This is a genomic window from Pseudomonas sp. TH10 (assembly GCF_016651255.1).
Taxonomy (GTDB): Bacteria; Pseudomonadota; Gammaproteobacteria; order Pseudomonadales; family Pseudomonadaceae; genus Aquipseudomonas.
The window spans coordinates 1-57,671 of record NZ_JAEKEG010000050.1; the positions used below are offsets into that span (position 1 = coordinate 1).

43 protein-coding genes, 3 tRNA genes and 2 pseudogenes are annotated in these 57,671 nt (G+C 59.6%); 29 read left to right on the forward strand and 19 right to left on the reverse strand.

What is annotated here, in order from left to right:
- The 14 genes and pseudogenes from glmM to JFT80_RS07790 all read left to right on the forward strand — a co-directional run.
- A pseudogene (glmM, locus tag JFT80_RS07725) lies at positions 1 to 817 on the forward strand (phosphoglucosamine mutase); the annotation flags it as partial.
- Between the two features lie 66 nt (positions 818 to 883).
- Positions 884 to 1,639 carry a triose-phosphate isomerase gene (gene tpiA, locus JFT80_RS07730; RefSeq protein WP_201147472.1) on the forward strand — a complete coding sequence of 252 codons (756 nt, stop codon included), beginning with the start codon at positions 884 to 886 and terminating at the stop codon, positions 1,637 to 1,639.
- A 4-nt stretch (positions 1,640 to 1,643) separates the two neighbouring features.
- The gene (gene secG / locus JFT80_RS07735; RefSeq protein WP_090175639.1) at positions 1,644 to 2,030 is read left to right on the forward strand and encodes a preprotein translocase subunit SecG; all 387 of its coding nucleotides are present in this window, start codon (positions 1,644 to 1,646) and stop codon (positions 2,028 to 2,030) included.
- A 22-nt stretch (positions 2,031 to 2,052) separates the two neighbouring features.
- A tRNA-Leu gene (locus JFT80_RS07740) sits at positions 2,053 to 2,138 on the forward strand.
- A gap of 97 nt (positions 2,139 to 2,235) precedes the next feature.
- Positions 2,236 to 2,312: transfer RNA gene (locus JFT80_RS07745), tRNA-Met, on the forward strand.
- A gap of 139 nt (positions 2,313 to 2,451) precedes the next feature.
- Positions 2,452 to 2,910, forward strand: a complete 459-nt coding sequence (gene rimP / locus JFT80_RS07750; protein WP_201147473.1) for a ribosome maturation factor RimP — start codon at positions 2,452 to 2,454, stop codon at positions 2,908 to 2,910.
- 47 nt (positions 2,911 to 2,957) lie between these two features.
- Positions 2,958 to 4,439 (forward strand): transcription termination factor NusA, encoded by a 1,482-nt coding sequence (nusA, locus tag JFT80_RS07755; RefSeq protein WP_077571038.1) that lies wholly within the window; start codon positions 2,958 to 2,960, stop codon positions 4,437 to 4,439.
- 27 nt (positions 4,440 to 4,466) lie between these two features.
- Positions 4,467 to 6,998 (forward strand): translation initiation factor IF-2, encoded by a 2,532-nt coding sequence (gene infB / locus JFT80_RS07760; protein WP_201147474.1) that lies wholly within the window; start codon positions 4,467 to 4,469, stop codon positions 6,996 to 6,998.
- 160 nt (positions 6,999 to 7,158) lie between these two features.
- Positions 7,159 to 7,557, forward strand: a complete 399-nt coding sequence (gene rbfA / locus JFT80_RS07765) for a 30S ribosome-binding factor RbfA (protein ID WP_201147475.1) — start codon at positions 7,159 to 7,161, stop codon at positions 7,555 to 7,557.
- Positions 7,558 to 7,561: 4 nt separating this feature from the next.
- Positions 7,562 to 8,479: a tRNA pseudouridine(55) synthase TruB gene (gene truB / locus JFT80_RS07770; protein ID WP_201147476.1), complete on the forward strand. Its 918-nt coding sequence runs from the start codon at positions 7,562 to 7,564 to the stop codon at positions 8,477 to 8,479.
- 117 nt (positions 8,480 to 8,596) lie between these two features.
- Positions 8,597 to 8,866 carry a 30S ribosomal protein S15 gene (gene rpsO / locus JFT80_RS07775; RefSeq protein ID WP_003177875.1) on the forward strand — a complete coding sequence of 90 codons (270 nt, stop codon included), beginning with the start codon at positions 8,597 to 8,599 and terminating at the stop codon, positions 8,864 to 8,866.
- Between the two features lie 193 nt (positions 8,867 to 9,059).
- On the forward strand, positions 9,060 to 11,165 hold the full coding sequence (gene pnp, locus JFT80_RS07780) for a polyribonucleotide nucleotidyltransferase (protein ID WP_053117036.1): 2,106 nt from the start codon (positions 9,060 to 9,062) through the stop codon (positions 11,163 to 11,165).
- A 214-nt stretch (positions 11,166 to 11,379) separates the two neighbouring features.
- Positions 11,380 to 11,455, forward strand: a tRNA-Thr gene (locus JFT80_RS07785).
- Between the two features lie 135 nt (positions 11,456 to 11,590).
- Positions 11,591 to 11,890 (forward strand): DUF6388 family protein, encoded by a 300-nt coding sequence (locus JFT80_RS07790; protein WP_201147477.1) that lies wholly within the window; start codon positions 11,591 to 11,593, stop codon positions 11,888 to 11,890.
- A gap of 54 nt (positions 11,891 to 11,944) precedes the next feature.
- Here JFT80_RS07790 and nadC read toward each other — a convergent pair whose 3' ends face one another.
- Positions 11,945 to 12,793, reverse strand: coding sequence for a carboxylating nicotinate-nucleotide diphosphorylase (gene nadC / locus JFT80_RS07795; protein ID WP_201147478.1), 849 nt, complete (start codon positions 12,791 to 12,793; stop codon positions 11,945 to 11,947).
- Positions 12,794 to 12,988: 195 nt separating this feature from the next.
- Here nadC and ampD point away from each other — a divergent pair, with 195 nt between their 5' ends.
- The 3 genes from ampD to JFT80_RS07810 all read left to right on the forward strand — a co-directional run bounded on the left by ampD (position 12,989) and on the right by JFT80_RS07810 (position 16,581).
- Positions 12,989 to 13,549, forward strand: coding sequence for a 1,6-anhydro-N-acetylmuramyl-L-alanine amidase AmpD (ampD, locus tag JFT80_RS07800; protein ID WP_045060034.1), 561 nt, complete (start codon positions 12,989 to 12,991; stop codon positions 13,547 to 13,549).
- A complete protein-coding gene (gene ampE / locus JFT80_RS07805) occupies positions 13,546 to 14,382 on the forward strand; it encodes a regulatory signaling modulator protein AmpE (protein ID WP_122837472.1) in 837 nt (278 codons plus the stop codon). The genes ampD and ampE overlap by 4 nt, the downstream gene beginning before the upstream one ends.
- Positions 14,383 to 14,550: 168 nt before the next feature.
- A complete protein-coding gene (locus JFT80_RS07810) occupies positions 14,551 to 16,581 on the forward strand; it encodes a methyl-accepting chemotaxis protein (RefSeq protein ID WP_201147479.1) in 2,031 nt (676 codons plus the stop codon).
- Between the two features lie 165 nt (positions 16,582 to 16,746).
- Here JFT80_RS07810 and JFT80_RS07815 read toward each other — a convergent pair whose 3' ends face one another.
- Positions 16,747 to 17,547 carry a TatD family hydrolase gene (locus JFT80_RS07815; RefSeq protein WP_201147480.1) on the reverse strand — a complete coding sequence of 267 codons (801 nt, stop codon included), beginning with the start codon at positions 17,545 to 17,547 and terminating at the stop codon, positions 16,747 to 16,749.
- Between the two features lie 3 nt (positions 17,548 to 17,550).
- Positions 17,551 to 18,546, reverse strand: a complete 996-nt coding sequence (cra, locus tag JFT80_RS07820; RefSeq protein WP_201147481.1) for a catabolite repressor/activator — start codon at positions 18,544 to 18,546, stop codon at positions 17,551 to 17,553.
- Positions 18,547 to 18,852: 306 nt separating this feature from the next.
- Here cra and ptsP point away from each other — a divergent pair, with 306 nt between their 5' ends.
- From ptsP to JFT80_RS07835, 3 genes and pseudogenes are all read left to right on the forward strand, one after another.
- Entirely contained in the window at positions 18,853 to 21,714 is a 2,862-nt protein-coding gene (gene ptsP / locus JFT80_RS07825) for a phosphoenolpyruvate--protein phosphotransferase (protein ID WP_201147482.1), read from the forward strand.
- Complete coding sequence (pfkB, locus tag JFT80_RS07830) at positions 21,714 to 22,655, forward strand: 1-phosphofructokinase (RefSeq protein WP_201147483.1); 942 nt, start codon at positions 21,714 to 21,716, stop codon at positions 22,653 to 22,655. The genes ptsP and pfkB overlap by 1 nt, the downstream gene beginning before the upstream one ends.
- An 11-nt stretch (positions 22,656 to 22,666) precedes the next feature.
- Positions 22,667 to 24,405, forward strand: a pseudogene (locus JFT80_RS07835) (PTS fructose-like transporter subunit IIB).
- 154 nt (positions 24,406 to 24,559) lie between these two features.
- On the opposite strand, the gene JFT80_RS07840 reads toward JFT80_RS07835, so the two are convergent.
- Together JFT80_RS07840 and JFT80_RS07845 are read right to left on the reverse strand one after the other, a co-directional pair.
- Positions 24,560 to 27,088, reverse strand: coding sequence for a sulfite reductase flavoprotein subunit alpha (locus JFT80_RS07840; protein ID WP_201147513.1), 2,529 nt, complete (start codon positions 27,086 to 27,088; stop codon positions 24,560 to 24,562).
- 255 nt (positions 27,089 to 27,343) lie between these two features.
- Positions 27,344 to 29,659 (reverse strand): TonB-dependent siderophore receptor, encoded by a 2,316-nt coding sequence (locus tag JFT80_RS07845; protein WP_201147484.1) that lies wholly within the window; start codon positions 29,657 to 29,659, stop codon positions 27,344 to 27,346.
- A gap of 207 nt (positions 29,660 to 29,866) precedes the next feature.
- Here JFT80_RS07845 and JFT80_RS07850 point away from each other — a divergent pair, with 207 nt between their 5' ends.
- Both JFT80_RS07850 and JFT80_RS07855 read left to right on the forward strand, forming a co-directional pair.
- Entirely contained in the window at positions 29,867 to 30,547 is a 681-nt protein-coding gene (locus JFT80_RS07850; RefSeq protein ID WP_201147485.1) for a Fe2+-dependent dioxygenase, read from the forward strand.
- 57 nt (positions 30,548 to 30,604) lie between these two features.
- On the forward strand, positions 30,605 to 31,312 hold the full coding sequence (locus tag JFT80_RS07855; RefSeq protein WP_201147514.1) for a tetratricopeptide repeat protein: 708 nt from the start codon (positions 30,605 to 30,607) through the stop codon (positions 31,310 to 31,312).
- Positions 31,313 to 31,506: 194 nt separating this feature from the next.
- Here the strand turns inward: JFT80_RS07855 and JFT80_RS07860 are convergent, their stop codons facing one another.
- The 5 genes from JFT80_RS07860 to JFT80_RS07880 form a co-directional block, all read right to left on the reverse strand.
- Positions 31,507 to 32,670 (reverse strand): type III PLP-dependent enzyme, encoded by a 1,164-nt coding sequence (locus JFT80_RS07860; RefSeq protein WP_201147486.1) that lies wholly within the window; start codon positions 32,668 to 32,670, stop codon positions 31,507 to 31,509.
- 447 nt (positions 32,671 to 33,117) lie between these two features.
- A complete protein-coding gene (locus JFT80_RS07865; protein WP_201147487.1) occupies positions 33,118 to 34,275 on the reverse strand; it encodes a betaine/proline/choline family ABC transporter ATP-binding protein in 1,158 nt (385 codons plus the stop codon).
- Entirely contained in the window at positions 34,272 to 34,925 is a 654-nt protein-coding gene (locus JFT80_RS07870; protein ID WP_201147488.1) for an ABC transporter permease, read from the reverse strand. Before JFT80_RS07870 ends, JFT80_RS07865 begins: the two co-directional genes overlap by 4 nt.
- A gap of 13 nt (positions 34,926 to 34,938) precedes the next feature.
- On the reverse strand, positions 34,939 to 35,844 hold the full coding sequence (locus JFT80_RS07875) for a glycine betaine ABC transporter substrate-binding protein (protein WP_201147489.1): 906 nt from the start codon (positions 35,842 to 35,844) through the stop codon (positions 34,939 to 34,941).
- A gap of 21 nt (positions 35,845 to 35,865) precedes the next feature.
- Positions 35,866 to 36,555, reverse strand: a complete 690-nt coding sequence (locus JFT80_RS07880) for an ABC transporter permease (protein WP_201147515.1) — start codon at positions 36,553 to 36,555, stop codon at positions 35,866 to 35,868.
- A 466-nt stretch (positions 36,556 to 37,021) separates the two neighbouring features.
- Here JFT80_RS07880 and JFT80_RS07885 point away from each other — a divergent pair, with 466 nt between their 5' ends.
- A complete protein-coding gene (locus tag JFT80_RS07885) occupies positions 37,022 to 38,605 on the forward strand; it encodes a peptide chain release factor 3 (RefSeq protein WP_201147490.1) in 1,584 nt (527 codons plus the stop codon).
- Between the two features lie 303 nt (positions 38,606 to 38,908).
- On the forward strand, positions 38,909 to 39,166 hold the full coding sequence (locus JFT80_RS07890; protein ID WP_122837485.1) for a hypothetical protein: 258 nt from the start codon (positions 38,909 to 38,911) through the stop codon (positions 39,164 to 39,166).
- 194 nt (positions 39,167 to 39,360) lie between these two features.
- On the opposite strand, the gene JFT80_RS07895 is transcribed toward JFT80_RS07890, so the two are convergent.
- The 9 genes from JFT80_RS07895 to JFT80_RS07935 form a co-directional block, all read right to left on the reverse strand.
- Positions 39,361 to 40,341 (reverse strand): peptide ABC transporter ATP-binding protein, encoded by a 981-nt coding sequence (locus tag JFT80_RS07895; protein ID WP_201147491.1) that lies wholly within the window; start codon positions 40,339 to 40,341, stop codon positions 39,361 to 39,363.
- Complete coding sequence (locus tag JFT80_RS07900; RefSeq protein ID WP_201147492.1) at positions 40,341 to 41,309, reverse strand: ABC transporter ATP-binding protein; 969 nt, start codon at positions 41,307 to 41,309, stop codon at positions 40,341 to 40,343. Before JFT80_RS07900 ends, JFT80_RS07895 begins: the two co-directional genes overlap by 1 nt.
- A 10-nt stretch (positions 41,310 to 41,319) precedes the next feature.
- Complete coding sequence (locus JFT80_RS07905) at positions 41,320 to 42,246, reverse strand: ABC transporter permease subunit (protein ID WP_201147493.1); 927 nt, start codon at positions 42,244 to 42,246, stop codon at positions 41,320 to 41,322.
- Between the two features lie 10 nt (positions 42,247 to 42,256).
- Complete coding sequence (locus JFT80_RS07910; protein WP_008085273.1) at positions 42,257 to 43,267, reverse strand: ABC transporter permease subunit; 1,011 nt, start codon at positions 43,265 to 43,267, stop codon at positions 42,257 to 42,259.
- Between the two features lie 73 nt (positions 43,268 to 43,340).
- Entirely contained in the window at positions 43,341 to 44,936 is a 1,596-nt protein-coding gene (locus JFT80_RS07915; protein ID WP_201147494.1) for an ABC transporter substrate-binding protein, read from the reverse strand.
- Between the two features lie 78 nt (positions 44,937 to 45,014).
- Positions 45,015 to 46,448 carry an OprD family porin gene (locus JFT80_RS07920; protein WP_201147495.1) on the reverse strand — a complete coding sequence of 478 codons (1,434 nt, stop codon included), beginning with the start codon at positions 46,446 to 46,448 and terminating at the stop codon, positions 45,015 to 45,017.
- Between the two features lie 175 nt (positions 46,449 to 46,623).
- On the reverse strand, positions 46,624 to 48,222 hold the full coding sequence (locus JFT80_RS07925; protein ID WP_201147496.1) for an ABC transporter substrate-binding protein: 1,599 nt from the start codon (positions 48,220 to 48,222) through the stop codon (positions 46,624 to 46,626).
- A 302-nt stretch (positions 48,223 to 48,524) separates the two neighbouring features.
- Positions 48,525 to 50,150, reverse strand: coding sequence for an ABC transporter substrate-binding protein (locus JFT80_RS07930; protein ID WP_201147497.1), 1,626 nt, complete (start codon positions 50,148 to 50,150; stop codon positions 48,525 to 48,527).
- A 463-nt stretch (positions 50,151 to 50,613) separates the two neighbouring features.
- Positions 50,614 to 51,330: an SIMPL domain-containing protein gene (locus JFT80_RS07935; protein ID WP_201147498.1), complete on the reverse strand. Its 717-nt coding sequence runs from the start codon at positions 51,328 to 51,330 to the stop codon at positions 50,614 to 50,616.
- A 310-nt stretch (positions 51,331 to 51,640) separates the two neighbouring features.
- Between JFT80_RS07935 and JFT80_RS07940 the strand changes: the two genes are divergently transcribed.
- From JFT80_RS07940 to kdgD, 5 genes are all read left to right on the forward strand, one after another.
- The gene (locus JFT80_RS07940) at positions 51,641 to 52,903 is read left to right on the forward strand and encodes an ATP-binding protein (protein WP_201147499.1); all 1,263 of its coding nucleotides are present in this window, start codon (positions 51,641 to 51,643) and stop codon (positions 52,901 to 52,903) included.
- Positions 52,896 to 53,456 carry a response regulator transcription factor gene (locus JFT80_RS07945; RefSeq protein ID WP_007942792.1) on the forward strand — a complete coding sequence of 187 codons (561 nt, stop codon included), beginning with the start codon at positions 52,896 to 52,898 and terminating at the stop codon, positions 53,454 to 53,456. Before JFT80_RS07940 ends, JFT80_RS07945 begins: the two co-directional genes overlap by 8 nt.
- Positions 53,457 to 53,552: 96 nt before the next feature.
- On the forward strand, positions 53,553 to 55,280 hold the full coding sequence (locus JFT80_RS07950; protein WP_201147500.1) for an ABC transporter ATP-binding protein/permease: 1,728 nt from the start codon (positions 53,553 to 53,555) through the stop codon (positions 55,278 to 55,280).
- A 170-nt stretch (positions 55,281 to 55,450) separates the two neighbouring features.
- Positions 55,451 to 56,200 (forward strand): FadR/GntR family transcriptional regulator, encoded by a 750-nt coding sequence (locus JFT80_RS07955; RefSeq protein WP_201147501.1) that lies wholly within the window; start codon positions 55,451 to 55,453, stop codon positions 56,198 to 56,200.
- Between the two features lie 522 nt (positions 56,201 to 56,722).
- A complete protein-coding gene (gene kdgD, locus JFT80_RS07960) occupies positions 56,723 to 57,634 on the forward strand; it encodes a 5-dehydro-4-deoxyglucarate dehydratase (RefSeq protein ID WP_201147502.1) in 912 nt (303 codons plus the stop codon).
- The last annotated feature ends 37 nt before the right edge of the window (positions 57,635 to 57,671 follow it).

Consider the following 57,671-nt stretch of genomic DNA (forward strand, 5'->3'; position numbering starts at 1 on the left):
GAAGATCGTGCTCGACTGCGCCCACGGTGCGACCTACAAGGTGGCCCCGAGCGTATTCCGTGAGCTGGGGGCTGAAGTCGTAGTGCTTTCCGCCCAGCCCAACGGCCTGAACATCAATGACAATTGCGGTTCGACCCACATGGGCCAGTTGCAGGCTGCCGTACTGGCCGAGCATGCAGACCTGGGTATCGCCTTTGATGGCGATGGCGATCGGGTATTGATGGTCGATCACACCGGGGCCATCGTTGATGGCGACGAGTTGCTGTACATCATTGCCCGCGACCTGCATGAGCGCGACAAGCTGCAGGGCGGCGTGGTCGGTACCCTGATGAGCAACCTGGGCCTGGAGCTGGCACTGGCTGAGCTGTCGATTCCTTTTGTTCGCGCCAATGTCGGTGACCGGTATGTGATTGCTGACCTGCTCGAGCGCAACTGGCTGGTGGGTGGCGAAAACTCCGGGCATATCGTGTGCTTCAGCCACACCACTACGGGCGATGCGATCATTGCGGCGCTGCAAGTGCTGATGGCGCTCAAAACTCGCGCCGAAGGCCTCGCCCAGGCACGCCAGGCGCTGCGCAAGTGCCCTCAGGTGCTGATCAATGTGCGTTTTGGCGGCGGCGCCAACCCGCTTGAACATCCGGCAGTCAAGGAGGCCAGCCAGCGCGTTACTGACGCCATGGCGGGTCGTGGACGCGTGCTGTTGCGCAAGTCCGGTACCGAGCCGCTGGTGCGTGTCATGGTCGAAGGCGAGGACGAAACACAGGTTCGCGGCTACGCCGAAGAGCTGGCAAAGCTGGTTACTGAAGTTTCTGCCTGAATTCGGCTTGCAAGCCATGATTGTGTTGGGTAACATCTGCGCCCACTTTGACCGACGAGGTACAGCATGCGTCGCCCTATGGTAGCTGGTAACTGGAAGATGCACGGTACCCGCGCCAGCGTCGCTGAGCTGATCAACGGCCTTCGTCATCTGGCCTTGCCAAGCGGTGTTGATGTCGCGGTATTCCCGCCTTGCTTGCATATCAATCAAGTGATTGATGGTTTGAAAGGTAAATCGATTTCGGTCGGTGCGCAGAATTCTGCGGTGGAATCCATGCAAGGTGCATTGACCGGTGAAATTGCACCGAGTCAGTTGGTGGATGCAGGTTGTTCCCTGGTGCTTGTCGGGCACTCCGAACGCCGTCAGATTATGGGCGAGCGAGACGGAATGCTGAATCGCAAGTTCGCAGCGGCACAGGCATGTGGCTTGATTCCGGTGTTGTGTGTAGGGGAAACCCTGGAACAGCGCGAAGCCGGGAAAACTCTTGAGGTTGTCGGGCGTCAGCTGGGCAGCATCATCGAGGAGCTGGGTGTAGGTGCTTTTGCCAATGCAGTCATTGCTTACGAGCCTGTCTGGGCCATTGGTACCGGACTGACTGCAACGCCGCAACAGGCTCAGGATGTGCATAAAGCCATTCGCGAGCAGTTGACGGCAGAGAATTCTGAAGTCGCACGAGGTGTGCGGCTTCTATACGGCGGCAGCGTGAAGGCGGCCAATGCGGTCGAACTGTTCGGCATGCCGGATATCGATGGGGGGCTCATTGGTGGAGCTTCCCTGAATGCAGATGAGTTCGGTGCGATCTGTCGCGCCGCGGGAAACTGAAAAAATGCTGGAAACAGTCGTAGTCGTTTTTCATCTGCTGGGTGCATTGGGCGTAGTTGCTCTGGTTTTGCTGCAGCAGGGTAAGGGTGCGGACGCTGGCGCGTCTTTCGGAGCAGGTGCTTCAAATACTGTGTTCGGAAGCCAAGGTTCCTCTACCTTTCTTAGTAAGTTTACTGCTATACTTGCCGCCGGTTTCTTCATAACCAGCTTAGGGTTAGGTTACTTTGCTAAAGAGAAGGCTCATCAGCTGACTCAAGTAGGTTTGCCAAACCCAGCAGTGTTGGAAGTACCTAAGCAACAACAACCGGCTTCTGATGATGTCCCGGTGCTTCAAGAGCAAAAGTCGGCTACTCCAGCGACTGACGTACCTCCAGCTCAAGAGCAGAAGTAAGAAGAGTTTCAAATGTAGTTTTGCCGAGGTGGTGGAATTGGTAGACACGCAACCTTGAGGTGGTTGTGCCCATAGGGTGTAGGGGTTCGAGTCCCCTTCTCGGTACCAATTAGTCAGGAGAGCCCGCTGTTGCGGGCTTTCTTGCAGGTGGAAGGTTACATTGACCCTATAAGGGATCGGTCGTATACTTCCGCCCCAGCTTTGTCGCGGGGTGGAGCAGTCTGGTAGCTCGTCGGGCTCATAACCCGAAGGTCGTCGGTTCAAATCCGGCCCCCGCAACCAGTTTAAGGAGCCCCTTTTAAGGGGCTTTTTGTTAGCTGGACACTTTCAACGCCGCTGTTCGACGGCGTTTCAAGGATGGGCGTTATGCCCATTTTTTTATTTTGCATAGCATGCACATATCATGCACTAGGGGGTTCAGGTGTCGAGCAAGCTAGAAGAGTTGCAGGCCTTGCTGGCCCCGGTGGTCGTGGCCCTAGGCTATGAATGCTGGGGTATCGAGTTTTCGGCTCAAGGTCGTCACTCGATGTTGCGCGTTTATATCGATAAAGAGGGTGGCGTGCTGGTGGACGATTGCGCCATTGTCAGCCGTCAGATCAGCGGTGTACTGGATGTTGAAGATCCAATCACTGTTGAGTACACCCTCGAAGTTTCCTCGCCTGGCATGGAGCGCCCACTGTTCACTCTTGAGCAGTTCGCCCAATTTGTCGGTGAACAAGTGAAGATCAAGCTGCGCTCGCCTTTTGAAGGTCGGCGCAATTTTCAGGGCCTTCTGCGCGGTGTAGAAGAGCAGGATGTCGTGGTGCAGGTAGATGACCATGAGTTCCTGTTGCCGATCGATATGGTCGACAAGGCCAACATTATTCCCAGTTTTGACTGAGACGCGGATCCCGCGGATCCAATGGCTTGCGAAAGGCGAGGCGTACGATGAGCAAAGAAGTACTGCTGGTTGTTGAGTCGGTATCCAATGAAAAGGGCGTACCGGCAAGCGTAATTTTTGAAGCGCTGGAGCTGGCTTTGGCCACTGCTACCAAAAAGCGTTTTGAAGACGAAGTTGACCTGCGTGTGGAAATTAACCGCCACACCGGGGCATACGAAACTTTCCGTCGCTGGACGGTCGTCGAAGAGAATGATCTCGACGATCCGGCCATTGAAACCTGGCCGAGCAAGGTTGCTGAAACGCATCCTGGCGCCAAGGTCGGCGACGTCGTCGAAGAAAAAATCGAATCCATCGAGTTCGGCCGCATTGCTGCACAGACTGCCAAGCAAGTCATCGTGCAGAAAGTGCGTGAAGCCGAGCGTGCTCAAGTGGTCGATGCTTATCGCGAGCGCCTGGGAGAAATCATCTCCGGCACCGTGAAAAAAGTCACCCGCGACAACGTGATCGTCGACCTGGGCAACAACGCAGAAGCGTTGCTGGCTCGTGAAGACATCATCTCCCGCGAAACTTTCCGGGTTGGCGTGCGTTTGCGTGCGCTGCTCAAGGAAATCCGCACCGAGAACCGCGGCCCGCAGCTGATCCTGTCGCGTACCGCGCCGGAAATGCTGATCGAGCTGTTCCGCATCGAAGTGCCGGAAATTGCCGAAGGCCTGATCGAAGTAATGGCTGCGTCCCGCGATCCGGGTTCGCGCGCCAAGATCGCCGTCCGCTCCAAGGACAAACGCATCGACCCGCAGGGCGCTTGCATTGGTATGCGCGGTTCGCGCGTCCAGGCAGTGTCGGGCGAGTTGGGCGGTGAGCGTGTTGACATCGTTCTGTGGGACGACAACCCGGCTCAGTTCGTGATCAACGCCATGTCCCCGGCTGAGGTTGCGGCAATTATCGTTGACGAAGATGCCCACGCAATGGACATCGCCGTTGGCGCAGACAATCTGGCTCAGGCCATCGGTCGCGGTGGTCAGAACGTACGTTTGGCTAGCCAGTTGACTGGCTGGACCCTGAACGTGATGACCGAATCGGACATCCAGGCTAAGCAGCAAGCAGAAACCGGCGACATCCTGCGCAACTTCATCGACGAGCTGGAAGTCGACGAAGACCTGGCACAGGTGCTGGTAGATGAAGGCTTCACCAGCCTGGAAGAGATTGCCTACGTACCGTTGGAAGAAATGCTCAACATCGACGGCTTTGACGAAGATACCGTCAACGAGCTTCGCGCTCGTGCCAAGGATCGTTTGTTGACCAAAGCCATCGCTACTGAGGAAAAGCTGGCAGACGCCCATCCGGCCGAAGACCTGCTCTCGCTTGAGGGTATGGACAAGGATTTGGCGATGGAACTGGCGGTGCGCGGCGTAATTACCCGCGAAGACCTGGCCGAGCAGTCTATTGACGACCTGCTCGACATCGACGGCATTGACGATGATCGTGCCGGCAAGTTGATCATGGCCGCCCGAGCCCACTGGTTCGAGTAATTAGGCGCGGCCTGAGGAGAGAAGTGCATGACGCAAGTCACGGTGAAACAACTGGCCGATGAGGTCAAAACACCGGTAGAGCGCCTGTTGCAGCAGATGCGTGAGGCAGGTCTGCCGCACACCGCCGCCGAAGAAAATGTGACTGACAGTGAGAAGCAGTCTCTGCTGACTCACTTGAAAAGCAGCCACAAGGCGAAAGTGGAAGAACCACGCAAGATCACGCTGCAGCGTAAAACCACCAGCACCCTGCGTGTGGCTGGTAGCAAAAGCATCAGCGTAGAAGTTCGCAAGAAGAAAGTTTTCGTACAGCGTAGCCCGGAAGAAATCGAAGCCGAGCGCAAACGCGAACTGGATGAACGTCGCGCAGTAGATAATGCTGCTCGTCAGAAGGCTGAAGAAGAAAGCAAGCGTCGCGCCGAAGAAGAAGCGCGTCGCCAGCCTGCTACTGCGCAAACCGCTACCAACGACGCAGTCGCGGCTCCTGCTGCGGCCGCCGAACCTGTGCGTGAAAGCGCTCCGGTTGTGGCTGCTGCTCCAGCACCGTCTGCAGACGTTCGTAACAAGCAGAACGAACAGCGCCGTCCGGACAAACCACGTGCAGACGATAACAATCGTCGCAGCGGTGGTGGCGATGGCGAGCGCAAGAACGCTCCGCATCGCGCTTCGGTTAAAGAAAAAGCGCCGGCTCCACGTGTGGCGCCACGCACTACCGACGAAGAAAGCGATGGTTTCCGTCGTGGTGGTCGCGGCAAGGCCAAGCTGAAGAAGCGCAACGCTCACGGTTTCCAGAGCCCAACCGGCCCTGTCGTGCGTGATGTGCAGATCGGCGAGACCATCACTGTTGGCGATCTCGCCAATCAGATGTCGGTCAAGGCTGCTGAAATCATCAAGTTCATGTTCAAACTGGGTACTCCAGCGACCATCAACCAGGTGCTTGATCAGGAAACTGCTCAACTGGTAGCCGAAGAACTGGGCCACAAAGTGACCCTGGTCAGCGACACCGCCCTGGAAGATTCCCTGGCCGAGTCCCTGAAGTTTGAAGGTGAGTCGTTCTCCCGTGCTCCAGTCGTGACCGTAATGGGCCACGTTGACCACGGTAAAACTTCCCTGCTCGACTACATCCGTCGTGCCAAGGTTGCTGCTGGCGAAGCCGGTGGTATCACCCAGCACATCGGTGCATACCACGTTGAAACCGAACGCGGCATGGTCACCTTCCTCGACACCCCGGGTCACGCCGCGTTTACCGCAATGCGTGCTCGTGGTGCCAAGGCGACCGACATCGTTATTCTGGTAGTTGCAGCGGACGACGGCGTGATGCCGCAGACCATTGAAGCTGTTCAGCATGCGGTAGCGGCTGGCGTGCCACTGGTTGTTGCAGTGAACAAAATCGACAAGCCGGGCGCTGATCTCGATCGCATCCGTAGCGAACTGTCGGTTCACGGCGTGACTTCCGAAGAGTGGGGCGGTGATACGCCGTTCGTACCGGTGTCGGCGAAAGTCGGTACTGGCGTCGACGAGCTGCTTGAAGCCGTTCTGCTGCAAGCTGAAGTTCTCGAACTGAAAGCGACTCCATCGGCTCCTGGCCGTGGTGTTGTGGTTGAATCGCGTCTCGACAAAGGTCGTGGCCCGGTGGCAACCGTTCTGGTTCAAGACGGTACCCTGCGCCAAGGCGACATGGTCCTGGTCGGTTCGAACTATGGTCGCGTTCGCGCCATGCTCGACGAGAACGGCAAGCCAATCAAGGAAGCCGGTCCTTCTATCCCTGTCGAGATTCTCGGCCTGGACGGTACCCCGGACGCTGGCGACGAGATGAGCGTGCTGTCGGACGAGAAGAAAGCCCGTGAAGTGGCTCTGTTCCGTCAAGGCAAGTTCCGCGAAGTCAAACTGGCTCGCGCTCACGCCGGCAAGCTGGAAAACATCTTCGAGAACATGGGCCAGGCAGAGAAGAAGACGCTTAACATCGTCCTCAAATCTGACGTCCGTGGTTCGCTGGAAGCGTTGAACGGCGCCTTGAACGGCCTGGGTAACGACGAAGTGCAAGTGCGTGTTGTCGGTGGCGGTGTCGGTGGTATCACCGAGTCCGACGCCAACCTGGCACTGGCTTCCAACGCTGTACTGTTCGGCTTCAACGTGCGTGCCGATGCTGGCGCTCGCAAGATCGTCGAGCAGGAAGGTCTGGATATGCGTTACTACAACGTGATCTACGACATCATCGAAGACGTCAAGAAAGCCCTGACCGGCATGCTCGGCAGCGATGTTCGCGAGAACATCCTGGGTATCGCCGAAGTGCGTGACGTGTTCCGTTCGCCGAAGTTTGGCGCGATCGCAGGCTGCATGGTGATCGAAGGTGTTGTGCACCGTAACCGTCCGATCCGTGTACTGCGTGAAGACATCGTTATCTTCGAAGGCGAGCTGGAATCCCTGCGCCGCTTCAAGGATGACGCTTCCGAAGTACGTGCCGGCATGGAATGCGGTATCGGCGTGAAGAGCTACAACGACGTCAAAGTCGGCGACAAGATCGAAGTCTTCGAGAAGGTTCAGGTTGCTCGCAGCCTCTAACTCGCGCACTTCAGGAGCCGTGATGGTCGGCCGCACTCAAGGGTGTGGCGCATCACAAGGACTCTAAACGCAACGCCCGGTCTGGCTTTTGTCAGGCCGGGCGTTTGCCGCTTTCAGACCTTGCGGGTTTCACCGTGGGGCAGTAACAGGTAACAAAATCATGGCAAAAGAATACAGCCGTACCCAACGTATCGGCGATCAGATGCAGCGCGAGCTGGCCCAACTGATCCGTCGCGAAGTCAAAGATCCGCGCGTAGGCCTGGTCACCATTACCGCTGTGGAAGTCAGCCGTGACGTCGGTCACGCGAAAATTTTCATCACCGTGATGGGCCAGGACAACGCTGAAGACATCGCGCAAAGCATCAAGGTGCTGAATGCCGCCGCAGGTTTCCTGCGTATGCAATTGGCTCGCGAGATGAAGCTGCGCAGCGTCCCGCAATTGCACTTCCACTACGACGAATCCGTCGTGCGTGGTGCGCACCTGTCGGCCCTGATCGAGCGCGCCGTGGCTGAAGACAATCAGCACCCGGCGGCTGAACCTGAAGACACCAAGGAGTAATTCGGTGGCTCAGGTCAAACGTATCCGTCGTAACGTCAGTGGCATCATCCTGCTCGACAAGCCGTTGGGTTTCACCTCCAACGCCGCGTTGCAGAAGGTTCGCTGGCTGCTCAATGCCGAAAAAGCCGGGCACACCGGTAGCCTCGACCCATTGGCCACCGGCGTTCTGCCGTTGTGCTTCGGCGAAGCAACCAAGTTCTCGCAATACCTGCTCGATTCCGACAAAGGTTATGAAACCCTGGCGCAACTGGGCAAGACCACCACCACGGCAGACGCCGAAGGTGAGGTTTTGCAGGAGCGCCCGGTGACCGTTGGTCGCGTCGATATCGAAGCGGCTTTGCCAAAATTCCGTGGGCAAATCAGTCAGATACCGCCTATGTACTCGGCGCTCAAGCGTGACGGGCAGCCGCTGTACAAGCTGGCTCGTGCAGGCGAAGTAGTGGAGCGTGAACCGCGTTCTGTTACTATTGCGCGCTTGGAATTGCTGGCCTTCGAAGGCGATACTGCGCGACTTGCGGTGGATTGCAGCAAGGGCACCTATATTCGCACCCTGGTGGAGGATATCGGTGAGCAACTCGGTTGTGGTGCGTACGTCGCAGAATTGCGCCGTACCCAGGCCGGGCCTTTCACCTTGGCGCAGACGGTTACCCTCGAAGAGCTGGAAGCGGTACATGCCGAAGGCGGCAACGAAGCGGTCGACCGTTTCCTGATGCCATCGGACAGCGGTCTGCTGGATTGGCCGCTGCTGCACTTCTCCGAAGCTAGCGCGTTCTACTGGCTCAACGGCCAGCCGGTACGTGCTCCGGACGCGCCGAAGTTCGGCATGGTACGGGTACAGGATCACAATGGTCGCTTCATCGGTATCGGTGAAGTGAGCGAAGACGGGCGCATCGCGCCACGTCGCTTGATTCGGTCAGAATGACCGGACGAGTGTGGCTGTTAACAGGCACGGTCACGACTCATTTATAGATACAGGGATTTGTCCCTGGCCTGTTGAAGCTGTTTCCCTGAAACAGTTTCCTGATAAAAGGATTGCCTCATGGCTCTCGACGTTCAAGAAAAAGCTCAAATCGTTGCTGACTACCAGCAAGCTGTTGGTGACACTGGTTCGCCAGAAGTGCAAGTTGCACTGCTGACCCACAACATCAACAAACTGCAAGGTCACTTCAAGGCCAACGGTAAAGATCACCACTCCCGTCGTGGTCTGATCCGCATGGTAAACCAGCGCCGCAAGCTGCTGGACTACCTGAAAGGCAAGGATCTGGGTCGTTATCAGACTCTGATCGGTCGCCTGGGTCTGCGTCGCTAATCAGCGATTGCGCTATGAGGTTGGTGGTCTGTCAGGCGTCAGCGGTTTACCGCTGGCGCCTTGCAGGCTCCCAGCCTCAAGTTTTATCTGGATACACGTTTTACCCTGGACAGGCGTTGGGCCGATTCCCGACATTGCCCAAGAATTCGCAAGAAACCAGTTCCCCCAAGAGCCACAAAGAAGGTAGGACACCGTGAACCCGGTAATCAAAAAATTCCAGTTCGGTCAATCGACCGTTACCCTCGAGACTGGCCGTATCGCCCGTCAGGCCTCCGGCGCAGTATTGGTCACCGTTGACGACGACGTCAGCGTATTGGTGACTGTAGTCGGTGCAAAACAAGCCGATCCAGGCAAGGGCTTCTTCCCTCTGTCCGTTCACTACCAGGAAAAGACTTACGCTGCCGGTAAGATCCCTGGCGGTTTCTTCAAGCGCGAAGGCCGTCCTTCCGAGAAAGAAACCCTGACTTCCCGACTGATCGACCGTCCGATCCGTCCGCTGTTCCCAGAAGGCTTCATGAACGAAGTGCAGGTTGTCTGCACCGTCGTTTCCACCAGCAAGAAGACCGATCCGGACATCGCTGCGATGATCGGTACCTCGGCTGCCCTGGCCATCTCGGGTATTCCTTTCGACGGCCCGATCGGCGCCGCTCGTGTAGCTTTCCACGAAAGCACCGGCTACCTGCTGAACCCGACTTACGAGCAGCAAGCTGCTTCGAGCCTGGACATGGTCGTTGCCGGTACTTCGGACGCTGTGCTGATGGTTGAATCGGAAGCCAAAGAGCTGACCGAAGACCAGATGCTGGGCGCGGTACTGTTTGCTCACGACGAATTCCAGGTTGTGATCAACGCGGTTAAAGAACTGGCCGCTGAAGCTGCCAAGCCAACCTGGAACTGGGCTCCGGCTCCAGAAGCCACCGAACTGCTGGGCGCTATCCGTGCCGAGTTCGGCGAAGCGATCTCCCAGGCTTACACCATCACCATCAAGGCCGACCGTTACGCTCGCCTGGGTGAGCTGAAGGATCAGGTTGTTGCCAAGCTGTCCGGTGAAGAAGGTCAGCCTTCGTCCAGCGAAGTCAAAGCTGCTTTCGGCGAAATCGAATACCGCACCGTTCGCGAAAACATCGTAAACGGCAAGCCACGTATCGACGGCCGCGACACCAAGACCGTACGTCCGCTGAACATCGAAGTCGGCGTTCTGCCGAAGACTCACGGTTCGGCGCTGTTCACCCGTGGTGAAACTCAGGCTCTGGTAGTCGCGACTCTGGGTACTGCCCGTGACGCACAACTGCTGGACACCCTGGAAGGCGAGAAAAAAGACCCGTTCATGCTGCACTACAACTTCCCTCCGTTCTCGGTGGGCGAGTGTGGTCGCATGGGTGGTGCTGGTCGTCGTGAAATCGGTCACGGCCGTCTGGCCCGTCGTTCGGTTTCGGCCATGCTGCCAGCCGCCGACGTGTTCCCGTACACCATCCGCGTTGTATCGGAAATCACCGAATCCAACGGTTCGAGCTCGATGGCTTCGGTCTGCGGCGCTTCCCTGGCCCTGATGGACGCTGGTGTGCCGATGAAGGCACCGGTTGCCGGTATCGCCATGGGTCTGGTTAAGGAAGGCGAGAAATTCGCAGTCCTGACCGACATCCTCGGCGACGAAGACCACTTGGGCGACATGGACTTCAAAGTAGCCGGTACCGCCAAAGGTGTGACCGCGCTGCAGATGGACATCAAGATCAAGGGCATCACCGAAGAGATCATGGAAATCGCTCTGGGCCAAGCCCTGGAAGCGCGCCTGAACATCCTCGGTCAGATGAACCAGATCATCGGCCAGTCGCGTACCGAACTGTCGGCCAACGCTCCGACCATGATCGCGATGAAGATCGACACCGACAAGATCCGTGACGTTATCGGTAAAGGTGGCGCGACCATCCGTGCGATCTGCGAAGAAACCAAAGCTTCGATCGACATCGAAGACGACGGTTCGATCAAGATCTTCGGCGAAACCAAGGAAGCTGCTGAAGCTGCACGTCAGCGCGTTCTGGGTATCACCGCTGAAGCCGAGATCGGCAAGATCTACGTCGGCAAAGTTGAGCGCATCGTCGACTTCGGCGCATTCGTCAACATCCTGCCGGGCAAGGACGGTCTGGTGCACATCTCGATGCTGAGCGACGCTCGCGTAGAGAAGGTGACCGACATCCTGAAAGAAGGCCAGGAAGTGGAAGTGCTGGTACTGGACGTGGACAACCGCGGCCGTATCAAGCTGTCCATCAAAGACGTGGCAGCGGCCAAGGCTTCGGGCGTTTAATCACCCCATCGCTTGAAAGCTTCGACGTTGTAAAAAATGCCCCGCAGTGAACGCTGCGGGGCATTTTTTTGCTCTGTACAGAAAGATCAAAAGATCGCAGCCTGCGGCAGCTCCTACACGGTTTCAATGTAGGAGCTGCCGCAGGCTGCGATCTTTTGTTATTAGGGCGTATGAAGTTGCCTGACTCTATAGTCAGTGCTAGGTTTAGCCCACCGCCCGTGTAGCTCAGCCGGTAGAGCAGCGCACTCGTAACGCGAAGGTCGCAGGTTCGATTCCTGTCTCGGGCACCAGCGACACGTTGTTTTCAGATGATCCACGAATGGTTCTGAAGGCCAGACAAGCCGGGCTTCAATCGGTTTATTTGCGTCAGAGAGATCCTTGATGATCCAGATCCATCCTCCATTCTTATGATCAGAGAGAACGCCATGACCGAATTAACTCAAGAGCAACGTCACGAAAAAGCGCTGGAAAAGTACATCCTGGACGTTCCGGATCTGAAAGAAGAGATCAAGGACCTGAGTCCCGATGATCAGAAAGATCAGATCCAATGGGCCTTTGAAGACGAAGCCGAATCCCAGGGCCTGCAGCCGTGGGAGCTGACGCTCAAGTACACGAGCACGCCGGAAGAGTTCGAAGCGCAGCGCCTTGTGCTGCACAAGGAAGCGGCCGAAGTATTGGGCGTCGACTGGGACGAGTACTGCGAGATGAATAATCTGGTGGTGTAATACGTGTGGGAGCGGCGGTCGCACCGCCGCTCCCATCTGTGATGGGGTGTTGCCTTAGATACTCAAGCGCATCGACAGGTCGACCGCTTTGACATCCTTGGTCATCGCACCGATCGAGATGTAATCCACGCCAGTCTCGGCGATCGGCAACAGCGTGCTTTCGTTGATCCCGCCGCTGGCCTCCAGTTTCGCTTTGCCACCGTTCAGGCGCACGGCTTCGCGCATGTCATCCAGGCTCAACTCATCAAGCATGATGATGTCTGCGCCGGCCGCTAATGCTTCCTTCAGCTCATCCAGACTTTCGACTTCGATTTCCACCGGTTTGCCCGGGGCGATCTTGTGCGCGGCGGCAATAGCCTGCGCGATGCCACCGCTGGCAGCGATGTGGTTTTCCTTGATCAGGAACGCGTCATACAGGCCAATGCGGTGGTTGTGGCAACCGCCGCAGGTGACCGCGTACTTTTGCGCCAGGCGCAGGCCGGGGAGGGTTTTACGGGTGTCGAGCAGCTTGACCTCAGTGTTTGCAACGAAATCCGCCAGGTACCGGGCGCGAGTGGCAACGCCCGACAGCAGTTGCAGGAAATTCAGTGCGCAGCGCTCACCCGTCAGCAGAGACCGCGCCGGGCCTTCGAGGTGAAACAGTGCCTGATTGGGTTGCACCCGGTCGCCGTCACTCACCTGCCAATGCACTGCCACCCGCGGGTCCAGCTGCCGGAACACGGCATCGACCCAGGCGGTACCGGCGATGACGGCTGCGTCTCGAGTAATGATGGTGGCTTTGGCCAGGCGTTCGGCCGGGATCAGTTGCGCGGTGATGTCGCCGCTGCCGATGTCTTCGAGCAACGCACGGCGCACGTTGGCTTCGATTTCGGCGGTCAAATCGGCGAGACGTAGATTCGGCATAACGGGCTCCACAAACAAAGTGGTTCGATTATAGGGGCATGGCGCGGGCCAACCCAAGGCATCAGAAGCCCTGCGCGGTGGTGAAACCTGCATTTGGTCGCCTAGCCCGGGAGATCAATCGTGGCAAGTGATCGCGCACGGAGGGTCTATCGCGGCATACTGGGGGCCAATACAGTCGACCCTGAAGGAGCCGGTATGCAGTTGGACCCCGCGAGTGGTTGGTGTGAAGGTGCCCAGGTCTGCCCTTCGCCCAACTTCAATGCGCGCCCTACGGATGAAATTTCCCTGCTGGTGATCCACAACATCAGCCTGCCGCCAGCGCAATTCGCCACCGGCAAGGTGCAGGCGTTTTTCCAGAATCGCCTGGATGTCACGGAGCATCCGTATTTTGCCGGAATTGCCGATCTGCGGGTGTCCGCGCACTTTCTGATTGAACGAGACGGCACCCTGACTCAATTTGTCTCCTGCCTTGAGCGTGCCTGGCACGCGGGGGTCTCGGTTTTCGAAGGGCGGGAAACTTGTAACGATTTTTCCGTGGGCATTGAGCTTGAAGGCACCGATGATCAACCTTTCACCGATGCTCAATACGAGGCGCTGACGGGGCTGACCCGACAATTGCAGAGGGCTTTCCCGGCCATCACGCCACAGCGTATTTGCGGTCATAGTGACATCGCACCCGGTCGCAAGACCGATCCGGGGCCAGCGTTCGACTGGGCACGCTATCGCGCAGCCCTGGCAAAAGAGGAACAACAATGAGTTTTCTGGTGTTGCTGTTGGCGGTCTGGATCGAGAAGTTCTCGGCCCTGCGTCATCGGGTCCAGCGCGACGGCGGATGGTTGCGCGAACTGCACAAGCTTGAAGCCAGCCCCCGCCTGGCGAGCCACCCATGGCTGGTGCTGGTGATTCTGGTGTTGCTGCCGGTTGCGCTGCTGGGCCTGCTATTGGTCGTCCTCGATCCGGTGGCCTACGGCTTGTTGGCCTTGCCTGTGCATTTGCTGGTGGTGATCTACAGCCTGGGCCGCGGCGATCTGCTCGCCGGCCTCGGCCCTTTCCGCGACGCCTGGCGCCGGGAAGACTTGCAAGCGGCCGGGCATGTGGCGAACCGTGATCTGGCTATCTGCGCAGACAGTGGCGAACAGTTGCTCGAACGCGTCCAGGCTCACTTGCTGTGGGAGGCCTACCAGAGTTTCTTTGCGGTGATCTTCTGGTACTTCCTGCTGGGCCCGGTCGCGGCACTGAGCTATCGCCTGCTGGCACTGGCCGAAGTCCACTCCCGGAACCCCGCCGTCGCCGAGCGTGCCGCGCAATTGCGCCATGCCTTCGACTGGATACCGGTACGCCTGTTGGCGGCGAGCTTTGCATTGGTCGGCAACTTTGTTGCGGTCAGCCGTGTCATGCTCCACGAACTGCTGAACTGGGACATCAGCGCGGCCCAGCTGATCGAAAAAGTTGGCCTGGTGGCCGGCGAGATCCCGGCACCGGTGGTCGGCCCGGACGGTATCAACAGCCTCGACCGGATCTGGGAGCTGCTGCTGCGCGCAGCCGTGCTCTGGTACGCCGGTTTCGCCCTGTGGACAGTCCTTCCCTGAATCCTGCCACCTGAACGACGAAGATCGATGCACACGATCTTCGTCGTTAACCTTAAGTTACAAAACCTCCCTTCGATTTGAGCTATACAGAGATGGCGCTCGATAGTGGCTATCTGCTGTCGCCTCGCGCCTGCCAATAAAAACAAGAAAAACCAAGGGAGACTTCCAGTGAAGAGCTTGCTCTATCCCGCCGTCTCGCTGATGAACCGTCTGAGCTTCGGCATGAAGTTCAGCCTGATCAGCGTGCTGTTCCTGGTGCCGATGCTGGTGACCAATTTCTATCTGGTGCGCGACTCTTATCGCGAGTTTCAGGGGACTCAGGTGGAGTTGCAAAGCCTCGACCTGCTGGGCAGCAGCCTGACCCTGCGCCGGGATCTGGAGACCCTGAACAATCTGGTGCAGATCAACGTCACCCTCGGTCAGTCCGGCAAGGCCGGTAACATCGAGTCGCAGATCACCACGCTCGAACAAAGTCTGCTTGCCCGGCTGCAAGGCCTGAAAGCGATGACTGATGATTCCGGGCAGATCAAGGTGTTTGAAGGCAAGCGCGATGAAATGATCACCGCGTTCAAGGCCCAGCAAGCGGAAAGCTCCCTGCAAAGTAAAAGCGCTTTGATCGGTAAACTGCTCGGCAACGCGCAGATTTTCAGCCAGATCATTGCCAGTCAGGCCGGCCTGAGCCGCGATACGCAAAGCGACATGCGGCAACTGACCGAACTCATTACCACCGTTACGCCTGCGGTCACCCAGTTGCTGGGTGAAGGGCGGGCCATGGGTGCGTTTTCCCTGGGGCAGGGCTTTCTCAATTCGGCGTCGAGCACTCGCTTCGACGAGCTGTTGGCACAAATCGAAAAGCTCCAGGGCGAGTACGGGCTGAAGCTGCAGGACGCACTCGGTTCAAGCAAGGCGGCCAGGGAAAGCCTGACGGCTCAAGCCGACATCAGCCAGTCGACCCTGAAAAAAGCCATCGAGCTGTTTGAAGAGCAGGTGGTCATGGCTGACACGTTGGACGCGCCTTGGCAGGGTTTCTACGACCAGGTCACGGGCCTGATGGACCAGACCTACCAGCTCAATGAAGCCACCCTGAAATTCCTCGGGACCCAGCTGCAGCAACGCCTTGAGCAGAACCGCACGCACATGGTGCTGCAGGCTGTGGCGTTATCGGTGGTGTTTGTGCTGATTTTCTATCTCTACGGCGGTTTTTACGCCTCCACACGTACAACGCTGAAACGCCTGGGCGCGATGATGGACAAGGTTGCGGCCGGCGACATGACGGTCAACTTCGTGGCGCACAGCCGCGATGAGCTGGGCGAGTTGGGCGAAGTGTTCAACGGAACGGTGAAGAAAATTCATGACTTGATCGAGCGCGTCGGCCAAACCGTCGGCGAAGTCGAGCGGCAGGCCGGACAGGTGGAGAACGTCTCCGCGCAAAGCAATCAGGCCGTCGCCGGGCAGCGTACACAGATCGAGCAAGTGGCGACGGCAATGAACCAGATGTCGGCGACGTCTCTGGAAGTGGCGCGCAGTGCTGCTGCAGCGGTGAGCAGCGCCCACAGCGTGAATGACGAGACCATCAGTGGTCGTGGTCTGGTCGAGTCACAGCAGGGCAGCATTGCTGCGCTGGCCAGCGAGATCGATCAATCGGTGCTGGTGATCAACCAATTGGCCAGTGACAGCCAATCGATCAGTCGCGTCCTGGAAGTGATCAAGAGCATCGCCGAACAGACCAACCTGCTGGCGCTCAACGCCGCGATCGAAGCCGCACGCGCCGGGGAGCAGGGACGCGGTTTTGCGGTGGTCGCAGACGAGGTGCGCACGCTGGCCAAACGTACCCAGCAATCAACCGAAGAAATCGAAAAGATGATCGCCAAACTGCATGGCGGTGTCGGCGCGGCGGTGAAGGCCATGGGCGTCAGCCATCAAATGGCCAATGGCACGGTAGGGCAGTCGGAAAAGGTTCAGCAGGCGTTGGAAAACATCCTCGGCGCGGTGGGCATGATCGTCGACCAGAACCAGCAGATCGCGGCTGCCGTCGAGCAGCAGACGGCCGTGGCGCACGACATCGACCAGAACATCGTCGAGATCAACCGTGCGGGCGAAAGGACGGCCGAAGGGGCGCACCAGACCGAAGACGCGAGCAGGGCACTGTCGGCCCAGGTGGTGGAGTTGAAGCAGCTGATCAGCGCATTCCGGGTCTGACTCCCCGGCTGGCCCTGCAGATGCAAACTCAGCGCAAGCAAGGCTTTGTGGAAGCAAACTTTTGTATGAGCCAACCTCTGTGGGAGCAAAGCTTGCTCGCGATGACGGACTGACATGCAGCACCTATGTCGACTGTCATGCAGCAATCGCGAGCACGCTTTGCTCCTACAGGCCGCTCTGAGTTGGAATAGTCCAATCGAACACTGCGCACGCATTGGCAGTGCTGGCAGCCGCCAACTGCTCGGCACTGACGCCCATGATCGCCGCCAATGCCACACAAATAGCCGGCAAATGCGCCGGGCTGTTTCGCTCGCCGGGGTACATCGCCGGTGCCATGTCCGGCGAGTCGGTTTCCAGCACCACGGCGTCCAGGGGCAACTCGGCCAGCACCCGGTGCATGCGCAGGGCCTGGGGCCAGGTCGCGGCGCCGCCCAGGCCAAGCTTGAACCCCAGCTTGATGTACTCGCGAGCCTCTTCCTTGCTGCCGGCAAACGCGTGGATGATACCCGCGCGTTTCAGGCGCAGGCGTTTGAGCGTGGCGATGACGGCCGCATGGCTGCGACGCACATGGATCAGCGCCGGCAAGTTGAAATCCGCGGCCAGTTGCAATTGCGCTTCGAACAACGCCTGCTGGCGCTCGCGGTCCAGGGTTTCTATGAAGTAATCCAGGCCGATCTCGCCCACCGCGCACACCTGTCGATGGCCGGCCAGGCGCTCGAGCCAGGCGCCCAGCTCGGGTAGATCCTCAGGCTGGTGCTGGTCCAGATAAACCGGGTGCAAGCCGAACGCCGCGTACAAGCCAGGATCGCTTTGCACCAGGTCCCACACCCGCTGCCAGTTATCCTTGAAAACCCCCAGCACCACCATCTGCCGCACACCCAGTGCGCGGCTTTCAGCCAGCAGCGCCGTGCGATCGGCGTCGAAGTCGGCAAAGTCCAGGTGGGTGTGGGTATCGATCAGCTCCACGATTCAGTCCTGGCGAATACGCTGCTTGAAGGTCCGGGCGATGGCTTGCACGCCAGGTTGATAGTCCTGCTGCTCGATGGCTGCCAATGCCAGTTGCAGGGCCTTGTCGGCGATCAGCTGATGTTGCTGGGCCATGGCATTCACCGGCAGTGGCAGGAAATCCAGCAACTGGGTGTCGCCAAATGTGCCAAGGCGCAACGGCCGGGATTTCAGCGGGAAATCGTGCAAGGCATCGAACACGCCCTGCAACAGCACATAGGAGGTGGTAACGAGCGCGTCGGGCAGGTGCCCCAGGCGTTGCAGCATTTGCTCCATCAGCTGCTTGCCACATTCGCGGCTGAAGGATTCGCCGTGCTCTATCAGCACCTCGCCATCAAACCCGGCCAACGCTTGCTTGAAGCCTGCAGCACGCTCCTGGCTGATGCTCAGTTCAGGGCGCGCGCCGATCAGGGCAATCTGCGTGGGCAGGGGCTGCAACAGACTGCGGGTCAATTGCAGACTGGCCTCGCGGTCGTCGCTGATCACCGAGCAGAAATGCTCCGGTTCCATGACCCGGTCGATGGCGATGATCGGCAAGCCTTTGGCCTGCAACTGACGATAACTGTCGTCCCCGGCCGGCAGGCAACTGGCGACGATCAGGGCATCGCAGCGACGCGCGCGGAACAGTTGCAGCAGTTGCCGTTCGCTTTCGGGTGCATCGTCGGAACTGGCGATCAGCAACTGATAGCCGCGCGCCCGCGCCCCTTGCTCCAGCAGTTTGGCGATCCGCGCGTAACTGGGGTTTTCCAGATCCGGCAGAATAAAACCCAACGTGCGGGTGTGGCGGCTGCGCAACCCGGCCGCTTGTGGGTTTGGCGTAAAGCCATGCAGGTCGACCACTGCGCGCACCCGCTCGACAGTGGCGGTGCTGATGCGTTGCTGTTCGGCCTTGCCGTTGATGACGTAGCTGGCGGTGGTCACGGACACTCCGGCCAACCGCGCGATATCACTGAGTTTCAACCCGGGATTTCCTTGTTTTTGCGAGCTTGCCGCAACATTTTCGCCAATCCTACCCGATTAGGGCAGGCGACTATTGTCGCAACGCATCCGACAAGTTGGACTTCAAGGATGGAACATTATCGAGTAACGTGCCGATCAATCTAGATTAAACGTTTCAGCAAGCGTATTTTCTACGTTTTAGACGCCTTTGGCCGGTTCTGCCGTGAAACCGCCAAAACTGCCGCTGAAAAGCGAAGCGTTAGAGCGCCTAAGCTGCAACCATTCAAAACAATACCTGGCGTCATCCGATGCCAAAAAGGAGATCGCATGCTCGAGCTCACTATAGAGCAGATATCCATGGGCCAATCGGCCGTGGATAAACCCGCCGCCCTGCAATTGCTGGCCAATCATCTGGTGGCCGATGGTCTGGTCGCCGACGGCTACCTTGCCGGATTGCAGGCCCGGGAAGCCCAGGGCTCGACCTTTCTCGGTCAAGGTATCGCCATTCCCCACGGCACCCCGGAAACCCGCGATCAGGTGTTCGCCACTGGCGTGCGCCTGATGCAGTTTCCCGAGGGCGTGGATTGGGGCGATGGCCAGATCGTTTATCTGGCCATCGGCATTGCCGCCAAATCCGACGAACACCTGCGTCTGCTGCAACTGCTGACCCGCGCCCTCGGCGAGACTGATCTGGGCCAGGCCCTGCGTCGCGCCAGTTCGCCCGAAGCGCTGCTGAAACTGCTGCAAGGCGCACCGCAGGAACTGGCGCTGGATGCCCAGATGATTGGCCTGGGTGTGTCCGCCGACGACTTCGAAGAGCTGGTGTGGCGCGGTGCGCGTCTACTGCGCCAGGCGGATTGTGTGAGTAATGGTTTCGCTGCGGTATTGCAGCAGGTTGAAGCGCTGCCGCTGGGTGACGGTTTGTGGTGGCTGCACAGCGAACAGACAGTCAAGCGTCCTGGCCTGGCATTCGTGACGCCGGACAAACCGATGCGCTACCTCGGTCAGCCGCTGAGCGGTCTGTTTTGCCTGGCCAGTCTCGGCGAAGCGCATCAGGCCTTGCTTGAGCGCTTGTGCGCGCTGCTCATTGAAGGTCGCGGCCACGAACTCGGTCGGGCCACCAGCAGCCGCAAAGTCCTCGAAGTGCTCGGCGGTGAACTGCCCGCTGACTGGCCGAGTGCACGCATTGCGCTGGCCAACGCCCACGGCTTGCACGCGCGCCCGGCGAAGATCCTCGCGCAATTGGCGAAGAGTTTTAATGGCGAAATCCGTGTGCGCATCGTCGATGGCCAGGACAGCGCCGTGTCGGTGAAGAGCCTGAGCAAACTGCTCAGCCTCGGCGCCCGTCGCGGTCAGGTGCTGGAGTTGATTGCTGAACCGAGCATCGCCGCCGACGCCTTGCCGGCACTGCTCGCCGCCATCGAAGAAGGCCTCGGTGAAGAAGTCGAGCCGCTGCCCGCCATCAGCCAACAGCGCGAAGTGCTCACCGACATCGCCGAAGTGCTGATCGCTCCGGCCTCCGGCAGCCTGCTGCAAGCGATCCCGGCAGCACCGGGCATCGCCATCGGCCCGGCGCACATTCAAGTGCTGCAAGCCATCGATTACCCATTGCGTGGCGAGTCCGCCGCCATCGAGCGTGAGCGCCTCAAGCAAGCGCTGGCCGATGTGCGCAACGATATTCAAGGCCTGATCGAACGCAGCAAAGCCAAAGCGATCCGCGAGATCTTCATCACCCATCAGGAGATGCTCGACGACCCGGAACTCACCGACGAAGTCGACACGCGTCTCAAGCAGGGCGAAAGCGCTGAAGCGGCGTGGATGGCGGTGATCGAAGCGGCCGCCAAGCAGCAGGAATCGTTGCAGGATGCCTTGCTCGCCGAACGTGCGGCGGATCTGCGTGACATTGGCCGCCGCGTGCTGGCGCAACTGTGTGGCGTGGCAACCCCGAGCGAGCCTGAGCAACCGTACATTCTGGTGATGGACGAGGTCGGCCCATCCGATGTGGCGCGGCTCGATCCGGCGCGGGTGGCGGGAATACTGACCGCTCGCGGCGGTGCCACGGCGCACAGTGCAATCGTCGCCCGTGCTCTCGGCATTCCGGCACTGGTCGGTGCTGGCGCAGCGGTGTTGTTGCTGGCGCCGGGCACGCCGTTGCTGCTCGATGGCCAACGCGGTCGCCTGCACGTCGACGCCGATGCGGCGACCCTGCAACGCGCCGCCGAAGAGCGCGACACCCGCGAGCAACGCCTGAAGATTGCCGCCGAACAACGCCACCAACCGGCACACACTACCGACGGTCACGCCGTCGAAGTGTTCGCCAACATCGGTGAAAGCGCCGGTGTGATCAGCGCGGTGGAGCAGGGCGCCGAAGGCATCGGTCTGCTGCGCACCGAGCTGATTTTCATGGCCCACCCGCAAGCGCCGGACGAAGCCACCCAGGAAGCTGAATACCGCCGCGTCCTCGACGGCCTCGCCGGTCGGCCGCTGGTGGTGCGCACGCTGGATGTCGGCGGCGACAAACCGCTGCCGTATTGGCCGATCGCCAAGGAAGAGAATCCGTTCCTCGGTGTGCGCGGTATTCGCCTGACCTTGCAGCGTCCGCAGATCATGGAAGCGCAATTGCGTGCCTTGCTGCGTTCGGCGGACAACCGTCCGCTGCGGATCATGTTCCCGATGGTCGGCAGCGTTGAAGAGTGGCGCCAGGCCCGTGACATGACCGAGCGTCTGCGTCTGGAAATCCCGGTCGCTGACCTGCAACTGGGGATCATGATCGAAGTGCCGTCCGCCGCATTGCTGGCGCCGGTGCTGGCCAGGGAAGTCGACTTCTTCAGCGTCGGCACCAACGACCTGACCCAATACACCTTGGCCATCGACCGTGGCCATCCAACGCTGTCGGCGCAGGCGGACGGCTTGCACCCGGCGGTACTGCAATTGATCGACATCACCGTGCGCGCCGCCCATGCCCATGGCAAATGGGTCGGCGTGTGCGGCGAACTGGCGGCGGATCCGTTGGCGGTGCCGGTGCTGGTCGGCCTCGGTGTCGATGAGCTGAGCGTGTCCGGCCGCAGCATTGCCGAAGTGAAAGCGCGCATCCGCGAACTCAGCCTGACCCAGGCGCAAACCCTTGCTCAACACGCCCTGGCCGTCGGCAGCGCGAATGAAGTACGCGCACTAGTGGAGGCCCTGTAATGGCCAAGATCCTGACCCTGACCCTCAACCCGGCACTGGACCTCACTGTCCAGTTGCCCCGCCTTGAACCCGGCCAGGTCAATCGCAGTGACGAGATGCACACCCACGCGGCCGGCAAGGGCGTGAACGTGGCGCAGGTACTGGCAGACCTCGGGCATCAATTGACGGTCAGCGGGTTTCTCGGTGCAGACAATCCCCAGGCATTCGAGACGCTGTTCGCCAAGCGTGGCTTTGTCGATGAGTTCATTCGTGTTCCGGGTGAAACCCGCAGCAACCTCAAGCTCGCCGAGAGCGATGGGCGCATCACCGACGTCAACGGTCCGGGACCGCTGGTCAGCGTCGCGGCGCAGCAGGCGTTGCTTGACCGCCTGGATCAAATCGCACCCGATCATGACGCGGTCGTCGTCGCCGGCAGCTTGCCCCAGGGTGTCAGCCCGGCATGGTTGCAGGCACTGATCGAGCGTCTAAAGAATCTCGGCCTGAAGGTGGCCCTCGACACCAGCGGCGAAGCCCTGCGCGCAGCGCTCAAGGCCGGACCCTGGCTGATCAAGCCCAACGCCGAAGAACTGGCCGAGGTATTCGATAGCGAAATGGTGTCGGTGGCTGCGCAGGCTGCAGTAGCGGGTCGCCTGCACGCGCAAGGTATCGAGCACGTAGTGATCTCCGATGGCGCGCAAGGTGTGAACTGGTTCAGCGTTGGCTCGGCGATGCACGCCACGCCGCCGAAAGTCAGTGTCGCCAGCACGGTTGGCGCTGGTGATTCGCTGTTGGCCGGCATGCTTCACGGTCTGCTCAGCGCCGACACGCCGGAGCAAACCCTGCGCACTGCCACGGCGATTGCAGCGATGGCGGTGACGCAGATCGGTTTTGGCATCAACGACGCCGCGCAACTGGCGCAGCTCGAACAGGGCGTGCGCGTGCGCCCCCTGACAGAACAATAAGAGGGTTTGTCATGAAGTTAGCCATTGTTACGGCGTGCCCGAACGGCATGGTCACCAGTGTGCTGTGCGCCCGTTTGCTGGATGCTGCAGCGCAGCGCCAGGGCTGGAGCACCAGCGTCGAAGTCACCGATGCGGCGCACCCTGAGCGGCAATTGTCGGCCGCCACCCTGGAGGCGGCCGAGTGGGTATTGCTGGTGACCAGTGCGCCTGTGGACATGTCGAGATTCGTCGGCAAGCGCGTGTTCCAGAGCACTCCGGCCCAGGCCCTGCAGGACGTAGAGGCGGTGCTGCGCAAGGGCGCCGATGAGGCGCAGATTTACGTGGCCCCCGAAGCCGTTGCCCAGGCACTGCCCACCGGCCAGGCCGCGCCGAGACTGGTGGCGATTACCGCCTGCCCGACCGGTGTCGCCCATACGTTCATGGCCGCCGAAGCCCTGCAGCAAGCGGCCAAGCGCCTGGGCTACGACCTGCAAGTCGAAACCCAGGGGTCGGTCGGCGCGCGCAATCCGCTGAGCGCCGAGGCCATTGCCCAGGCCGATGTGGTGCTGTTGGCCTGTGACATCGAAGTGGCGACCGAGCGTTTTGCCGGGAAAAAATCTACCGCTGCGGCACGGGTATCGCCCTCAAGCAAGCCGAGGCCACCCTCAACAAAGCGCTGGCCGAGGGCTCGCAGGAAACTGCAGCGAGTGGAACCCAAGGCCCCGCCAAGCAGGAGAAGACGGGCGTCTATAAGCACTTGCTGACCGGCGTGTCGTTCATGCTGCCGATGGTGGTGGCAGGCGGCTTGATGATCGCTTTGTCGTTTGTGTTCGGCATCACCGCGTTCAAAGAGGAGGGCACCCTGGCTGCCGCGCTGATGCAGATCGGTGGCGATACCGCATTCAAACTGATGGTGCCGTTGCTGGCGGGTTACATCGCCTACTCGATCGCCGACCGCCCGGGCCTCGCGCCGGGGATGATCGGCGGTATGCTGGCGAGCACTCTTGGCGCGGGCTTCATCGGCGGGATCATTGCCGGTTTCATCGCCGGTTATGCCGCCAAGGCGATCAATCGTTATGCGCGATTGCCGCAGAGCCTCGAAGCGCTGAAACCGATCTTGATCATCCCGTTGCTCGCCAGTTTGTTCACCGGCCTGGTGATGATCTATGTGGTTGGCAAACCCGTAGCCGGGATGCTGGAAGGGCTCACTCACTTCCTCGACAGCATGGGCACCACCAACGCGATCCTGCTGGGCGTGTTGCTCGGCGGCATGATGTGCGTCGACCTTGGCGGGCCGATCAACAAGGCCGCCTACGCGTTCTCGGTAGGGCTGCTGGCATCGCAGAGTTATGCACCGATGGCCGCGACCATGGCCGCCGGGATGGTGCCGCCGATCGGGTTGGGCATCGCCACCTTCATCGCCCGGCGCAAGTTCGCCCAGTCAGAGCGTGAGGCGGGTAAGGCTGCTTTTGTGTTGGGGCTGTGCTTCATTTCCGAAGGCGCGATTCCCTTCGCTGCCAAGGATCCGTTGCGGGTGATCCCGGCGAGCATCGCCGGTGGGGCGCTGACGGGTGCATTGTCGATGTACTTCGGCTGCAAGCTCATGGCACCGCACGGCGGGTTGTTTGTGCTGGCCATTCCGAATGCGATCAACCATGCCTTGCTCTATCTGCTGGCGATCGTTGCAGGGAGCCTGGTGACAGCGGTGGCTTACGCGCTGCTCAAGCGCCCGGAAACCGTCGAACTGGCACTCGAGCCCGCCAAGGCCTGATACCACCCACTGTAGGAGCGAGCTTGCTCGCGAAAACGCGAAGACAGCGCGGGGTGTCATGCAACCCTCGTCATCGTTAACGACCATCGCGAGCAAGCTCGCTCCTGCAGGATGTCGGCGGCGCACCCGCCGGCTTATCCCGGGATCTTGGGTATCAGTAAACGTCGCGTCTGTAGCGGCCTTGCTCGATCAGCTTGTCGACTTGTTCAATTCCGAGCACTTCGTTGAGTACGTGATCCACCCCTGAGGCCATGCCCTGCAGGCTGCCGCAGATGTAGATTACTGCGCCTTCGGCGAGCCATTGCTTGAGTAGATCGGCCGACTCGCGCAGCCGGTCCTGCACATAAATCTTCTGCGCCTGGTCTCGCGAGAACGCCAGGTCCAGATGCTCCAGATCGCCCGAAACCAGCCATTCCTGAAGCTCATCGCGGCAGAGGAAATCGTGTTGACGATTGCGCTCGCCAAACAATAACCACTGGCGCTGCTGGCCGTCGGCAATCCGTGCCTTGAGCAAGCTGCGCAGCCCGGCCAGCCCGGTGCCGTTGCCCAAAAAAATCATCGGTACCGGCTCGGTTGGCAGGTGGAAACTGCTGTTGCGCCGCACGCGCAGGCTGATGCTGCCACCTACCGGTGCGTGCTCGGTCAACCAGCCGGAACCGATGCCCAGGCTACCGTCCGGGTGCACTTCCTGACGCACGATGAGCTCCAACACACCGTCGCCGGCAATCGAGGCAATTGAATATTCGCGCATGTTCAGCGGCACCATCGCATCAACCAGCGCCTGCGCATGCAGGCCGACCAGGTGCGCGCGGTGCTCAGGCAATTGACGCGAGGCCAGCGCGACTTCCAGCGGCTCGTCGAGGCCGTTGATTTTCACCGAGGTCTCGCCACGAATGCCGAGGCCGTCGAGAAAGTGCTCGATGACCCAAGGACAGTTGCGCGGCAGCACTTCGACCAGGTCACCGGCCAGCCAGCTGCTGGTATTCGGTGCGCTCAGGCCCAACAGATAAACCGGGGAACCACTGCTGTCCGGGTTCATCAGTTCGCGGCGCGTCAGTGTCCAGTTGTCGTAGCTCGGCGCTTGCCAGGTATCGACCGGAGCCTGACCGGTGAGCAGGCCAAGTTGGGTTTGCCAGTGGCGCAGGGCGTAGGGATCGCCACTGTCGACTTCTACCGGCGCGAACAAGGTCTTGCCACCGTGATCGCTCAGCCATTGATGCAGGCGTTTGGCGAAGCCACAGAAGTGCTGATACTGACGATCGCCAAGACCGAGCACCGCGTAGTTCAGGTTGTCGAGTGCTGAAGCTTTGCTCAGCACCTTGCGCTCGAAACCACGCGCACTGTCCGGCGCTTCGCCGTCGCCAAACGTGCTGACCACGAATAGCGCGTTGTTTGATTCACGCAGATCCTGTTCGCTGACATTCGCCAGTGGCTGCACCTTTACCGGCAACCCGGCGGCCTGCAATTGGCCGGCGGTCTGCCACGCCAGTTGCTCGGCAAAACCGCTCTGGCTGGCAAAACCGATCAGCCACCCCGACGCATCGCCGGCTGGTTGGTCGAGACCTTTGCGGGCATCCTTGATCTGCTTTTTCTTGCGCCGACGATCCAGATACAACAGCCATCCGGTGATGAAGAACAGCGGCATGCACACCGCCGCGACGGTGACGATGATCCGCCCGACGAGGCCGAAATAGCTGCCGACGTGCAACGCGTAAATGCTGGTCAGCAACTGCGCCTTGAGGCTCTTGTCGCTGTAGCGGTCATGCCGCTTGACGATGCCGGTGGTCGGGTCGAGGGTGATCTGGTTCAGGGCGCGATCATGGGGTGAGCTGTCGAGCAGATAGAACACGGTCGCCGGTTGGCCGGCCACCGCCGGCATGCGGATGTTGTAGGCGCTCAGTGCGGGACCCGCAGCGCTGTAGATACTGCTCCACATGGCCGCGTAGTCGGCTGTCGGCGCCGGACCGCTGGGGGCAGGCCCGCGTCCGCCGCGCACCCGCTCATTTTGCGGTGAGTCGGACAGCAAGCGGGTCAGGCCCTTGTTGTACCACTCGTACGACCACGACAACCCGGTCAGCGCCAGCAACAGGTAGACCAACAGGCACCAGGTGCCGGCCACCGAGTGCAGATCCCAGTTGAAGGCGCGACCCTTTTTCTTCCAGTCGAGGGTCAGCCACACACGCCAGCGGTTCCACTGACGCGGCCAGCGCAGGTACAGACCAGACAGACAAAAGAACAGCAGGATCAGCGTACAGGCGCCGGTGATGTTGCGCCCGGTATCGCCCATCGCGAGGAAGCGGTGCAGTTGCAGCATCAGGCCGAAGAAATCCTGGCCGACGGCATCGCCCATGAATTCGCCGGTGTACGGGTCGAAGTAACGCATCTCGCCGCGACGTTCGCCCTTGGGCGGGGTGAAGAACACCTTGGCCGCTGCGCCGCTGTCGGTTTCGACGCAGAGCATCGAGACGGTCTTGCCCGAAGTGGCTTCGATGCGTTCCACCAGTTCGACGGGCGGCAGCACGCCGGCGACTTGTTTTTCCACCTGCAACACGGAGGGGTTCAGCGCCCGCAGGATTTCATCCTGAAACGAATAGGTCGCACCGGTGATGCCCATCAGGGCCAGCACCAGGCCTGCAGTGATGCCAAAAAACCAGTGCAACTGGAACAGGGTTTTCTTCAACACGTCACTCGCCATCCGTTCGAAAATTGTCTTCACGGCGCGCATTATGCCGTGGGTTATCGAGAAGCGTTCTTTATTACGCAGAAAAGCCCCGCTCAATTGAATGAACGGGGCCAGGCGGTAACGCTCGGCGCTACCTGTAGGAGCAAGCTTGCTCGCGAAAACTCGAGAGCAACGCGGGGTATCTGGGTGCCCGCGTCATCGTTGACGACCATCGCGAGCGAGCTCGCTCCTGCTATGGGTGGAGTTCACCCTTTATCAGAAGTGGAAGTTGGTGCTCAGCAGTGCCGTACGCCCCGCCGCCTGGTTGGCGAAGTGGGTCGAGAAGGCTTTGTCGTAGTAGGTTTCGTTGGTCAGGTTCTGCACGTTGAGTTGCAGGTCGACGTTCTTGGTCAGCTTGTAAGCTGCCATCGCGTCGTAGCGAACATAGTCATCAACCATGGTGGTGTTGGCCACGCTGCCGAACACGTCATCGACGTAGAACGCGCCGCCACCGACGGTCAGCTTCGGCGTGACCTGGTAGGTCGTCCACAGGCTGGCACTGTTTTTCGGTGTGTTCGGCAGTTCGTTGCCATCGTTGGCTGCGCCCAGTGGGCCGCCATCCACCTGCTCGCTGTCCATGTAGGCGTAACCGGCGAAGACCTGCCATTTGTCAGTGATCTTGCCGCTGGCCGACAGTTCGACACCTTGCACGCGGGTCTTGCCGGCGTTTTCGTACGACGTGGTATCGACTTGCACACGAGCGTTTTCTTTCTCGGTGCGGAAGATGTCGGCGGTCAGCGACAGACGATCATTCAACAGATCCCACTTGGTACCGATTTCGTAGTTCTTGGTGGTTTCCGGCTCCATGTCGCTGCTCAGCAGATTGCCGCTGCGATCGGTGGCGCCGCCCAACGGGTTGCCGTCCATGCCTTCACCGAGGGTGTTGCCCGGTGGCGTCGCCGAGGTGGCGTAGGAGGCATAGATGCTGCCGTTTTCTGCCGGCTTGTAGACGATGCCGAACTGGCCGGTAACGAACTCGCTGGTGTCATCGCCCTTGGCCGTGGTCGCGCCGGCAGCGGTATACGATTTGTAGTCGGTGTCGAAATGGTCGTAACGCAGACCCATGTTCACCAGCCACTGCTCGTTCAACTCCAGGGTGTCGAACACATACAGCGCGTAGGTGTTGGCCTTGGTGTCGGTGCCGGCGTAGTTACGCGAGATCGCACCGTTCCATGGATCGCTCGGGTTCGGGCTGGACAGCGAGGTGCAGTTGTAGCCACTTGGCGCGCCGATCAGCGCAGGGGTGCAGTTGGTGGTCGCGGCGCTGGTGCGTGGCGTGGTGTCGGTGTTGACGTTGTACGAGGACTTCTGGCTTTCCTCACGGGTGTATTCAACGCCAGTGGAGAAGCTGTTCTTGAAGCCGGCGACGTAGAAGTTGCCGAACAGGTCGGTCTGGTTGGTGGTGGTCTCGGTGTTGCTCACCCGAGTATTCGCACGACGCCAGACGCTGCCATTGTTGACGTTGCCCTTGCTGTCGTCCGGCTGAGTGAGGATGTAATCCTGCATGCTGGTGCCGTGACGCAGGGTGTTCTTGATCGTCAGCGAGTCGCTCAGGTCATGCTCGATGGCGAAGGTCGCGGTGTCGGTGCGGCCCTTGCGGAAGTCGCGATCCAGACCGTAGAAGTTGCTGTGGTCGCCACCCGAGTACGGTTTGTCAGGGTTGGACTTGGTGCGCGCCGCCGAGCCACCGGTTGGAATGGTGTACGGGATGCCCGAGTCCGGGGTGTCGTTGCTTTCGAGATGGTAGTAATCGAGGTTGACGCGGGTGTCGGTACCCAGGCCAAAGGCCAGGGACGGGGCGATACCCCAACGGTCGTAATCGACCTTGTCGCGACCGGCAACGTTGCTCTCGTGGCTCATCAGGTTGAGACGGCCGGCGGCGGTGTCGCTGAACTGGTAGTTGCCGTCGAGGGTGTAGCGCTGGGTCTGGTCGGAGCCCCAGGTGAAACCACCGTCGAACGAGTTGCCCAGATGGGCTTTCTTGCTCACCATGTTGATGCTGCCACCGGCAGCGCCACGGCCGCCAATGGCCGAGTTCGGGCCTTTGCTGACTTCGATCGACTCTACCGCGAAGATCTCTCGGCTTTGCGAGCCGGTGTCGCGCACGCCGTCCAGGTACGTGTCGCCCTGGGCATCGAAACCACGGATGAATGGACGGTCGCCCTGCGGGTTGCCACCTTCACCGGCGCCGAAAGTGATGCCCGGAACGGTACGCAGCGCGTCCTGCATGTTCAGGGCGCCGGTGTCTTTCAGAACCTGTTGCGGAATTACCGTTACCGAGCGCGGCGTGTCGACCAGCGGTGCGGTGTACTTGGGCGAGGAGGCTTTCTCGACCTGGTAGGACGTCGGGTCCTGCGTTTCGCCGGTGATGGCGGTAGCGTCCAGGGCGATGGCATTACCAGAGGCTTTGCTGTCGGTTTTTTCGGCAGCGAACACCATGTGGCCTGCAGAGCTGGCGGTAATCGCTACGCCAATTGCAGAGGCGAGCAAACGTGGTGAACTGACTGGTAATTGTGCGTGTTGACGTGCCATTGAAATTCCCCTCCCCAAGGATTTGAGGGGGCGGAATATAGGGTAAACAGGTATTCGTATCAATTGCGAAACATTGCTAACTGCACTGAATTTACATTCTTTACATTTTAACCTTACGGTTTTTGCCAGTTCATTCGTCTCTCGGGTTTTACACGGCCAATAAGAATCAATACCATTGCCGCCTCTTTGCCATCAGGTGACATCGCCATGCTGCTGCACATCCCCGGACTGTTCGCCAAAGACGAGGTGCAGCGCATCCGCGAGGCGCTGGAACAGGCCGATTGGGCCGATGGCAAGATCACTGCCGGCTTCCAGTCGGCCAAGGCCAAGCACAATTTGCAGTTGCCCGAAGGCCATCCGCTGGCCAAGGAAATCGGTGCAGCGATGCTTGAGCGGTTGTGGAAAAATCCGCTGTTCATGTCCGCCGCGTTGCCGCACAAAGTATTCCCGCCGTTAGTGAACTGTTACACGGCCGGTGGCAGTTTCGACTTCCACATCGACAACGCGGTGCGCCAACCGAAAGGCAGTATCGAGCGCGTACGCACGGATCTCTCGGCGACGCTGTTCTTCAGTGAGCCTGCGGATTACGACGGCGGCGAACTGGAGATCCAGGACACTTACGGCACACAACGGGTGAAGCTACCGGCCGGCGACATGGTCTTGTACCCCGGCACCAGCCTGCACAAGGTCAACGCGGTCACTCGCGGCGCACGCTATGCGTCGTTCTTCTGGACGCAAAGTCTGGTGCGCGAAGACAGCCAGCGTGCGTTGCTGTTCGAGATGGACGGGGCGATCCAGCAGCTCACTCAAGACATGCCTGATCACCCCTCGCTGATCCGCCTTACCGGCACTTATCACAATTTGCTGCGTCGCTGGGTCGAGGTCTGAGTGACAGACTTTCGCTTGCGCCGCGAGGAAGTTCTCGACGGCGCGCAATTCAACGCCATGCTCGCAGAGAGCCCGGCCCGTGCCGCGCAGGCGATTTTGCTGGCGGCGGGGGCCAATGTCCTCGAAGCGCAGGCGCTGCTCGGGCAGATCCTGCTGGATGGCCAAGGCATAGCGCAGGATCAGCCGTTGGCGCTGCGCTGGTTCGGCATCGCTGCCGGACGCGGCCATCTGATGGCGCGCAACATGCTCGGTCGATGCCATGAGCACGGGTGGGGGTGCGCTGCGGACGCCGCAGTGGCGGCCGGGCATTATCGGATCGCCGCAGACGCAGGCCTGGATTGGGCGATGTACAACTACGCCAACCTGCTGGCAACCGGGCGTGGGGTAACGGAAGATCAGGGGCAGGCACTTGCTCTGTACCGCCGTGCCGCCGGGCTTGGCCACGCGAAATCGATGAACCTGCTGGGGCGTTATCTTGAAGAAGGCCAGTACTGCCCGGGTGATCCGAAGGCGGCGCGTGACTGGTATCGACGCTCGGCGGTTGGCGGCGATTTTCGCGGGCAGTTCAGTTATGCCGCCGTGCTGGCGGATGAAGGCAATGTCGCCGAAGCGCTGCACTGGTTACGCAAGGCACTGTCGGGCGGGAACCTGAATTTCCTGCGGGTGGCGAGCCAGGCGTTGGCGAGCGCCGCCGATCCGCAAATCCGCGCATTGGCAACCGACTACGCCCAGCGCCAAAGCGAATTGGAACGCGATCCCCTGTAATTGCGGGCAATGACGAAACGCTACCTGCACTGCAATTGGCCGTAGGAGCTGCCGCAGGCTGCGATCTTTTGATCTGGTGTTTTAAAAACAAGATCAAAAGATCGCAGCCTGCGGCAGCTCCTACAGGGACTGCATTTCAAGGCACAAAAAAGCCCATGACGCGTCATGGGCTTTTTGTTTTGCGCGGCGACCGCTTACACGTAATACGATTTCAGCGGCGGGAAGCCATTGAACTCTACGGCGCTGTAGCTAGTGGTGTAGGCACCGGTCGACAGCCAGTACATACGGTCACCGATCGCCAGGTTCAGTGGCAGGCCGTATTTGTAGTTTTCGTACATGATGTCGGCGCTGTCGCAGGTCGGACCGGCGATGACGACTTCTTCCATCTCGCCTTTCTTTTCGGTCCAGATCGGGAACTTGATCGCTTCGTCCATGGTTTCGATCAGGCCGGAAAACTTGCCCACATCCGTGTACACCCAGCGCTCGACGGCGGTGCGCGACTTACGCGCAACCAGCACCACTTCGCTGACCAGAATGCCGGCGTTGGCGATCAGCGAACGGCCCGGCTCGAGAATGATTTCCGGCAAGTCATCACCGAAGTCTTCTTTCAGGAAGCGGATGATTTCTTCGGCGTAGGTTTCCAGGCTGTTGGTGCGGGTGATGTAGTTGGCCGGAAAGCCGCCGCCCATGTTGATCAGCTTGAGGTGGATGCCGTCTTCTTCTTTCAGGCGTTCAAAGATCACCTTGACCTTGGCGATCGCCGCGTCCCACACGCTGATGTCGCGCTGTTGCGAGCCAACGTGGAACGAGATGCCGTAAGGCACCAGTCCGAGGTCACGGGCGAGGATCAGCAGGTCCATGGCCATGTCGGTCTGGCAGCCGAATTTGCGCGACAGTGGCCAGTCAGCGGTGGTCGAGCCTTCAGTCAGAATACGTACATAGACTTTCGAACCCGGTGCAGCCTTGGCGATGTTGCGCAGGTCGGCCTCGGAGTCGGTGGAGAACAGGCGCACGCCTTTCTCATAGAAGTAGCGGATGTCCTTGGATTTCTTGATGGTGTTGCCGTAGCTGATACGGTCGGCGCTGACGCCGCGATCCATCACTTTGTCCAGCTCATAGATCGAGGCGATGTCGAAGCTCGAACCTTTCTCTTTGAGCAGGTCGATGATCTCGACGGCCGGGTTGGCCTTGACTGCGTAGTAGACCTTGGCGAATTCGAAACCGGCGCGCAGGTCATCGTAGGCCTGGCTGATCATCGCGGTGTCGATCACCACGAACGGGGTTTCTTGCTTGTCGGCGAACGCCTTCATTTTGTCAAAAGTGGCGCGCGCGAAATAATCTTCGACGTTGATCGACATGCTGGAGACTCCTAAGGGCAAACTGGTTTGGTCAATGGGTGTAAATGAACGTCCTCCGTATCCCCACTTTGGTTCGCCTACTTCCCAAGGCATGTCGCCGAAAGCAAAAAGGCCATGGGGCTCTGCCCTTGGCCTTGCTGTCTCGTCGTCAGTACTTGAGCCGGATGGATCGTTTCCAGCATGGACGTTCGGCGCGAACTTTAGGGGGTGAGGGGCCTGAGATCAACTAAAAATGTCGCGTTTTTGCACGCTTCCGTCGTGCGGTCCTGGACAGTTACTGATGTAACCGACCTGCATGACAGTGTGATGTTCCCCAAGGAGGGAGATTTCAATACGTGCAGGAGCGAGCTTGCTCGCGATGGACGTCAACGATAGCGCAGGGAACCTGATACCCCGCGGGGCCATTGAGTGCATCGCGAGCAAGCTCGCTCCTACAGTTATTTTTTGTCAGGCGACCGCAGTCTCGGCTGGCGAAACAATGCTGGTCTTGCCGCCACGGGACTTGCCGGAGCTCAGGTACTCGGCAATCGACTCCTGAGTGACTTCACCCAGGAACACCCGCTCGGCGTCCATCACCGGCAACCACGAGCGGTTGAACTCGTACATGCGCGACAGCAGGATGCGCAAATGCTCGTCGTAGGCCGCCGTGGCGTTGAACTCGCGCAGGTATTGCGCGCACGTGCCGGCCTGGCGATGCAGGTCACGACGTCGGACATAGCCCAGCGCCTTGTTCTCACCATCCGTCACCACCACATAACGGCGGTCATGTTCGTCCATCAGCTCCAGGGCGTCGGCCACCGGGGTTTCCGGGCTGACCGATGGCGCGTTGTCCGCCGCGTCTTCAGCCTTCACCAGCAACAGGCGCTTGAGGGTGCTGTCCTGGCCGACGAAATTGCTCACGAAATCGTCCGCCGGATGCGCCAGCAGGGTGTCCGGGTGGTCGATCTGCAGAAGTTTGCCGGCGCGGAAGATCGCGATCTTGTCGCCGAGTTTGATCGCTTCGTCGATGTCGTGGCTGACCATGATCACGGTCTTGTTCAGCGCGCGTTGCATCTCGAAGAACTCGTTCTGGATCATCTCGCGGTTGATCGGGTCGACTGCGCCGAACGGCTCGTCCATCAGCAGCAGCGGCGCATCCGCCGCCAGTGCGCGGATCACGCCGATCCGTTGCTGCTGGCCACCGGACAACTCACGCGGGTAGCGATGCAGATACTGCTTGGGCTCCAGCTTGATCATGCTCATCAGTTCGCGGGCGCGGTCGTGGCATTTCTGTTTGTCCCAGCCGAGCAGCTTCGGCACGACGACGATGTTCTCTTCGATGGTCATGTTGGGGAACAGACCGATCTGCTGGATCACGTAGCCGATGTTGCGGCGCAGGGTTACTTCGTCGAGGTCGGTGGTGTCTTCGCCGTTGATCAGGATCTTGCCCGAGGTCGGTTTGATCAGGCGGTTGATCATCTTCAGCGTGGTGCTTTTGCCGCAACCCGATGGCCCGAGGAACACACAGATTTCGCCTTCATTGACGGTCAGGCTCACCGAGTCCACGGCTTTGACATCTTTGCCGTTGCTTTGGAAAGTTTTGCTGAGGTTTTGAAGTTCGATCATTTGAGGAGTCCTTTTGGAGTCAACGAGCGTTGCAGCCATTGGAGAATCAGGTCAGCGAAGATGGCCAGGAGACTGACCAGCAGCGCGCCGACGATAAGCATCGACATGTCACTGCGGCTGATTGAAGCGAGGATCAACACACCGAGGCCGCCAGCGCCGATGGTCGCGGCGATGGTCATCACGCCGATGTTCATCACCACGGCAGTGCGCACGCCGGCGAGGATGACTGGCACCGCAATTGGCAACTCAACCATGCGCAGGCGCTGGCCGAACGTCATGCCAATGCCACGTGCAGCTTCACGAATGCCAGGTTCAACGCCGGTCAGGGCGAGGTAGGTGTTGCGCATGATCGGCAGCAGCGAATAAAGAAACACGGCGGTAATCGCTGGCATCGGGCCGAGGCCCTGGCCGAACTTGGAATAGAACGGCAGCAGCAAACCGAACAGGGCAATCGACGGCACGGTCAGCAGCACCGTCGCGCTGGCCTGCAACGGGCCGGCAAGGCTCGGGAAACGCGTCATCAGAATGCCCAGCGGCACGCCAACGACAATCGCCAACGTCACGGCGATACCAACGAGGGTGATGTGCTGCCAGGTCAGGTGCATCACCTGCTGCCAGTCGAGATGGGAAAAGGCGTTCAGGAATTCCATGACTTCTCCTCTCTTAATTCAACGGATGTTGGCGCAGGAAATCGGCGGCAACTTTCGATGGGCTTTCGTGATCAACGTCGACCCGCGCGTTGAGCTGGCGCATGGTTTCGTCGTCGAAGAGTTCGGCCAACGGTTTGATTTCTTCCGCGAGTTTTGGATGAGCGTCGAGGTAGGCCTGACGTACCACCGGCGCAGCGGTGTAGTCGGGGAAGTAATGCTTGTCGTCTTCCAGCAGCTTGAGTTTGAAGGCGTTCAAGCGACCGTCGGTGGTGTAGACCAGCCCGGCAAAGACCTGGCCATTGCGCAGCGCGGTATAGACCAGGCCCGCGTCCATCTGGCGGATGTTCTTGCGGGTCAGGTTCATGTCGTAGAGCTTGACCATGCCGTCGAGGCCGTCGGAGCGGTTGGCGAATTCGGTGTCCAGCGCCACCAGATGATTGGTCTTGGCTTCGGCGCGCAGCACTTCGTTCAACTGACTGATGTTGTTGATCTGCGGATATTCCTCGGCGACTTTTTTAGGCAGGGCGAGGGCGTAGGTGTTGCTGAATTTCGACGGCGTCAGCCAGATCAGACCTTTTTTCGCATCGAGTTCTTTCACCCGTGCGTAGGACTCTGCGCTGTCGAGTTTTTCAGTGACATGGTTGTAGGCCACCAGCGACACGCCGGTGTATTCCCAGAGCATGTCGAGTTGCCCGCTTTCGTGGGCGCTGCGAGCGAGGTTGCTGCCCAGACCACCCGTGACTTGGGTGTCGTAGCCTTTGCTGCGCAGGTATTGCGAGGTGATTTCGGCCAGCAGTGTCTGTTCCGTGAAGACTCGCGCACCGATGCGAATCACTGGTTTTTCTGCCGCTTGGGCAATGCCTGCGAACAGCAGGGCACTGCTCAGCATCAGGCCTAGAATCAAGCTGAATCGTTTCATAGGTATTCCTTCGCAAAAGCCTTAAGTCGGGCGCAAACCGCGTTCCAGCCAGAGACGGCTGGCGAGGGTGACCACGCCATCGAGCAGCAAGGCCAGCAGCGCGGTACACGCGGCGCCGAGCAGCAGTTGCGGCTGATTGTTCAGGGCGATGCCGGGGAAAATCAGGCTGCCGAGGCTGTTGGCGCCGATCAGGAACGCCAGCGGCGCGGTACCCACATTGATCGCCAGCGCGACACGCACACCACCGATGATGATCGGTACGGCGTTTGGCAGTTCGACCCGCCATAACACTTGGGTCGGCGTCATGCCGATGCCGACAGCGGCTTCTTTCAGCGAACCCTGGACGTTTTTCAGGCCTTCATAGGTGTTGCGCACAATCGGCAGCAACGAGGCGAGGAACAGGGCGAAGATCGCAGGACCACTGCCGATGCCAAGGATGCCCAGGGCGATCGCGAGTACGGCCAACGGCGGCACGGTGTTGCCGATGTTGAAGATCTGCATGAAGCGTTCAGCGCGGCCGACCATGGTCGGGCGACTGAGAAAGATACCGGCGGGGATGCCCACGACCAGGGCGGCCAGCATTGAAGCGAGGACGAGAATCAGATGAGCTTGCAGGTAAAACAACAAATCGTCGCGGTAGTGTTCGATCGTGTTGATGCCGATCCAGTGGACCAGCAGGGCCAGGAGCGCGATTACAACCGCACCTCCCATCAGCCCTTTGCCATAGCGGATAGCCACAGGCGGACTCCTTTTTTATAGTCGGCGAGCGCAATCCCGTGTGGCATGCCAAACCTTGGCTGCCGGGAAAAACGTTCGCGAGAAGCAGCTCCCTCAGCACCGGCAAAAAGCGGTCTGAAAGCGAGCCATGAGCGCAGCCTCGTCAGGCTAACTTGCTGATTTTTCAGCCCCTGACGAAATGTCGTAACAGGGGATGGACGTCTCCGTGCTTTAAAAGGTTCCATAAATAACAGCAAATAGCCACCGTAGGAGCTGCCGAAGGCTGCAATCTTTTGATCTTGATCTTCGACGGTTTTTTCAAAACAAGATCACAGGATCGCAGCCTTCGGCAGCTTCTACGGGGGATAGGGTGTTTGGGAAGGGTACGAGCGGTGGTCCGTGGGGCGCGTTTTAAGCTATAATCGCGGCCCTTTTTTGAATCACCGCCAGGCGATTTCCCATGACCAACCAGGCCGCCGAAGTCGCGAAACGCCGCACTTTCGCCATTATTTCTCACCCCGATGCCGGTAAAACCACGATCACCGAAAAGCTCCTGTTGATGGGCAAGGCGATTGCTGTGGCCGGTACGGTGAAATCCCGTAAATCCGATCGCCATGCGACATCCGACTGGATGGAGATGGAGAAACAACGGGGTATTTCCATTACTACGTCGGTCATGCAGTTCCCGTATCGCGAGCACATGATCAACCTGCTCGACACCCCGGGCCACGAAGACTTCTCCGAAGATACCTATCGCACCCTGACGGCGGTGGACTCGGCATTGATGGTTCTCGACGGCGGTAAAGGTGTCGAGCCACGGACCATCGCGCTGATGGACGTCTGCCGTCTGCGTGACACGCCGATTGTCAGCTTCATCAACAAACTCGACCGTGACATCCGCGACCCGATCGAATTGCTCGACGAGATCGAAGCCGTTCTGAAGATCAAGGCTGCGCCGATCACCTGGCCGATCGGTTGCTACCGCGACTTCAAAGGCGTGTATCACCTGGCCGATGACTACATCATTGTCTACACCGCCGGTCATGGTCACGAACGCACCGAAACCAAGATCATCGAGAAACTCGACTCCGACGAAGCTCGTGCGCATCTGGGTGACGAGTACGAGCGTTTCATCGAGCAGCTTGAACTGGTTCAAGGCGCCTGCCACGAGTTCAACCAGCAGGAGTTCCTCGACGGTCAGCTGACACCGGTATTCTTCGGTACGGCATTGGGCAACTTCGGTGTCGATCACGTGCTTGATGCTGTGGTGGATTGGGCGCCGCGTCCGTTGGCCCGTGTGGCCAACGAGCGTACCGTCGAGCCGGTCGAAGAGAAGTTCTCGGGCTTCATCTTCAAGATCCAGGCGAACATGGACCCGAAACACCGCGACCGCATCGCCTTCATGCGTATCTGCTCCGGCAAGTACGAGAAAGGCATGAAGATGCGCCACGTGCGCACCGGCAAGGACGTGCGCATCGGCGACGCCCTGACGTTCTTCTCCTCTGAGCGCGAACAGCTGGAAGAAGCTTTTGCCGGTGACATCATCGGTCTGCACAACCACGGCACCATCCAGATCGGCGACACCTTCAGCGAAGGCGAAACCCTGGGCTTCACCGGTATCCCGCACTTCGCCCCGGAGCTGTTCCGTCGTGTGCGTCTGCGCGATCCGCTGAAGTCCAAACAGCTGCGCCAGGGCTTGCAGCAACTGGCCGAAGAGGGCGCGACCCAGGTGTTCTTCCCCGAGCGCAGCAACGACATCATCCTCGGCGCCGTGGGTGTGCTGCAGTTCGACGTGGTCGCCAGCCGCTTGAAAGAGGAATACAAGGTCGAGTGCTCGTACGAGCCGATCACCGTGTACTCGGCGCGCTGGATCGATTGCGACGATAAGAAGAAGATGGAGGAATTCCGCGTCAAGGCTGTGGAAAACCTCGCGGTCGACGGCGGCGGTCACCTGACCTACCTCGCCCCGACGCGGGTCAACCTGGCCCTGATGGAAGAGCGCTGGCCGGATGTGAAATTCCGAGCAACGCGTGAGCATCACTAAGCGTTGAGCTGTCACACAAAAGCCCCGTTGCGAAAGCCTCGGGGTTTTTGCTTTCTGGCGAAGACCAAAAGATCGCAGGCTTCGGCGTATACCTGTAGAAGCTGCCGAAGGCTGCGATCTTTTGATTTTTTGGCCTAACAATTATTCCAAACCAATCTGTCCTTTAGCGGCAATTACTTCTGTTCGCTGGCGTCCTATCTGGAGAACCCGGTCGATCGGCACTAGATTTCAGTCAGCGCCACGGTAACCGGGTTACGCGCCGGCAGGCACCCATGCTGCATCTCAGAAAGGATGGATTCGGCTATGAGCATTCTTCAACGCATTTTGCTGTTGCTAAAGGTTTTGGTGATTATGTCCGTTGGCATGTCCGCAGCGCGGGCGGAATGCCCTGATCACGGTGAGCAGGCATCGAGCGGGCAGGTCGGGCATTCAGGCCTGATGATCGCCAAGTCCGAATCCGAGCCCGGTGACCAGGGGCAGGGCGGTAGTGCGGACGACGATGATTCCACTACTGACGAGCCGGATTCTGACGACCCGGATGAAGGCGATAGCCAGACGTAAGAGGTCATTTCGGGCAAAGAAAACCCCTTCACTCCGACATGTACATAGTCGAGGTAGAAGGGGGTCTTGAACAACCAGTCCATAATCCTGTGGGAGCGGGCTTGCCCGCGATGGCGATACCTCAGTGACATCAAAGTCGACTGGCGGGACGCTATCGCGGGCAAGCCCGCTCCCACAGGTTTTTTATTCCACTGTCAGGCCACGCCGTCGAGGAATTGCTCGGCGTAGTGGCAAGCCACCTGGCGATTGTCGAGCGCACGCAGGGCCGGCTCTTCAGTGCTGCAACGTTCGGTCGCATAAGGGCAGCGCTTGTGGAAAGCGCAGCCCGGTGGCGGGTTCAGCGGGTTGGGCAGTTCGCCGACGATCTTGATCTTCGGCTTGTTCGGGTCCGGGTGAATGGTTGGGGTCGCCGACAGCAGCGCCTGGGTATACGGGTGCAGCGGGCGCTCGTAGATGGCGTTTTTCGGACCCAGTTCCACCGGACGACCGAGGTACATCACCATCACGTCATCGGCCACGTGTTGCACCACCGCCAGGTTGTGCGAGATGAACACGTACGCGGTGTTGAACTCCTGCTGCAGATCCATGAACAGGTTGAGCACCTGCGCCTGAATCGATACGTCCAATGCCGAGGTCGGTTCATCCGCCACCAGCACTTTCGGTTGCAGCATCATCGCCCGAGCCAGAGCGATACGCTGACGCTGGCCGCCGGAGAACATGTGCGGATAGCGCTGGTAATGCTCTGGGCGCAAGCCGACCTGCTTCATCATCGCCTGGACTTTCTCGCGACGTTCGGCAGCACTCAGGTTGGTGTTGATCAGCAGCGGTTCGCCGAGCTGGTCACCGACTTTCTGCCGTGGGTTCAACGATGCGTACGGGCTCTGAAAGACCATCTGCACGTCTTTGCGCAGTTGCTTGCGCTGGGCCTTGTCGGCGCCAGCGACTTCTTGCCCGGCGATTTTCAAAGAGCCCGAGGACGGGTCTTCGATCAGCGTCAAGGCGCGGGCGAGGGTGGATTTGCCGCAGCCCGATTCGCCGACCACTGCGAGGGTCTTGCCGGCTTCCAGTTCGAACGACACGCCGTTGAGGGCGCGCACTGTCGCGTGGCCCTTGAACAGGCCACGGGACACTTCGTAGTGACGGGTCAGGTCGCGGGCGGTAAGTACGACGGCCATTACGCCACCTCCTGATTCAGCGGGTAGAAGCAGCGGGCGAGGCTGTTGCTTTTCGGGTCGAGGGCCGGACGCTGGGTGCGGCAATTTTCTTGCACGTACGGGCAGCGCGGCGACAGCAGGCAACCCTGCGGACGGTCATAGCGGCCCGGGACGATGCCCGGCAGCGTCGACAGACGCGAGGCGCCGAGGCTGTGCTCGGGAATCGCCTTGAGCAGCGCTTCGCTGTACGGATGCGCGGGGATGTCGAACAGTTGCGGCACCTGACCGACTTCAACGGCTTGACCGGCGTACATCACGCACACGCGCTGGGCAGTTTCAGCGACGACCGCGAGGTCGTGGGTGATCAGCACCAGGCCCATGTTCTGTTCTTTCTGCAACGCCAGCAGCAGATCCATGATCTGTGCCTGAATCGTTACGTCGAGCGCTGTGGTCGGTTCGTCGGCGATCAGCAACTTCGGCTCGCCGGCAATCGCCATGGCGATGGCGACGCGCTGGCTCATACCGCCGGACAACTGGTGCGGGTAGGCGTCCATGCGGCTGGCTGCGCCGGGGATTTCAACTTTTTCCAGCAGTTCGATCGCACGTTTGCGCGCTTGCTTGCTGGACATTTTCAGGTGCAGACGCAGCACTTCTTCGATCTGAAAACCGACGGTGTAGCTCGGATTGAGCGCCGTCATCGGATCCTGGAAGACCATCGCCAGGTCTTTACCGACGATCTGCCGACGCTGGCGATTGCTCAGCTTGAGCATGTTTTTACCGTCGAAATTCAGCGCGTCGGCGGTCACGATGCCTGGGTGCTCGATCAGCCCCATCAACGCCATCATGGTCACGGACTTGCCGGAACCCGACTCGCCAACGATGGCCAGGACTTCGCCCTTGTCGACCTTGAGGTCGAGGCCATCGACCACTGGCACGGCATTCTTGTCGCCAAAGCGAACATTGAGATTCTTGATTTCTAACAATGACATTTGAATCTCCTCAGGCGGCGTTCTTGAGTTTCGGGTCCAGCGCATCGCGCAAGCCGTCGCCCATCAAGTTGATTGCCAGCACGCTGAGCAAAATGGTCAAACCAGGCAGGCTGACGACCCACCAGGCGCGTTCGATGTAGTCGCGAGCCGAAGCCAGCATAGTGCCCCACTCTGGGGTTGGCGGTTGAACGCCAAGGCCGAGGAAGCCCAGTGCCGCGGCATCGAGAATTGCCGAGGAGAAGCTCAAGGTCGCCTGCACGATCAGTGGCGCCATGCAGTTCGGCAGCACGGTGATGAACATCAGGCGTGGCAGACCGGCACCGGCCAGACGCGCGGCGGTGACGTAGTCGCGGTTCAGTTCGCCCATGACGGCTGCACGGGTCAGACGCACGTAGGACGGCAAGGACACCACAGCAATCGCGATCACGGTGTTGATCAGGCCAGGGCCGAGGATGGCGACAATCGCCACGGCCAGCAGCAGCGACGGCAGTGCCAGCATGATGTCCATCAGACGCATGATGGTCGGGCCAAGCAAGCGCGGGAAAAACCCGGCGAACAGTCCCAGGAGAATCCCTGGAATCAGCGACATCACTACCGACGACAAGCCGATCAGCAGCGACAGCCGCGAGCCCTGGATCAGCCGTGACAGCAGGTCTCGGCCCAGTTCATCGGTACCGAGCAGAAACTGCATCTGCCCACCTTCCAGCCAGGCTGGCGGGGTCAGCAGGAAGTCGCGGTACTGCTCGCTCGGGTTGTGCGGTGCCACCCAGGGGGCGAACAGCGCGCAGAAAATCACCAGTAACATGAACAGCAGGCCGGCAACCGCGCCCTTGTTCTTCGAGAAGGCTTGCCAGAATTCTTTGTACGGTGACGGGTACAGCAGGCTTTGATCCGCGCTGGAAGCAGCGGTGGCTACTGAGGATGTTGGAGTGCTCATGGTATTGACCTCAGCGCTGATGACGGATGCGTGGGTTGGCAAAGCCGTAGAGGATGTCCACTACGAAGTTGACCAGAATCACCAGGCAGGCGATTAACAGGATGCCGTTTTGTACGACCGGGTAGTCGCGGGCGCCGATGGCTTCGATCAGCCATTTACCGATGCCGGGCCACGAGAAGATGGTTTCGGTCAGAACCGCACCGGCCAGCAGCGTGCCGACTTGCAGGCCGACCACGGTCAGTACCGGGATCAGCGCGTTACGCAGACCGTGGACGAACACCACGCGCGACGGCGACAGGCCTTTGGCCTTGGCGGTGCGGATGTAGTCTTCGCGCAGTACTTCGAGCATCGACGAACGGGTCATCCGCGCGATAACTGCCAGCGGAATGGTACCGAGCACGATAGCCGGCAATATCAGGTGATGCAGGGCATCGAAGAACGCCCCGACATCATCGGCCAGCAGCGTATCGATGAGCATGAAACCGGTGCGCGGCTCGATGTCGTAGAGCAGGTCGATGCGCCCGGAAACCGGTGTCCAGCCGAGGCTCACCGAGAAGAACATGATCAGGATCAGGCCCCACCAGAAGATCGGCATCGAATACCCCGCCAGGGAGATGCCCATCACCCCATGGTCGAACAGGGATCCTCGCTTGAGTGCCGCGATCACCCCGGCCAGGAGCCCGAGAATGCCGGCGAACAGCAGGGCGGCCATGGACAGTTCCAGGGTCGCCGGGAAGAGGGAGGTGAACTCGGTCCATACGCTCTCGCGAGTACGCAGGGATTCGCCGAGATCGCCGTGGGCCAGTTTGCCGATGTAGTCCAGATACTGGGCATACAGCGGCTTGTTCAGACCTAGGCGTTCCATTGCCTGAGCGTGCATTTCGGGGTCGACCCGACGTTCGCCCATCATCACTTCCACGGGGTCGCCAGGGATCATGCGAATCAACGCGAAAGTCAGCAAGGTGATGCCGAAAAACGTGGGGATCAACAACCCCAGTCGGCGGGCAATAAAACTAAACATCTTGTGTGGTACCTCATCAGCCGGTTAGGCGTGCCCGGTTTCCCTGCGGTCAGGGAAACCGGGAGTTTCTTATCTACTTCACCTGAGTGGTGGCGAAGTTATTAGTGGTGAGAGGGCTGATGTGGTAGCCCTCTACGTTGTTGCGCATTGCGGTAAACATCCTGGTATGGGCCATGCTGATCCATGGCTGATCCTGATTAAACAGCACTTGTGCCTGTTCGTAGAGCCTGGCGCGTTCCGCCGGATCTACTTTAGCCCGTGCCTCATCCAGCAGTGTCTGGAATTTCTCGTTGCACCAGCGTGCATAGTTCTCGCCATTCTTGGCCGCTTCACAACTGAGCATAGGCGTCAGGAAGTTATCCGGGTCGCCGTTGTCGCCCGCCCATCCGGCCGACACCATGTCGTGCTCGCCGGCCTTGGCGCGTTTGAGCATTTCGCCCCACTCCATGACACGGATGTCGATCTTGAGGCCGATCTTGGCCAGGTCGGCCTGCATCATCTGCGCGGCGAGCATCGGGTTGGGGTTGGTCGCGCCGCCGCCGTTGCGGGTAAACAAGGTCAACACGGTGCCTTCAGGCACGCCTGCTTCCTTGATCAGGGCACGCGCCTTGTCGAGATCACGCGGCGGGTTCTTCAGGTCGTGGTTGTAGCCCAGCAGCGTGGGTGGGTACGGGTTGACCGCGACCGTCGCGTTGCCTTTGCCAAACAGCGCGTTGACGTAGGCTTCCTTGTCGAAAGCGATGTCGATGGCTTTGCGCACTCGCACGTCGCTCATGTACTTGTGCTGGGTGTTCATGGCGATGTACGAGACGGTCATTGCGTCGAGTTCTTCGACTTTCAGGTTGCTGTCTTTCTTGATGCTCGGGATGTCATCCGGTTTCGGATACAGGGCGATCTGGCACTCGTTGGCCTTGAGCTTCTGCAGGCGCACGTTGTTGTCGGTGGCGATCGCCAGAATCAGCGCATCGGCCGGCGGCTTGCCACGGAAGTATTCCGGGTTGGCCTTGAAGCGTACCTGGGCATCTTTTGCATAACGCTGGAAGATGAACGGGCCGGTGCCGATCGGCTTGTTATTGAGGTCGCCGGTCTTGTTGGCCTTGAGCAACTGGTCGGCGTATTCAGCGGAGTAGATCGCGGTGAATGGCATGGCCACGTCAGCCAGGAACGGTGCTTCGCGACGGGTCAGGGTGAATTTGACGGTGTTGTCGTCAACCTTTTCCACGTTCTTCAGCAGTTCTTTGAAGCCCATGCTTTCAAAGTACGGGAAGCCCACGCTCGACAGTTTGTGCCACGGGTGATTCGGGTCCAGCTGACGCTGGAAGCTCCAGAGCACGTCGTCGGCGTTCATGTCGCGGGTCGGCTTGAAGTAGTCGGTGGTGTGAAACTTGACGCCTTTGCGCAGGTGGAACGTGTACGTCAGGCCGTCATCGCTGATTTCCCAGGAATCGGCCAGCGCCGGAACCACCTCGGTGGTGCCGGGCTTGAAATCGACCAGGCGGTTGAAAATGGTTTCGGCCACCGCATCGGCAGTGACTGCAGTTGTGTACTGGACCATGTCGAAGCCTTCCGGGCTGGCTTCGGTGCAGACCACCAAGGGTTTGGCCGAGACGCCGATGGCGGCGCTCAACAACGCGGCAGCGACGGCCGCACGTAGGGGAAGCATTTTCATCGATAACCCTCTGCAATCGGTTGAAGACAAAAAACCGAACGGCCGACTCTTCATGAGTCAGCCTTCGGTTGGCGTTTTTTACAGGATGTTGAACGGGATGGTGGTCACGAGACGGAACTCGTTGATGCTGCCGTCGGACTGGAACTCGCTCGCACGGTGCGCGGTGTAAGTGCCGCGAATGGTGGTGGCTTTCAGAGGACCGCTTTGTACGGCATAGGTCGCACCGATGCCGTATTCATAGTGGTGCTCGCCGTCCTGCTCCTGGATACCGTCGTAGCCTTTGCCGGCCACGCCTTTGTTGCCGTTGTAGTGAGTGCCGTCGATGCCCCAGCCACGCGCCTGGTAGATGTTGAATTTCAGACCCGGCACGCCGTATTCGGCCATGTTGATGGCGTAGGAAACCTGGAAGGACTTCTCGTTCGGGCCGTTGAAGTCCGACAGCAGGGAGTTGGCCAGGTAGATGCCGTTGGTTTCGTGCAGGTAGTCGAAGTACTCGTTACCGTTCACTTGCTGGTACGAGAACGTCAGGTTGTGCGCTTGGTGGGTCAAGCCGAACGACAGCGAGTAGGTGTCGTTGTCGATTTCGCCCAGCAGTTTTTTGCCTTCGTCGACGGTCTTGTAGTAGTTCAGGCCAGTGGTCAGGCTCAGTACCGAGCTGTCGCCCAGCACGTGGCTGGCGCCGAAGTAGTACTGGTTCCACAGGTCTTCGGCCTGGGTGCCCCAGAGGCTCGTAGTCAGGCTGGCGAATGGTGTGTAGGTGATGCCGGCGGTGTTGACGTGATCGGCTTCGGCACTGGAGTCGCCGTATTCGGAGCGGAACTTGCTCAGGCTTTCTTCGGTACGCGGAGAGTTGCGATCGAACGTAGCCAGATCGAAGGACAGGTTGTTCAGTTCTTCACTGTGCAGCGAAACACCTTCGAAGCTCGAAGGCAGCGCACGGTTACCGATCACATCGACCTGTGGGCTGCTGAAGCCCATGCGGCCGGCGGTCAGGGTGGTGTTGGAAACGCGAGCCTTGATGTTGGCCAAGCCCACTTTGCTCCACTGGCCCACAGCTTCGCCGCCTTCGCGGGTCAGGGTGCGGTTGTTGCCCGCGCCTGGACGAGTACCCGGTGCGCCACCGTTGTTGGATGCCAGGTTCTCGCGATCACGCTCCAGGGCGATGGCGTTGTACGCCGCGACTTCAGTGCTGAAGCCGACGGTGCCCTCGGTGAAGCCCGAGTTGTACTTGACGATGGTGCCTTGAACCCAGTTGATCCGGCGATCTGTTTCGGCCAGCGAACCATTCTTTTTATAGGCGAATTTACCGCCGCGCTCCAGTTGCTCATTGGCGTACCAGTTGCGCGTAGTACCGGTGATCGACTGACCTTCAACGAAGCCGGTCGCTTCAGCCTGGGCGCTCTTGGTGTTAACGGTCACCGGAGAGAACGCCTGGCTTTGGGTTTCCGCATAAGCCGTGGCGGTGATGCTGCTGATGGCCAGGGCCAGTATCGCGGTGCTGCTCAGTTTCATGGGTGAAGCTCCTTTACTTTCTTTTTATGCCGGCCTTTTTAGGTTGGCCGGTTATTGGTTTAGAACTCATTCACACATCGCAAACGTTTGCCAAAGGCCGGATTGGCGAATTTCGGCAAAGCGCTTGCGTGAGGGGCTAGACGGCGCCCCTCAGCGTTGCGGCTAATCGGTTGGGTTAATCGATACTGACACCCGAGAACACGTTGCGGCCGAAGGGACTCACCTTGAACCCTTCAACCCGTGTGCTTAACGGCTGGTTGACCGTCGAGTGGGCCACAGGCGTGATCGGCACTTGCTGTTTAAGCAATTGCTGGGCCTGTTTGTAAAGCACGGTGCGTTGGTCGCGGTCGGTGACGATCTTGGCCTGTTTGATCAGCTTGTCGTAAGCCGGGTCGCACCACATGGAGTAGTTGTTGCCGCCAATGGCGTCGCAGCTGTACAGCGTACCCAGCCAGTTGTCCGGGTCACCGTTGTCACCGGTCCAGCCGATCAGGCTGATGTCGTGCTCACCATTCTTGGTGCGCTTGATGTACTCGCCCCATTCGTAGCTGACGATCTTCACTTTCAGACCAATCTTCGCCCAGTCAGCCTGGAGCATTTCGGCCATCAGTTTGGCGTTGGGGTTGTAGGGGCGCTGCACCGGCATCGCCCACAGGGTGATCTCGGTGCCTTCTTTGACGCCGGCAGCCTTGAGCAGCTCTTTGGCTTTTTCCGGGTTGTAGGCGGCGTCTTTGATCGTGTCGTCGTAGGACCACTGCGTCGGTGGCATGGCGTTGACGGCCAGTTGACCGGCGCCTTGATAAACAGCGTTGAGAATCCCCTGTTTATTCACCGCCATGTCCAGCGCCTGACGCACTTCGAGCTGGTCAAACGGTTTGTGCCGGACGTTGTAGGCGATGTAACCGAGGTTGAAACCCGGCTTGGAGATCAGTTGCAGTTTCGGGTCGGCCTTCAGCGCTTCAACATCGGCAGGGCGGGGATGCAGAGTGATCTGGCACTCGCCGGCCTTGAGTTTCTGCACGCGCACCGAAGCGTCGGTGTTGATGGCGAAGATCAGGTTGTCGAGTTTGACCCGGCTCGGGTCCCAGTACTGCTTGTTGCCGCTGAAGCGGATGTTCGAGTCTTTCTGATAACTCTTGAACACGAACGGGCCAGTGCCGATCGGCTTCTGATTGATGTCGCTTGGCTTGCCTTCGGCGAGCAGTTTGTCGGCGTATTCGGCGGACAGGATCGAGGCGAAGCTCATGGCGATGTTCTGGATGAACGCGGCGTCGACGCTGTTGAGCGTGAACTCCACGGTCAGCGGCCCGGTCTTTTCGACCTTGGCGATGTTCTTGTTCAGGCTCATCCCGTTGAAGTACGGAAACTCCGTTGGATAGGCCTTACGGAATGGCTGCTGTGGATCGAGCATGCGATTAAACGTGAACAACACGTCGTCCGCGTTGAAGTCACGGGTCGGCTTGAAGTACGGCGTTGTATGAAATTTCACACCTTCGCGCAGGTGAAAGGTGTACTTGAGACCATCCTCGGAAATGTCCCACTTGGTCGCCAGGCCCGGTACGACATTGGTCGCGCCTTTTTCGAACTCGACCAGACGGTTGTAGATCGGTTCGGCCGCATCGTTATCGGTGGCTGCGGTGTACTGCGCGGTATCAAAACCTGCCGGGCTGCCTTCTGAGCAGAACACCAGACTTTTGCTGGCGGCGAAACTGGCGGACGAGACGGCCAACAGACCGGCGCCCAGCAATGCGGAAAAAACCAAGGTATGGCGCATGACGCTCCCTCTGTTCTCTGAGTATTTTCGACAAGCCTCGTTCCGACTGGGGACGTGGGGTCTTATCGAGCGCAATCCATTTACGTGAAGCAAAACCGAGAGCCCACGTATGAGCTGGTCGAACTCCGACGGTATGAGCCATCGGGCCGGCAGTAAATGCGTAGAGTCCTAAACATTCGTAGGAAAAGTAGACGCGTCCTGCGCCGGCGCTGGAGTCAGCGTCGGACATGGATGTAGGCAAATTCCTAACTTTCCGGCAGATAAAGCAACGGCGACGTCAAAAACGTCGCCGTTGCGTTAACTCAATTGCTGACGCTGACGCCGTAGAAGGAGTTCAAGCCGAATGGGCTGATCTTGAAGTCCTGCACGTTGGCGCGCATGGGTTGATACACCGTCGAGTGAGCGATAGGTGTCATTGGGACTGCATCTTTGAGGACGTGTTGCGCCTGTTTGTACAGTTCGGTGCGCTTGCCTTGGTCGGTGGTGCGCTTGGCTTCCTTCACGAGGCCGTCGAATTTCTTGTCGCACCATTTCGAGAAGTTGTTGCCGCTGAGCGAGTCGCAGCCGAACAGCACGTTCAGCCAGTTGTCCGGATCACCATTGTCACCGCTCCAGCCAATGATCATGGCCTGGTTCTCGCCACCTTTGGAGCGCTTGATGTACTCGCCCCACTCGTAGCTGGTGATCTTCACTTTCAAGCCGATCTTGGCCCAGTCGGACTGGAGCATTTCAGCCATCAGCTTGGCGTTCGGGTTGTACGGACGCTGTACCGGCATCGCCCACAGAACGATCTCGGTACCTTCCTTGACGCCGGCTTCCTTGAGCAGCTGTTTGGCTTTCTCAGGGTCGTACTTGGCATCTTTGATAGTGGTGTCGTAAGACCACTGGGTCGGCGGCATGGCGTTAACGGCCAGTTGGCCTGCGCCCTGGTAAACCGAGTCGATGATCTGCGGCTTGTTCACGGCCATGTCCAGTGCCTGACGGACGCGCAGGTCAGCCAGCGGGTTGGCCTCGTTGCTGCCCTTGACCTTGTCCATCACGTTGTAGGCGATGTAGCCCAGGTTGAAACCAGCCTGGTCAGGCATTTTCAGGGTTTTGTCTTCTTTGAGCGCTTTCAGGTCGGCTGGACGCGGGAACAGGGTGACTTGGCACTCATTCTTTTTCAGCTTTTGAATACGCACCGACGGGTCGGTGGTGATGGCGAAGATCAGGTTGTCGATCTTCACGTCTTCAGGCTTCCAGTAGTCCTTGTTGCCGGTGTAGCGGATGTTCGAGTCTTTCTGGTAGCTCTTGAATACGAACGGGCCGGTGCCGACCGGTTTCTGGTTGATGTCGGCGGCTTTGCCTTCCTTCAGCAGCTGGGCTGCGTACTCGGCGGACTGAACCGAAGCGAAGCTCATGGCCATGTTCTGGATGAACGCGGCATCCACTTCTTTCAAAGTGAACTTGACGGTGTGGTCATCGACTTTATCGATCTTGGTGATGTTGGTGTCCATCCCCATGTCGGTAAAGTACGGGAATTCGGTCGGGTACGCTTTGCGGAACGGGTCGTCCTTGTTAATCATGCGATTAAAAGTGAACAGCACGTCGTCGGCGTTGAACTCACGAGTCGGCTTGAAGTACGGGGTGGTGTGGAACTTGACGCCTTCGCGCAGGTGAAAGGTGTACGTCAGGCCATCTTCGGAAATGTCCCACTTGGTCGCCAGACCAGGAACCACGGCGGTGCCGCCACGTTCGAACTGGGTCAGACGGTTGAACATGGTTTCAGCTGAGGCGTCGAAGTCGGTTCCGGTGGTGTACTGGCCCGGATCAAAACCGGCCGGGCTGCCTTCGGAGCAGAACACCAGGTTAGTCGCAGCGGATGCGAAAGGTGCGGAGGCTAACAAGCCTGCGCCGACTAAAAACGGAATGACCGCGTGTTTAAGCATGTTGGCCTCATGATTTGTTGTCATTTTTTGATTTGAGGTACGACCTCGTGAGTCGTGCCTGCGGATACTTATGCAGGGGCCATACCCATTGCAAGATGCAGAGCGACTGCCAGCCTCAAACCGTGGCACGAACGTACCTTAATGTCGCATCTGTATAACTTTTGACGCATTTGACCGTTTGCGAGTGGTTTTTACGGTGCATATCGCGCACCCGCGTGGAGCAATCGAAGGCTGAGGTGCACCCGGTTGGCGCGCGGTGTTACTTATTTATACCCTCGCCATCGGCGCATCTGGCATATCCCACGGATGCGGCATATTTCGCGCACGCGGCGTAATCGACATATTCCACGTATGCGGCCTGATCGACGTATTCCGCGCAGGAGCCGCCGAAGGCTGCGATCTTTTGATCTCTAAGGCAAAGTCAAAAGATCGCAGCCTGCGGCACGCTCCTACAAGGGGCGGTTTAAGGCATCAACACTTCAATCGACCCATCTGCCGTCATGCTGACCTGGCTGGTGCCAGCCTCAACTTCCGGGGTCACCGGAGCGGCGTCCATGCTGGCGGCTTTCATCATCATCGGCCCGCGCATGTACGGTTGTGGATAACCGTTGCTGTTGAGGTTCAGGTTAACGATCTTGTAGCCCTTGCCGCCGAGTGCATCGGTGGCCAGTTGGGCGCGGGCCTTGAAGGCGCTGACGGCTTCTTTGAGCAGCGCGTCTTCGCTGGCTTTGCGGGTCGGGTCGGCGATGGCGAAGTCCATGCCGCCCATTTTCAGGTCACCCAGCAGTTCGCCGGTGAGTTTGGAGAGGGCGGCGAAGTCGGAGCTTTCCAGGCGCAGTTCGGCGCGTTCACGCCAGCCGGTGATTTTCTGGCCCTTGGTGTCGTAGATCGGGTAGCTGTTGCGGCTGCCCTGGCGCAGGGTGATGTCTTTGACTTGCTTGGCCTGGGCCAGTGCCTTGTTCATGGTGGTGCTGACGTCGGCGGCGAGTTTGGCCGGGTCGGTGTTTTGCTCTTCGGTGTAGAGCGTCACGATCATCTGGTCGCGGGCGACTTCCTGGCTGACTTCGGCGCGCAGGGAAATCTGGTTGTAGTGCAGCTCATCGGCGGCCAGGGCCGGAAGGCTGGCGACGCTGCCGACGGTCAGGGCGAGAAGGGCGGCGCTGCGGCGAAATGTGTGCATGAAGGCTCCTTGATGAGGGCGCAGGTGATGGTTCGGGGGCCTGCGTGAAACCATCAGACTCTAGCTTCTATGCTCCGGTTCGCCCAGTTACAACTTCTATACAGATCGAAGGCGACCGCTGCGCGGTCAATCGCGAGGCTCGCTCCACAGAGATTGCATCTTAATGTGGGAGCGAGCCTGCTCGTGATAGCGGTCTAATAGACGCCACCGTTCTTTCTGCCATGTGGTCGTTTGCCGCACTTTCGCCTCTCGAGGCCGTGGCTTGGTTATACTCCGTGCGATCCGCCTGGAGCGCTCATCAGGAGAGCTCATGCTCGCCCCCGTACAACTGACTTCCGCCACTCGCCAGAACCTCTGGCGGCTGACTTTCATCCGCACTTTGGTGCTCGCCGCGCAGGCCGGTTCCGTAGGCCTGGCCTACTGGCTGCAACTGTTGCCGTTGCCGTGGGTGCAACTGGCGATGACCCTCGGCTGCTCGATGCTGTTGTGCGCGTTCACGGCCATTCGCCTGCGCACCTCCTGGCCGGTCACTGAGCTCGAATACGCCGTGCAGCTGGCCTGCGACCTGTTTATCCACAGTGCGCTGCTGTATTTCTCCGGCGGTTCGACCAACCCCTTCGTGTCCTATTACCTGGTGCCGCTGACCATCGCCGCCGTGACGTTGCCCTGGCGCTATTCGGTGATCCTGTCCGGCATCGCATTGACCATGTACACCTTGCTGCTGGCGCGTTTCTATCCACTGGAGACCCTGCCGGTCGCCCGCGAGAACCTGCAGATCTACGGCATGTGGCTGAGCTTTGCGCTGGCCGCTGCGGTGATCACGTTCTTCGCCGCGCGCATGGCCGAAGAGCTGCGTCGTCAGGAAGAATTACGCGCGATCCGCCGTGAAGAAGGCCTGCGCGATCAGCAATTGCTGGCCGTCGCCACGCAAGCTGCCGGTGCCGCGCATGAACTGGGTACGCCGCTGGCCACCATGAGCGTGCTGCTCAAGGAAATGCAGCAGGATCATCCCGACCCGATGTTGCAGGACGATCTGAAGGTGCTGCAGGATCAGGTCAAACTGTGCAAAGAGACCTTGCAGCAACTGGTGCGCGCCGCCGAGGCCAATCGTCGTCTCGCGGTCGAAATGCAGGACGTCACCCAATGGCTCGACGAAGCGCTGAACCGCTGGCACCTGATGCGCCCGGAAGCCAGTTATCGCTTTCATCGCCTGGGCCAAGGCACGGTGCCGCGCATGGCGCCGCCGCCGGATCTGACTCAGGCGCTGCTGAATCTGCTGAACAATGCCGCCGACGCCTGCCCGGAAAACCTCAAGGTGACGCTGGACTGGGACGCGGAAAACGTGACCATCAGCATTCGTGACCACGGCGCCGGTGTGCCGCTGGCCATCGCCGAGCAGATCGGCAAACCGTTTTTTACCACCAAGGGCAAAGGTTTCGGCCTGGGCCTGTTTTTGAGCAAGGCCAGCGTGACACGCGCCGGCGGCTCAGTGAAACTCTATAGTCATGAGGAAGGCGGTACGCTCACCGAGCTGCGCCTGCCCCACGGCGCCCGAGGAGACCAACATGAGTGACGAAATCCAAGTCGAAGGCGAAGAACTGCCGCATTTGCTGCTGGTCGACGACGACGCAACCTTTACCCGCGTCATGGCTCGCGCCATGGCCCGCCGTGGTTTTCGCGTCAGCACCGCCGGTTCCGCCGAGGAAGGCCTGACCATCGCCCAGGCTGATCTGCCGGACTACGCCGCGCTCGACCTGAAAATGGACGGCGACTCCGGCCTGGTGCTGCTGCCCAAGCTGCTGGAACTGGACCCGGAAATGCGCGTGGTGATCCTCACCGGTTATTCGAGCATTGCCACGGCGGTCGAAGCGATCAAGCGCGGTGCCTGCAACTATCTGTGCAAACCGGCCGACGCCGACGACGTATTGGCCGCGCTGCTCTCCGAGCACGCCGACCTCGACACCCTGGTACCGGAAAACCCGATGTCGGTGGACCGCTTGCAGTGGGAACACATCCAGCGCGTGCTCACCGAGCACGAAGGCAACATCTCCGCCACTGCCCGCGCCCTGGGCATGCATCGTCGCACTCTGCAGCGCAAACTGCAGAAGCGCCCGGTTCGTCGCTGAACCTGCGCTGAACGACTATCGCCAGCCCTCGCGATAAAACGCACCGATCTACTATGATCGGTGCGTGTCTGTTCTTTTCTATATCGAGCCTTATCCATGAATCAGAACGCTGAATATTCCGCGGTCAACGATGCTGTGCGCGGGCAGTTTTTTCGTAAGGTGTGGGCGATCATCACGCCTTATTGGCGCAGTGAAGAGAAGGGCAAGGCCTGGACGTTGCTGATTGCCGTAATCGCGCTCTCGCTGCTCAGCGTGGGCATCTCGGTGTGGTTCAACACTTGGTACAAGGATTTCTATAACGCTCTGCAGAAGAAGGATGAAGCGGCGTTCTGGCGCTTGATTCTGTATTTCTGCGGCATTGCGGCGGTGGCGATTGTCGGGGCGGTGTATCGGCTCTACCTGACCCAGATGCTGACGATACGCTGGCGGGCCTGGCTCACCGAAAAGCATTTTTCCCGTTGGCTTGCCGACAAGAATTACTACCAACTGGAGCAGGGCGGTTACACCGACAACCCGGATCAGCGGATTTCCGAAGACCTCAACAACTTCACTTCCAACACCCTTGAACTGGGCATTGGACTGCTACGCAATATCGTCAGTCTGGTGTCGTTTTCGATCATTCTCTGGGGCGTGTCGGGGAGCATTGAAGTCTATGGCATCACCATTCCCGGCTACATGTTCTGGTGCGTGCTGGTTTACGCCGTGGTAGGCAGTTGGCTGACGCATTTGATCGGTCGTCGTTTGATCGGTCTGAACAACCAACAACAACGCTTCGAAGCCGACCTGCGTTTTTCCATGGTGCGGATTCGCGAGAATGCCGAAAGCATCGCGTTGTACAACGGTGAACCGAACGAAAATCGTCGCTTGAGCGCCCGTTTCGGCAATGTCTGGCACAACTTCTGGGACATCATGAAAGTGTCCAAACGCCTGACGTTCTTCACCGCCGGTTATAGCCAGGCCGCTATCATCTTCCCGTTCATTGTGGCCTCGCCGCGTTACCTCGCCGGCAAAATCGAGCTGGGTGAACTGATGCAGATCAGTTCGGCGTTCGGCAACGTGCAAGAGAGTTTCAGCTGGTTTATCAGTGCGTACCAGAGCCTCGCGGCCTGGCGCGCCACCTGTGATCGCCTGCTCAGTTTCCGTCAGGCCATGACCGAGAATGAGCAAAAGCCGCAGGCCATCGACGTGCAGAATTCGGGCTCGGCGTTAAAAGTACACAACCTGGGGCTGGATCTTGCTGATGGTCGCCACCTGCTGGCCGACGCCGACATGACGGTGGAGGAGGGTGACCGAGTGATGATCAGCGGCCGCTCCGGCAGTGGCAAATCGACGCTGCTGCGGGCGATGGGGCATTTGTGGCCGCGGGGCCATGGCAGCATCCGCCTGCCGGCCGAGCGGTACCTGTTCCTGCCGCAAAAACCCTACCTGCCGATTGGCACCTTGCGTGAAGCGCTGAGTTATCCACAGGTCGCCGAGACGTATCCGCAAGAGCGTTACGCCCACGTGCTGGAAGTGTGTCGCCTGCCGCACCTGCTGGGACGCCTGGACGAACCCAATCACTGGCAGCGCATGTTGTCACCGGGTGAACAGCAACGCCTGGCGTTTGCCCGCGCGCTGCTTTATGCGCCTCAGTGGCTGTACATGGACGAGGCAACGTCGGCGATGGATGAAGAGGATGAAGCCTCGCTGTATCAGGCGCTGATCGACGAGATCCCGGGCTTGAGCATTGTCAGCGTCGGCCACCGCAGCAGCCTCAAACGCTTCCATCCGCGCCATGTGCGTATCGACAATGGCCATCTGGTGGAGCAACCAGTCACCGCCTAGACGATACGCCTGTAGGAGCTGCCGAAGGCTGCGATCTTTGATTTTGTTTTGCAGGCACCGAGGGTCAAAAGATCGCAGCCTGCGGCGGCTCCTACGAGGTAGAGGTGATCGTACAACCGCGTTGAGCTATGATGCGGTTTCAACCGAATTTTTCGAGACCGATGTTCACCATGGAAAACCCGATCGCCACACCACGTCTCCCTCGCAAGCGCCGTAGCCTCGCTCAGGAACTGGTGACGGTGCTGTCCGAGCAGATCCGCGACGGTCATCTCAAACGCGGTGACAAGTTGCCGACCGAGTCGGCGATCATGGACGCCCATGGCGTCAGTCGCACCGTGGTGCGCGAAGCCATTTCACGGTTGCAGGCTGCCGGGCAGGTGGAAACCCGCCATGGCATCGGTACTTTTGTGCTCGATACCCCAAGCCCGAGTGGCTTTCGCATCGATCCCGCCACCGTGGTCACCCTGCGAGACGTGCTGGCCATCCTGGAGTTGCGCATCAGCCTCGAAGTAGAGTCCGCCGGGCTTGCCGCGCAACGCCGCAGCGCCGAGCAGTTGGCCCTGATGCGCGCCGCGCTTGATGCCCTGAACGAAAGCGCTGCCCATGCCAGTGACGCCGTGGCCTCGGACTTCCAGTTTCACCTGCAGATCGCCCTGTCGACCGGCAACCGCTACTTCACCGACATCATGACGCACCTGGGCACCAGCATCATTCCGCGCACCCGCCTCAACTCGGCGCGGCTCGCCCACGACGACCAGCAGCATTACATGAGCCGCCTGAGCCGTGAGCACGAAGAGATCTACGACGCCATCGCGCGCCAGGATTCCGATGCGGCACGGGCCGCCATGCGCCTGCACCTGACCAACAGCCGCGAGCGGCTGCGCCGCGCCCATGAAGAGGCAGAGGCGCAGCGGGGCTAAACCTGACGGGAGCAGGGCGTGCTCGCGATGGCGGCGGCACCTCCACTATCGACGCGACAGGAGCACTGCGATCGCCAGCAGCCGCACTCCTGAAACAGGCATGAGTGAAATCCGGTTCTGTGTCCATCGACGCTCCCTGTGGGAGCCGGGCTTGCCCGCGATGGCGGCGGTACATCCACTATCGACGCGACAGGAACACTGCGATCGCCAGCAGCCTCACTCCTGCAACGGGCCTGAGTGAAATCCGGTTGTGTGTCCGTCGACGACCCCTGTGGGAGCCGGGCTTGCCCGCGATGAGGCCAGCGATCATCCCGTCGGCTCTGAAAGTAGACATCCTCGGACAACGTACCTCTCAGCCGTAGCTATCCAACGCCCATCCAGCTGCAGGTTTTCTCACTTATTCCCCTCCTGACGATGAAATGCAGTTGACGGTTATTTTTTAAGTTGTACGATGACCTACAACTTCGGCGAAGGCTGAAACGGTCCAATCACAAAAAACGTTGCTACCAGGGTGTTCGAATAATGAATCCACAAGAACTGAAGTCCATCCTCTCTACCGGCCTGCTGTCTTTCCCGGTAACCGATTTCAACGCGCAGGGCGATTTCCATCGCGCCGGCTACATCAAACGTCTGGAATGGCTGGCGCCGTACGGTGCTTCGGCATTGTTCGCTGCGGGCGGCACCGGTGAGTTCTTCTCCCTCGCTGCCAGCGAATATTCGGAAATCATCAAGACTGCCGTCGACACCTGCGCGACCAGCGTGCCAATTCTCGCCGGCGTTGGCGGTTCGACTCGTCAAGCCATCGAATACGCTCAAGAAGCCGAGCGTCTGGGCGCCAAAGGTCTTTTGCTGCTGCCGCACTACCTGACCGAAGCCAGCCAGGATGGGGTTGCCGCCCACGTTGAAGCCGTGTGCAAATCGGTCAACATCGGCGTGGTGGTTTACAACCGTAACGTCTGCCGCCTGACCGCACCGCTGCTGGAACGCCTGGCCGAGCGCTGCCCGAACCTCATCGGCTACAAGGATGGCCTGGGCGACATCGAGTTGATGGTGTCGATCCGTCGCCGCCTCGGCGATCGCTTCAGCTACCTGGGTGGTTTGCCGACCGCCGAAGTCTACGCCGCTGCTTATAAGGCACTGGGCGTGCCGGTCTACTCCTCGGCGGTGTTCAACTTCATTCCGAAAACCGCGATGGATTTCTACCACGCCATTGCCCGCGAAGATCACGCCACCGTCGGCAAGATCATCGATGACTTCTTCCTGCCGTACCTGGACATCCGCAACCGCAAGTCCGGTTACGCCGTGAGCATCGTCAAGGCAGGCGCCAAAATCGCCGGCTATGACGCTGGCCCGGTACGGGCGCCGCTGACCGATCTGACTGGCGAAGAGTACGAAATGCTCGCCGCGCTGATCGACAAGCAAGGTGCGCAGTAACACCCGATAAAACCGAGGCCGCTGAGCAATCAGCGGC

What these genes read in the sequence shown, in the direction of transcription:
- tpiA (WP_201147472.1), top strand. Translation starts at nt 884, where the DNA reads ATGCGTCGCCCTATGGTAGCTGGTAACTGGAAGATGCACGGTACCCGC.
- secG (WP_090175639.1), top strand. Translation starts at nt 1,644, where the DNA reads ATGCTGGAAACAGTCGTAGTCGTTTTTCATCTGCTGGGTGCATTGGGC.
- nusA (WP_077571038.1), top strand. Translation starts at nt 2,958, where the DNA reads ATGAGCAAAGAAGTACTGCTGGTTGTTGAGTCGGTATCCAATGAAAAG.
- infB (WP_201147474.1), top strand. Translation starts at nt 4,467, where the DNA reads ATGACGCAAGTCACGGTGAAACAACTGGCCGATGAGGTCAAAACACCG.
- rbfA (WP_201147475.1), top strand. Translation starts at nt 7,159, where the DNA reads ATGGCAAAAGAATACAGCCGTACCCAACGTATCGGCGATCAGATGCAG.
- rpsO (WP_003177875.1), top strand. Translation starts at nt 8,597, where the DNA reads ATGGCTCTCGACGTTCAAGAAAAAGCTCAAATCGTTGCTGACTACCAG.
- JFT80_RS07790 (WP_201147477.1), top strand. Translation starts at nt 11,591, where the DNA reads ATGACCGAATTAACTCAAGAGCAACGTCACGAAAAAGCGCTGGAAAAG.
- nadC (WP_201147478.1), bottom strand. Translation starts at nt 12,793, where the DNA reads ATGCCGAATCTACGTCTCGCCGATTTGACCGCCGAAATCGAAGCCAAC.
- ampD (WP_045060034.1), top strand. Translation starts at nt 12,989, where the DNA reads ATGCAGTTGGACCCCGCGAGTGGTTGGTGTGAAGGTGCCCAGGTCTGC.
- ampE (WP_122837472.1), top strand. Translation starts at nt 13,546, where the DNA reads ATGAGTTTTCTGGTGTTGCTGTTGGCGGTCTGGATCGAGAAGTTCTCG.
- ptsP (WP_201147482.1), top strand. Translation starts at nt 18,853, where the DNA reads ATGCTCGAGCTCACTATAGAGCAGATATCCATGGGCCAATCGGCCGTG.
- pfkB (WP_201147483.1), top strand. Translation starts at nt 21,714, where the DNA reads ATGGCCAAGATCCTGACCCTGACCCTCAACCCGGCACTGGACCTCACT.
- JFT80_RS07845 (WP_201147484.1), bottom strand. Translation starts at nt 29,659, where the DNA reads ATGGCACGTCAACACGCACAATTACCAGTCAGTTCACCACGTTTGCTC.
- JFT80_RS07850 (WP_201147485.1), top strand. Translation starts at nt 29,867, where the DNA reads ATGCTGCTGCACATCCCCGGACTGTTCGCCAAAGACGAGGTGCAGCGC.
- JFT80_RS07855 (WP_201147514.1), top strand. Translation starts at nt 30,605, where the DNA reads ATGCTCGCAGAGAGCCCGGCCCGTGCCGCGCAGGCGATTTTGCTGGCG.
- JFT80_RS07860 (WP_201147486.1), bottom strand. Translation starts at nt 32,670, where the DNA reads ATGTCGATCAACGTCGAAGATTATTTCGCGCGCGCCACTTTTGACAAA.
- JFT80_RS07865 (WP_201147487.1), bottom strand. Translation starts at nt 34,275, where the DNA reads ATGATCGAACTTCAAAACCTCAGCAAAACTTTCCAAAGCAACGGCAAA.
- JFT80_RS07870 (WP_201147488.1), bottom strand. Translation starts at nt 34,925, where the DNA reads ATGGAATTCCTGAACGCCTTTTCCCATCTCGACTGGCAGCAGGTGATG.
- JFT80_RS07875 (WP_201147489.1), bottom strand. Translation starts at nt 35,844, where the DNA reads ATGAAACGATTCAGCTTGATTCTAGGCCTGATGCTGAGCAGTGCCCTG.
- JFT80_RS07880 (WP_201147515.1), bottom strand. Translation starts at nt 36,555, where the DNA reads ATGGGAGGTGCGGTTGTAATCGCGCTCCTGGCCCTGCTGGTCCACTGG.
- JFT80_RS07885 (WP_201147490.1), top strand. Translation starts at nt 37,022, where the DNA reads ATGACCAACCAGGCCGCCGAAGTCGCGAAACGCCGCACTTTCGCCATT.
- JFT80_RS07890 (WP_122837485.1), top strand. Translation starts at nt 38,909, where the DNA reads ATGAGCATTCTTCAACGCATTTTGCTGTTGCTAAAGGTTTTGGTGATT.
- JFT80_RS07895 (WP_201147491.1), bottom strand. Translation starts at nt 40,341, where the DNA reads ATGGCCGTCGTACTTACCGCCCGCGACCTGACCCGTCACTACGAAGTG.
- JFT80_RS07900 (WP_201147492.1), bottom strand. Translation starts at nt 41,309, where the DNA reads ATGTCATTGTTAGAAATCAAGAATCTCAATGTTCGCTTTGGCGACAAG.
- JFT80_RS07905 (WP_201147493.1), bottom strand. Translation starts at nt 42,246, where the DNA reads ATGAGCACTCCAACATCCTCAGTAGCCACCGCTGCTTCCAGCGCGGAT.
- JFT80_RS07910 (WP_008085273.1), bottom strand. Translation starts at nt 43,267, where the DNA reads ATGTTTAGTTTTATTGCCCGCCGACTGGGGTTGTTGATCCCCACGTTT.
- JFT80_RS07915 (WP_201147494.1), bottom strand. Translation starts at nt 44,936, where the DNA reads ATGAAAATGCTTCCCCTACGTGCGGCCGTCGCTGCCGCGTTGTTGAGC.
- JFT80_RS07920 (WP_201147495.1), bottom strand. Translation starts at nt 46,448, where the DNA reads ATGAAACTGAGCAGCACCGCGATACTGGCCCTGGCCATCAGCAGCATC.
- JFT80_RS07925 (WP_201147496.1), bottom strand. Translation starts at nt 48,222, where the DNA reads ATGCGCCATACCTTGGTTTTTTCCGCATTGCTGGGCGCCGGTCTGTTG.
- JFT80_RS07930 (WP_201147497.1), bottom strand. Translation starts at nt 50,150, where the DNA reads ATGCTTAAACACGCGGTCATTCCGTTTTTAGTCGGCGCAGGCTTGTTA.
- JFT80_RS07935 (WP_201147498.1), bottom strand. Translation starts at nt 51,330, where the DNA reads ATGCACACATTTCGCCGCAGCGCCGCCCTTCTCGCCCTGACCGTCGGC.
- JFT80_RS07940 (WP_201147499.1), top strand. Translation starts at nt 51,641, where the DNA reads ATGCTCGCCCCCGTACAACTGACTTCCGCCACTCGCCAGAACCTCTGG.
- JFT80_RS07945 (WP_007942792.1), top strand. Translation starts at nt 52,896, where the DNA reads ATGAGTGACGAAATCCAAGTCGAAGGCGAAGAACTGCCGCATTTGCTG.
- JFT80_RS07950 (WP_201147500.1), top strand. Translation starts at nt 53,553, where the DNA reads ATGAATCAGAACGCTGAATATTCCGCGGTCAACGATGCTGTGCGCGGG.
- JFT80_RS07955 (WP_201147501.1), top strand. Translation starts at nt 55,451, where the DNA reads ATGGAAAACCCGATCGCCACACCACGTCTCCCTCGCAAGCGCCGTAGC.
- kdgD (WP_201147502.1), top strand. Translation starts at nt 56,723, where the DNA reads ATGAATCCACAAGAACTGAAGTCCATCCTCTCTACCGGCCTGCTGTCT.